Consider the following 57,671-nt stretch of genomic DNA (forward strand, 5'->3'; position numbering starts at 1 on the left):
TCCCATAGCGTAAGCTAGTAAGATCCCTTGAAGAACACAAGGTTGATAGGTCGGGGGTGTAAGCATGGTAACATGTTCAGCTGACCGATACTAATAGATCGAGGGCTTGACCAAATATAGTAAATTAAATATGTGCAATTTTGAAAGAAYAAAAACTTTCAAACATCTGGTGATGATGTTCTTTAGGGTAACACCCGTTCCCATTCCGAACACGACGGTTAAGCCTTTAGAAGCCGATGGTACTGCACGGGAGACTGTGTGGGAGAGTAGGTGGTCGCCAGGTTAGTTTGGCCCCTTGGTCAAGCGGTTAAGACACCACCCTTTCACGGTGGTAACAGGGGTTCGATTCCCCTAGGGGTCACCATTAACTCGATAAGCAATGCTTATCGAGTTTTTTATTTATAAAATTTTTTGTTTGATGAAAATAACTGTCTATGACAGTGTGTTTAAATAAGTTTTAGACATATAAGAAAAAATCTTTTTGTTCAAATAAAAATAAGTTCTCAGTCAATTTGAGAAACAAAATAATGTTTTTAAATGGAGCTAAGAGAATCAAATTACATATCTTCTTCATTTCAACCTTGTTAATAAAAGTATTTTTATGTAGAATATAATAACAAGGAATGTAGAAAAAAAGATATTTTATTAATTCATAAAAGGGAAATGTTTATGTTTTTTTATTAACTGAAAAAGACTCATGTTTTTAATTAACATAGATAAGGAATAAAAAAATTATTAATTTATAACTAAAATTAAAAGTTAAATAATATATGAAGAGGTTACTATAGATGAAGTACAATAGTGTTATCAGAAAAGCTATTTTTTTAAGAAGACCAAATAGATTTCAAGCTTATGTAATTTTAGATGATGAGGAGTTATTAGTTCATGTTCCTAACACTGGAAGGTGTAGAGAGATTTTAAAAGAAGGATGTACAGTTCTTTTAAGAAAAGGAACTACTCCAAATAGAAAAACTCCTTATGATTTAATTGCAGCTTATAAGGGAGAGGTTTTAATAAATATAGATTCTCAGATTCCTAATAAAGTTGTAGAAGAGGCATTAAGAAATAAAAAGATAGAAAAGTTAGTAAAATTTAATAATATAAGTCGAGAAAAAACTTTTGGAAATTCTAGATTTGATTTTAAATTACAAGATGATAATGAAAATACATATTTTTTAGAAGTAAAAGGTGTAACTTTAGAGGAAAATGGAGAAACTAGATTTCCAGACGCCCCAACTGAAAGAGGAAAGAAACACATATTAGAACTGATTGAAATTAAAAAATTAGGAATGGGTGCAGGAATAATTTTTTTAATACAGATAGATAATGTAAATAAGTTTTATCCTAATGATGAAACAGATCCTAAGTTTGGCGAAGCATTGAGATTAGCTAAAAAAGAAGGAGTAGATATCTTTGCATATAATTGCAAAGTTACTGAAGAGGAAATTGAGTTGCTTAATCCTGTAGAAATAGTTTTATAAGTTTAATTTATAGAATTGGAAAGTAGGAGCTGAAATAGCATAAGTTAAGGCATCTATTATCATAAGTTTAGTTTATAGAATTAAAAATATAAATATATGTGAAATATAAAACACAAAATATTAAGTTTAATGTTAGGGGATTTAGTATTTAAAGTTGAGTTTATATAAAAGATATGATAAGTATTTGAGAATATGAAAGGTGGTGAACTTTAGTTAGCTTAATTTATATATTACTATTCTTAGTTAAAATAGGGAATTTTTATAAGTTATAGATGGTGATTTTAAGAAATTACGGAAGAAAAGATATTTGCTTTACTTTAGAATTAGATTTAATTGAAATAATAAAAAATTATAGAAGGTAATATATTTGCTTTACTAAAGAAATTAATTATGAAATTTAAATATTGTCCGTTATGTGGTGAAAAATTAGAGTTAAAGAATAGCTGGGATGAGGGAATGATACCTTATTGTAGTAAACATGATATGATGTTTTTTGATTTACCTAAGCCTTGTATTGTTGTTGCTGTAATAAAAGGTGATGAAATAATTCTTTTAAAACAAAGTTATATATATGAAAATTCTAAAGTTCTTATATCTGGATATGTAGGTGTAGATGAATGTGCAGAGGAAACTGTTTATAGAGAGGTAAAAGAAGAAACAGGAATAACAGTTAAAGATATAAAATATTTAGGTAGTGATTTTGTACAAGGAAAAGAATTGCTTATGCTAACTTATTTAGCATATTATGAATCAGGAGAGATAGAGAAATCAACTGAGGTAGAGGGAGCTGCTTGGTATAATATAGAGGATGCTCTTTGTGAATTAAATGAGGATAGCATAGGAAAAAGAGTGGTAAAAAAAGTTTTAAAGGAAATAGGTTATGAAGGTACTAATGCATTTAGATGTGAAGGAAATAATTGTAATGTGTAAATTTTTTTATTAATAATTTTAATTTATAATATTGCATTAGTTGAGATTTTTTAGTAACATTATAAACAATAATTAATATAATAAAAGCATAAATAATTTGAAAATAGGACCAAAGTAGAGGTGCCGTAATTAAGAGTAGTCATAAGTAGCTGACGAGTGTTTTATGTATGATGAAAGGGATTATGGCCGAAGAGATATTAATGGTGATTAATATTTCTGGGTATATGTATAATATGCATATAACTGTCACTTTGAAAAAAGTGGAGTGCTACAAGGTACGCTAAGTTGCGATTAAGGCAGCAAAGGTGTTCCTTTGCTGTTTTTATTTATTGGAATTAAATGCCAAAAAGTCGGTAGCTTTGCATACTTTTATACTCTGCCACTAAAAAAGTTTGTGGAGGGAAAAGATATGAAATTATTTGGATCAATGAAAGTAGAAGGAAATGAATTATATGTTGGAGGATTAAAAGCAAGTGCTTTAAGCAAGGAATATGGAACTCCTTTATATGTTATTGATGAAGAATTAGTGAGAAGCAATTGTAGAAGATACTATAATGCTATGAAGTGTGAAGAAAGAGGAAACAGAGTTACCTATGCAGGAAAGGCGTTTATAAATATGTCCATGTGCAATTTAGTTAATGAAGAAAATTTATATTTAGATGTTGTTTCAGGTGGAGAGCTTTATACTGCTTATAAAGCAGGTTTCCCATTAGAAAGAATATATTTCCATGGTAATAATAAATCTGATTATGAAATAGATTTAGGAGTACGATTAGGAATTGGAAGATTTATAGTTGATAATATTCATGAACTAGAAGTTCTTAATTCTATAGCTCAAGAATATGGAAGAGTTCAAAAAGTTTATTTAAGAATAACTCCTGGAGTAGAGGCCCATACCCATGAATATATAAAAACAGGTCAATTAGATTCAAAATTTGGATTCCCTGTAATTGGTGATACAGTTTATGATGTTGTTAAAAGATCAATGGAATTAGAGTATATAGAACTTAATGGATTGCATTGTCATATAGGTTCTCAAATATTTGACTTAGAACCTTTTGAAGATACAACAGAAATTATGCTAAATCTTATAAACGATATAAAAGAAACATTAGGATATGAAATTAAAGAATTAGACTTGGGTGGAGGATTTGGTATATATTATACTGAAGGGGATAAGCCAAAAGAAATAGAAGAATATTGTTCAGTTATAATAAATAAAGCTGATGAAATATGCAGAAAATTAAATATGAATGTTCCTATATTAAGTATAGAGCCAGGAAGAAGTATTGTGGGTAATGCAGGATTAACTCTTTATACTGTAGGAGCTATAAAAGAAATTCCTAATATAAGAAAATATGTAAGTGTAGATGGGGGAATGAGTGATAATATAAGACCAGCCTTATACAGTGCAAATTATGAGTCATTAATAGCTAACAGAGTTTTTGATAATTCTAAAGAGATAGTTACTGTAGCGGGTAAATGCTGTGAATCAGGGGATGTGCTTTTAAATTCCATAGAAATGCCTAGAATGGAAACTGGAGATATATTAGCAATTATGTCCACTGGAGCATATGGACATTCAATGGCTAATAATTATAATAGAATCCCTAAGGCTGCAGTTGTAAGTGTAAGCAATGGAATTTCAAAAGTTATGTGTAAAAGAGAGACTTATGAAGATTTGCTTAGAAATGAATGTTTTTAATTAATATATAAAGTTGTATGGTAAAAAAACTATACAACTTTTTTTATTAAAAGTATTTAGAATAATGTATTAAAGTATATAATAAAAAGTGAAGGATAATAATTAATATAGTAGAATAAAATTTTTTTAGAATTATATAAATTTATTTAATACAATTAAGAATCAAAAGTTATTTAATACATAGAGTATTTAAAATATTACCATTTAAAAGTTGAAAATATTTAATAAGGAAAGACATAAAAAAGACACAATAAATTGATAAAATAATATTGAAATATTTATGAAACTTGAGGGGAAAAGTATGAATTAAAGTTTACAAAGTTATGGTAATTTATGATATACTTATACTTGATACTTTAAGATTATTAAAGGTAAAAAATTCTAAAATTATTGAGGAATAATTTTAAATTGAGTTTAAAGAATCCTCATACTAATATTCGGAGCAAGGAGTATAAAATGAAAAAAATAATAGTAGATAGAATAGAAGGATATTTTATTGTATGTGAAGATGAAAAAGAAAATATTTTAGAATTAAAAAAAGATGACGTAATAGGTGACGTAAAAGAGGGGGATGTTTTAGTTAAAGGCAAAGAAGGTAAGTTTTGCTTGGATAAAGCGCTTACAGAAAAAAGAAGAAAAGAAATAGAAGATTTGATGAAAGGTATGTGGGAATAGTAATGGGTTCTAGTGATACAAAGAAGAAATCATTCTTTTTAGATTGGATTATACCAATTTTAGCAGCTTTACTATTAGCTGCTTTGATTCATCAGTTTTTATTGTATAAGATAAAAGTTCCTACAGGATCAATGATGCCTACAGTAGAGATTGGTGATCAATTATTTGTTACCAGAATATATAATCCTAATAATATTAAAAGAGGAGATATAGTCGTTTTTAATTCTGATGAATTAAAAGAACCACTTTTAAAACGTGTCATTGGATTACCAGGTGAGCATGTTGAAATAAAAAGTGATGGTTCAGTTTATATAAATGGAAATAAACTTGAAGAAGACTATGTAAAATATCAAGGTGGAAAAACTGATATGTCTTTTGATGTGCCAAGTGGAAAGTTTTTAATGTTAGGTGACAATAGAAATAATAGTGATGATGCTAGGTATTGGAGCAATCCTTATATAGATGGAAAAGACATAGAAGCAAAGGCACAGTTAACAGTATATCCTTTTGATAGAATAGGATTTGTAAAATAAACGTTAGAGAAGGAGGAATGATGTATGTTTAAAGATAAAAAAATGCTTAAATATATTGTCATATATAGTATTATAGCGTTTGGTATATTATTAACCTTTAATATGGTTAAAGATGAAATGCTATATGAAAAAGTAGATTATAGTACTTTCATGCAAATGTTAGATAAAAAAGAAGTTAAATCAGTAAACTTTTCAGGAAATCAAATTGAGATAACACCTTCAGATAGTAGTAATTTAAAAGGAAAAATCTTATATACAACTAATCCAGCAGTTGCTGGTATTACTCAACCAGATTTAATTAAAGATTTGACTGCAGCTGGGGTAGGATTCAATGTAACTAAACCAGAAAACTATCAACTTTTAGGTTTATTAATGTCATGGGTTTTCCCATTAATACTTATATTCTTTGTTGGTAGAATGATGTTCTCTAAAATGAATAATAAAATGGGTGGCGGAGTAATGTCATTTGGTAAAAATAATGCTAAGCTTTACGCTGAAAATGAGACTGGAATAACATTTAAAGATGTTGCTGGTCAAGATGAAGCTAAAGAGTCATTAGTAGAAATTGTAGACTTTTTACATGATACAAGAAAATATGTAGAAATAGGAGCTAAGCTTCCAAAGGGCGCTTTATTAGTAGGGCCTCCAGGAACAGGTAAAACTTTACTTGCTAAGGCTGTTGCAGGGGAAGCAAAAGTACCATTTTTCTCAATGTCAGGTTCAGACTTCGTTGAGATGTTTGTAGGTATGGGGGCAGCGAGAGTAAGAGATTTATTTAAGCAAGCAGAAGAAAAAGCTCCATGTATAGTTTTCATAGATGAGATTGATGCTATTGGTAAGAGTAGAGATGGTGCTATTCAAGGAAATGATGAAAGAGAACAAACTCTTAACCAATTATTAACTGAGATGGATGGTTTCGATTCTTCAAAAGGGGTTGTTATTTTAGCAGCTACAAATAGACCAGAGGTTTTAGATAAAGCTTTATTAAGACCAGGTAGATTTGATAGAAGAATAATTGTTGATAGACCAGATTTAATAGGTAGAGAGGAAATATTAAAGGTTCACTCTAGAGACGTTAAATTATCAGATGATGTATCTTTAGAAGAAATAGCAAAATCTACTCCAGGTGCTGTTGGGGCAGACTTAGCAAACATAGTTAATGAGGCTGCTTTAAGAGCTGTAAAACATGGTAGAAAATTTGTAATTCAAGAAGACTTAGACGAAGCTGTTGAAGTTATAATAGCAGGTCAAGAAAAGAGAGATAGAATACTTTCACCAAAAGAAAAGAAAATAGTTGCATATCATGAAGTAGGTCACGCATTAGTTGCAGCTTTATTAAATAATACTGATCCAGTTCATAAAATAACAATAGTTCCTAGAACAATGGGAGCTTTAGGATACACAATGCAACTTCCAGAGGAAGAAAAATACTTAGTATCTAAGGAAGAAATGATAGATCAAATATCAGTTATGCTTGGTGGTAGAGCAGCAGAGGAAGTAGTATTTAATAGTATAACTACTGGTGCATCAAATGATATTGAAAGAGCTACTCAATCAGCTAGAAATATGATAACTATTTATGGTATGAGTGAGAGATTTGATATGATGGCTTTAGAAGCTATGAGTAATAGATACTTAGATGGAAGACCAGTTAGAAACTGTTCAGAAACTACTGCTGCCATAGCTGATGAAGAAGTTTTACAAGTTATTAAAAAAGCTCATGAAAAATCAATTAAGATTTTAATTGAAAATAGAGAGTTATTAGATGAGATAACAGGTGTTCTTTTAGATAAAGAAACTATCATGGGTGACGAATTCATGGAAATAGTTTATGGTAAATATCCAGAAAAGAGAGAAGCTGATGAAAAGGCTAAAAAGGAAATTCAAAGTCTAAGAGAGCAAGCTTTAGCTAAGAGAAAAGAAAAAGAAGAAGCAATTAAAAAAGCTAGAGAAGAAGCATTAAGATTAGAAGAAGAGCAAAGAAAACAAGCTGAATTAAAAGCTATGATCGAAGCTCAAGAAGAGGCTGCAAGATTAGCAAGAGCTAATAATGAAGCTAACAATGATGATTTAGATTCATCTAAAGAAAATGAGGAAGTTAAATCTAATGTTAATGATGGAGCTACAGAAGAAAAAAAAGATGATAGCTCTACAAATAATAAAGTTGACGGTGAATAGAAATAAGGTGCATAAAAATATAGAAATATAAAAGAGCTTTTCTATTTCACTTTTAGTGTTAGTTTAAAATAATATACACTATAATTTTATAAGATGATAAAATGTGCATGAAGTTAAAAATGCTTCATGCACTTTTTGACTTTTCATTTGTATTTTTATTGAGAGGAAAGTTAATGTTATAATTGGGTATAATGTAATAGAGAAAGTAAGAAAGGAAGATTCTAATGACTGATAAAAAAGATATAGAATTTTTAGTTGAAGAGAAAAAATTAGAGGAAGTTTCTAATATATTAAATGAAGAAATGCTTTCATATATAAATAAAAGAAAATTTGTAACACAATATATATTAGATTATAGAAAAAATGCAGTTGAAGAATATAAAGATGATGAAGATAAATTAATAGAGTACTTTGACCATGAAAGATATGTAAAAGAACAAGCCTTTACTACAATAGATAAAAAATTAAAGGAATTAACAATCTTAAAGGAATCACCTTACTTTGGAAGAGTTACTTTTAATGATTTAGAGTTTGATCAAAAGGATACTTTATATGTTGGTAGATTTGGAGTAACTCCAGAGGGAAGCTATGAGCCTGTAATAGTAGATTGGAGAGCCCCTGTGGCTTCACTTTTTTATCATGGTAGTTTAGGGGAAGCAAGTTATACATCACCAGATGGACCTATAAAATGTGATATAGAAGGTAGAAGACAGATTATAGTTAAAAAAGGAGAATTAAAGGGAGTTTTTGATTCAGCCATAGATGTAAAAGATGATATTTTACAAATGGTTCTAAGTAATAATAGTTCTGATAAGCTTAAAGATGTAATAATGACAATTCAACAAGAGCAAGATGAAATAATAAGAAAAGAGAGAACTTCTAATATAGTTGTAAATGGAGTAGCAGGTAGTGGTAAAACTACAATAGCACTTCATAGAGTGGCATACCTTTTATATAACTATAGAAAAGAATTAGAAGATAAAGTTCTTATCTTAGGACCAAATGGTATATTTATGGAGTATATTTCACAAGTATTACCTAGTCTTGGGGAAGTAGGAGTAAAACAGGAGACTTTTGCTAGTTTTGCTTTAAAAGAAATGGATAGTGAATTATACATAATGAGTTTTGATAAGTATTTAGAAAAAATACTTTCAAAGGATAAAGAGTTTATAGAAGATGCTAAATATAAAAACTCATATGAGATAATCAAAGATTTAGATAACTTAGTAAAAGAAATGGATAAAAATTATTTCCATATTGAAGATGTAAAATACTTTGGTGATTTAGTTATTTCAAAAGAAGAAATAGAAGAAATGCTTAATAAACATTATGAGTATATGCCTTTATTTAGAAGAAGTGAAAAAATTAAGAGAATAATATTATCTAAGATAAAGGATAAGAGAGACGAAAAAGTTTGGGAGCTTAATGAAGAATTAAGAAAAGAAAAGGAAAAATTAACTCCTGAGGAACTTTTAATTGAAGAAAATAACTTAGAATTTAGAAGAAAATTAAGAATAAGAGAGATTGTTAAGGAAGTAATGGATTCAAGAGCTAAGTTAGATAGTTGGATTTCAAGAGAAGATGTTTTAGATATCTATGACAGATTCAATGGAAATAAAAAAGAATATACAATAAATGATTTAGCACCAATATTATACTTAGCGATAAAATTAGAAGGTAAAAAAGCAACAAAAGATTATAGACATGTGGTTATAGATGAAGCTCAAGATTATTCACCACTTCAATTTAAAGTTGTAAGAGAATTAACAGGAACTAAGTATTTTACTGTTGTGGGAGACGTAAATCAAAGACTTATTAAATATTCAGACTTAGCTCCTATGATGGAACTAGAAAAAATATTTGATGATGTAAATCCAGAGATTTATAACCTAAATAAAAGTTATAGAAGTACTTATGAAATAATGGAATATGCAAATAAATATCTTGATGAAGATAGAATAATTCCTATAGTTAGACATGGTAAACCAGTTGAGGAAATTGAATTCCATAATAATGAGGAACTTTCAGAAAGCATTATTGAGTCTTTAAAAGAATTTTCAAATGAAGGCTTAGAAAGTATTGCTATTATAACAAGGGACAAAGAAGAGTTAGAAAAAGTATATAATCTTATAAGCAATAAAGTGCATTTAGTTAAGTTTGATAACGAAGATGTATTATATAAAGGTGGAAATGTTATAATACCGTCTTATTTTGCAAAGGGATTAGAATTTGATGGGGTTATTATTGTAGATAATGGGTCATCAAAGGATGAAAATGAAGATTTAATAAAATATATAATGAGTACTAGAGCGCTTCATAGATTAAAAGAAATACAATTTAAATAATTTTACTTTTTAAAAGGATTTTATAAAAATAGATTTTAATGAAAGTTACAAACATATTTTGAGAATTTCTAAACTAGATAGTCTCATTATACTCTTTGTAACTTTTATTATAAAACTTTTATAAAATCCTTTTTATTTTACTAAAGGAGATTAAGTTTTTTTGCTGTATAAAATTTGTTTAACATAAGAATAAAATGTATAAAAACACAAAAGGGAGGTCTAGAATCAAATAATAAATTTGAAAATAAAACATATTAAAATTAATTAAATAACTAATGAATATGTTTTCTATCTGAGTATATAGTTATAAAATGCTTGTTAAAAATAATTTTATATTAAAAATCAACCTTTGCAATATATTTATATTAAAAAATATATTGCATTTTTATTCATTAATAATGTATAATTATTCAAGAAGAGAGCAATAAGTGAATAAATATTAGGGGGAATATATATGAAAAAGAATATATTTAAAAAGATATTGTCAGTGGCTATGATTGGAGGATTGACTTTAAGTTTAGCAGGATGTGGGGCAAAAACTGCTAAAGAAAATGGATCTAGTGATAAGGTAGCTAAGATAAAAGAAAGTGGAAAATTAGTAGTTGGTCTTAGTGCTGATTATGCACCTTATGAATTCCATATAATGAAGGATGGAAAGGACCAAATTGTTGGTTTAGATATAGATATTGCAAAAGAGGTTGCTAAAAATCTTGGGGTTGATTTAGAAATTAAAGAGATGGAATTTGGGGCTATAATTCAATCTGTTAAAAATGGAATGATTGATATGGGGATTTCAGGAATAACTCCTGATGAAAAAAGAAAAGAAGCAGTAGATTTTTCAGATATTTATTATGAAGCAGAGCAAGGGATATTAATAAATAAAGATAATAAAGAATCTATAAAAGGAATTGGGGATTTAAAAGGAAAAAAAGTTGGGGCTCAAATGGGGTCTATTCAAGCAGAGATAGCTAAAGGAATAGAAGGAGCCGATGTTAAGCTTTTAGATAATGTAAATACTTTAATTTTAGAATTAAAAACTGGTAAGTTAGATGCTGTAATTACTGAACTTCCTGTTGCTAAAATAGCTTCAGAGGTTAATTCTGAATTAGCTGTTGCAGATGAGGTGATTAAAAACTCAGAGGGTGGTTCAGCCATAGCAATACAAAAAGGAAATAAAGACTTAGTTGATGAAGTAAATTCTACAATTAAAGAGTTAAAAGAAAGTGGAAAGATAGATCAATTTACAAATGATGCTATTGAATTAGTTCCATATCAAAAGAAAGAAGAATAAAATTAATTTTAATAATTAGGGGGCAATACTATGGGGGGATTAGACTTCAGTTTTTTAAAAGAGTATTTTCCAGTATTTTTGGAAGGTGCTAAATGGACATTAATAATTTCAGCAATAACAGTTATTTTGGGAGCTTTATTAGGAACAATTTTATGCTTTATGAAACGTTCCAAATTTTCAATATTTAAAGTTAAAATTTTAAGGGTTATTTCTACTGCTTATGTAGAAGTTATAAGAGGAACACCTCTTTTATTACAAATATATATAGTTTATTTTGGATTACCTTCCTTTGGAATTCAATTAGAGGTTTTACCTTCATGTATTATTGCTATTTCCTTAAATTCAGCAGCTTATGTTTCAGAAATAATAAGAGCAGGGATAGATGCTGTTGATAAGGGACAATTAGAAGCCGCTAGAAGTTTAGGTATGACAGAAGGAATGGCTATGAGACTTATAATACTTCCTCAAGCTATAAAAAACATACTTCCTGCTATAGGAAATGAGTTTGTTGCCATAATAAAGGAATCATCTATGGCATCTACAATTGGAGTAGCAGAACTTATGTATTCATCAAAAATAGTTACAGGGGCTACTTATAAAGGTTTTGAACCACTTATTGTTATAGCAATGTTTTATTTTGTTATGACCTTTAGTTTAGGAAGAGTTATGTCTTATGTAGAAAAGAGGTTGAGTAAATCATGATAAATGTTAGAAATTTATATAAAAGTTTTGGTAAAAATGAAGTTTTAAAAGATATAAATGAAACAATAAAAAAGGGAGAAGTAGTAGTTATAATAGGACCTTCAGGATCAGGAAAAAGCACATTTTTAAGATGCTTAAATTTATTAGAGGAACCCACTTCAGGGGTAATTAATTTTGAAGGGGAAGATATAACAGATAAAAATGTTGATATAAATAAAATAAGAGAAAAGATGGGAATGGTTTTTCAACAATTTAATCTTTTCCCACATAAAACAGTTATGGAGAATTTAACAATAGGACCAACAAAAATAAAAAATATTTCTAATGGTGAAGCTATAAAAAAAGGAAGTGAATTATTAGAAAAGGTTGGTCTTTTAGATAAAAAGAATGTTTATCCAAATTCACTTTCAGGAGGACAAAAACAGAGAATAGCTATAGCAAGAGCTTTAGCTATGGAACCAGATGTTATGCTTTTTGATGAGCCAACATCTGCTTTGGACCCTGAAATGGTAGGAGAAGTTTTAGGAGTTATGAAATCTTTAGCTAAAGATGGAATGACCATGGTTGTAGTAACCCATGAAATGGGATTTGCAAAGGAAGTTGGAGATAGAATATTATTTATGGATGAAGGAAGAATAATTGAAGAAGGTACTCCAGAGGATATATTTCAAAATCCTAAAAATTCAAGAACTAAAGATTTTCTATCAAAAGTTTTATAAATGCCTTTAAGAGATTAAATCTTAATAGATTTACTCTTTTAAATAAATTAATTAGTACAAAAAGAGGATGTAAAGACAAAAATCTTTATGTCCTCTTTTGTATTTTAAAATAAAAATTGATTATTGAATAAATATTAATTATTTTTTAATGAAAATTTTACTGTAAATGTTATAATATTTAAGTAAATATTATATAAAAAGATAGTGAGGAAATTTTATGAAGGAAAAAGTAAAAAGCTTTTTTAAGTGTAACTGGGTTTTTATTTTCTTAGTGATAACACTTCAAATAAAATCAATGTTACTTTTATCTATGCTTAGAACCCCAGGGTCTAGAGGAATTAATTTTGACTTAATGTATTTTACTCCCCCTGCTTGGTGGGCTCATATAGCAATAGTTACGTTAATAGCGAGTTTTGTTTATCTATTTAAAGGTAAAGGAAGAATGTGGGCAGGTATAGTTATTGATATTCTAGTAACAATTTTATTCGTAGCTGATATTTGGTATTACAGAGTAAATGGAACTTTTTTATCAATAAGACATATAATTGAGCCAGGAATATTTAATCCTGTAGGAAAGAGCTTATTTAATTTAGCTAAAGTAGATGTAGTGTTCATAGTTGATTTTATAATATTATTTTTAGTTTATAACTTTACAGGTTTAAAAAAGGTTAAATATAAAAATAATATAAAAACTAGATTAATTGCATTTATATGCATTTTTGGAATAAGTGCAACAGTAATAGGGGTATCACACTACTATATAGATATTCAAAGAAAATCAGATAAAAGTTTTTTAAGAATATCATGGGCGCCTTTTCAAACAATTAGTGACTCAAGTCCATTAGGATATCATGGATATGATATTTATTATTATGCTAACAGAAAAGAAACTTTAACTGATGCTCAAAAAAATGAAATTAAAACTTGGTTTGATGAAAACAAAGAAGATTTACCAGATAACAAGTATAAAGGTATGCTTCAAGGAAAAAATGTTATAGCCTTGCAGGTTGAGTCTCTTGAAAACTTTGTTATAGGTAAAAAAGTTTATGGTCAAGAGATTACTCCAAACATAAATAAACTTTTAAAGAATAGCTTATATTTTGATAATATAAAAGAACAAAACAATTCAGGAACAAGTTCAGATTGCGATATAATGGTTAATACATCAATACTTCCTGTTAGAGAAGGAACTACAGTATTTGGGTATCCATGGGCTGAATATAATACTTTACAGAAAATATTAAAGAGTAAGGGATATTCAACAGTTTCAACACATCCAGAGGTTCCTGGAAATTGGAACTGGGCAGAGGTTCATAAGGCATTTAAAGCTAATGAAATATGGGATGCTCATCAGTTTGATCAAAGTGAAATCATAGGACTTGGAATGTCAGATGAATCTTATTTAAGACAGGTTGGAGATAGATTAAAGAGTCAAAAACAACCTTTCTATACATTCTTAGTAACATTAACAAGTCATGGACCATTTGATATGCCTAAGGATAAACAATATTTAAATTTACCAGAAGATTTAAATGAAAATATGTTAGGTGCATATTTCCAAAGTGTTAGATATACAGATGAAGCTATTGGAGAATTTATAAACCAATTAAAAGAAGAAGGTCTTTTAGACAATACTGTAATAATGATTTATGGAGATCATGGTGGAGTTCATAAATTCTACGAAGATAAAATAAAAGATGCTCCTTTAGAAGGTGATTGGTGGAAAGATGATGAAAAGGAAATACCTTTCTTAATATACAATCCAAGTATTAATGGAGAGACTATATCAAAAGAAGGTGGTCAAATAGATTTCTTACCAACTATAGCATACCTTTTAGGATTTAATAGAGATACTTTTGATAGTACAGCAATGGGAAGAGTATTAGTAAATACTAATAGAAATGCAAGCATATTAAACAATGGAGAAATAGTTGGAAATCCAACACCTGAAGAAAAAGCTCATTTAGAGAAATCATTTAATATTGCAGATATGATTATACAAGGAAATTATTTTAAAAATAATTAATTAAATTTAAAGCTATTAGCTATATTTTTATTAGGATTTAGCTAATAGCTTTACATATGTTTTATTAGTTTTAATATTAGGAGAGTAAGTTATTAAAAAGGTAACAATTATTTTGATTTAATTAAAATATATAATATATTATTTCTATTAAAATGTAAAAAGTTTACTTGGTAATAGATTCAAAAAATGCAATAATAATAGAGTAATAACTAAATATTTATTTAATAATTATATTAGAAAGGAGAAGATTTATGGCTAAAAGTAATGGACTTTTAAGTAAAATAGGTGGATTCTTTAAAAAGTTTCCTTTAGAAATTTTATTTTATATTTTACTTGTATTTAAGATAACTGTTTTTTGTACAATGCTAAAAAGCAATAGTGGAATGGAGCTGAATTTAGGATTTGTATATGGATTAATAGATTATAAGATAATATATCTTTTATTCCCATTAATATTCATAAGTTTTGGATTTTTATTTAAAAGATGGGGAAAGTTTATTTATCTATATATTGTAGACTTAGGAATTTCAGCACTTTTAATTTTTGATTTACTTTACTACAGACTGTATGGAACTTTTCCATCAATAAAGTTTTTAATTTACCCAGATTTATTTAATCCTTTAAATAAGGATCTTATCTTCTTTAGAAGTAGGATGCTATTATTTATAATAGACTTAGTATTATTACCTATACTTTACATATTATTTAGAAAGTACACTAAGGATTGGTATTTTGGAAAGGTAAAATATAGAGTTATAGCATTTTTATTAACATTCTTAATACCAAGTGGATGTGTGTTAGGAAAATACTATTTATATGATGTTAAGGATATAACTAATGGAGAAAAAGGATTTTTAAGGGTTGCTTGGACACCAACTAGTGGAATTTTCAGAGCTACTCCTTTAGGATATCATTTCTTTGATATTTATAAGACATTAGTTCTTGATAAGGATATAAAATTAAGCAATGAAGAAAAACAAGAAGTTAAAAATTGGCTTGATGCAAATTATGAAAACTTACCAGATAACCAATATAAAGGGGAATTAAAAGGTAAAAACTTAGTTGTTTTACAAATTGAATCTTTAGAAGATTTTGTTATAAATAAAAAAATTGATGGACAGGAGATAACTCCTACATTAAATTCAATATTAAAGAATTCATATTATTTCCCTAATATTTATGAAGAAAACTTAACTGGGTTTAGTTCAGATGCAGATTTAATGGTTAATACAGGTATGTTACCAATAACTAATACTGCTACATCTTTTGCTTATCCAAGTAGAACTTTAACAACATTGCCATCTATATTAGAAAAGAATGGTTACACTACAGTTTCAGCTCATCCAGAAGTAGCGGGAAGTTGGAATTGGGGGGAAGTACACCACAGTTTACTAAAATTCCAAAATTCATATACATTATATGATTTCAATGAAGATGAAATAATTGGATTAGGAATTTCCGATAAGAGTTACTTAACTCAATTAGCTACTAAGGCTGGGGATTTAAAACAACCATTCTATCTATTTACTGTTACTTTAACAAATCATGGTCCTTTTGAGATTGATGATGCACATACAACAATAAAAATACCTAGTGAAATAGAAGGAACTCTTATAGGACAATACTTTAAAACAGTAAGATATACAGATGAAGCTATTAAAATGTTTATGGACAAGCTAAAAGAAGAAGGAAGATTCGATGATACTGTATTTGTTATATATGGTGATCATGCTGGTCCAAATAAATATTATAAAGAGCAATTAAAAGATGTTAATTTTGACGGTAACTATTGGAAGCTTAATGAGAAAAAAGTACCACTTATAATCTATAATCCATCAATACAAGGAAAAACAATAGAAACTAAAGGTGGACTTATAGATGTTATGCCAACAGTTTCATATCTTTTAGGGGTTAATGATGGCAGCTTAAGAAATGTAATAGGAAGAAATCTTTTAAATACAAATAGAAATATAGTAGCACTTCCAGGTGGTGAAGTAGCAGGAGAGGCTAAATCTCAAGATGAATTAAATCATGTTAAACAATCTTATGATATATCAACTAAGATAATAAGATCAGATTACTTTAAAAATAATTAATAAAAAGGGGACTGTGAAAAAATAAGTTTTAAATATTTTTAATATAAGTTCTCAAGTTTGTATAAAAAAAGTAGCTATGAAAATTCATAGCTACTTTTTGTTTTAACAAGTAAAATCTTTATCAATAGTTATTATGCAGTTATATTGAGGGTGAGTTTCTTTTACTGCCTTTATAATTTCTTCTTTTAACTCACTTTCAGACATAACTTTTCTTAGTTTTTCTGGGTTAACAACAATATCGAATATAAGATTTTTCTTATTTCCATGACCAACAATTCTAAAATCATGCATTGATTCTATTAGTGGGTTATATTTGATTATTTTGTCTATTTCTTCTTTAGCTTGTTTTATTTCATCATCTTCTAGACAAATAGGATCCATGTGAATTACTAAATAAATCTTTAGTTTGTTAGAAATTTCTCTTTCAGCCATATCTATGATATCATGTATTTTCATAACATTTATGTCAGAAGGTATTTCTGCATGAATTGAAGCCATACATTTACCTACACCATAGTTATGAATTATAAGATCATGAACTCCTATTATATGATCATATGATAAAACCATTTCTCTAATATTTTTAGCAAGCTCTGGATCAGGTGCTTCTCCTAAAAGTGGATTTATAGTCTCTTTTACTAAAGTAAATCCAGCATATAAAATAGCTAGTGAAACAATAACACCTATATATCCATCAATTGGGAAAGTAGTAAATTTTGCAGCTAAAAATGATATAACAACACATGTTGAAGTAAATACATCGCCTAAAGCATCAACTGAAGCAGCTTTAAGAGCTGAAGAATTTATTCTATTACCTGTTAATTTATTAAATCTACTTAACCAAAATTTAAAGAATATTGATATTACAAGTAGAATAAAAGGGATTACTTCAAAGGTTACAGGTGTTGGATTAAGAATTCTTTCAATTGATGATTTGGTGAATTGGAAGCCTACTAACATTACCATAAATGCTACTATTAGAGCTGAAATATATTCAATTCTACCATGTCCAAATGGATGTTCTTTATCAGCTGGCATTTTAGCTAATTTAAAACCTATCATGGTTATTACAGAAGATCCAGCATCAGATAAGTTATTAAAGGCATCTGCTGTTATAGCTATACTTGCTGAAATTAATCCTACAGAAAATTTTATTAAGAATAAAATTATGTTAACAATTATTCCAACTATGCTAGCTAGATATCCATAAGAACTTCTAACACTTTCACTTTCTGTGTTTTTATAATCCTTAATGAATGTTTTTATTATAAGATTTGAAAACATATTAATCATCTCTCCATTTTTATTAAGTTTTAAATTAAGTTTATATTAAATTAAAAAATAATTATTATAGTTGATTATTAAAAATAAAACTTAGAAGTTATATTAATTTATTCAACTAAATCTCATTTTATTATATCACAATATTTTATATTGAAAAATATTGAAATAGAATATAAAATAATAAGCAAATTGGGAAATTTTTAATATAGGGAAATTATGAAATATAGGAGAGAGACATATGAATAGAAGAAAAATAAGTGCTTTATTACTGTCGTGCATTTTAGCTGCGAATATTTCAAGCTTTAGTGAAATTGTTCTAGCAGATGAAAATAAGGGAGAAGAAGTTCAAAATGAAAGTAATAAGGAAAGTAATTGTATAGCTGGGGATTACCATGAAGTTAATAATGGAAATGCAAAAAATACAGAGAACACACCTGTTATAAATGGAATAAAAGTAAACAAACAATTGATAGATATAAATTATTCTCAAGGAGTTACTATAAATCCAAAATATATAGTTATACATGATACTGATAATAGACAAGCTGGTGCTAATGCTATGGCTAACAGAAATTACTTTGCAAATCATCCAAATGCTAAAGCATCAGCACATTATATAATTGATGAAGGCAATATTATTCAAGCTTTAGAAGATACTTGGAAGGGGTGGCATGTTGGAGATGGTAATAATCCAAATATAAATAATTCTACAACTATTGCTATAGAACTATGTGTTAATAAGGGAAATGATTTTGATAAAACTTTAGAAAATGGAATTGAATTAACTAAATATCTAATGAATAAATACAATATACCAGCAGAAAACGTTGTTATGCATAGAGATGCAAGTGGAAAAACATGCTCAAGGATGATGATTGAAGATAGACCAAGTTTATGGCCTTATTTTAAAGATAGAATTTCTGGTGGAGATGGAAGCTTAGAAGATGACGGGTTAAAGCCTAAAATGCAAGGTAAAGTTACTAATGCTTCTGTTCTTAATGTAAGAGAGAGTCCAAGCACTTCAGGAAGAATAGTTCACAAATTAAATAGAAATCAAGTGGTAGGAATATATGAAGAATTAAATGGATGGTACAAAATTGATTATATAGATGGAGCTAAAAAGAAGTATGGATATGTAAGTAAGGATTATATATCAATAATTAATGAGAATCCTGAGGACGGAGAAACTAATGGGGATATTGAACCGGAAAAACCATCTGTATCAGTAAATAAGAAAGGGATAGTAAAAGTAAATAGCTCTTTAAATATGAGAAGCGGCCCAGGAAGCAATTACGGAGTAATAGGAACTTTACGCAATAATGATGAGGTAGAAATCATCAAGGAAGTTGATGGATGGTATGAAATAAAGTTTAATGGAAAAAGTGGATATGTATCAAGCCAATACATAAAAGTAGTAGATAACGAGTCAAATGAAGAAAAGCCAGTAGATCCAGAAAAACCATCTGTATCATTAAATAAACAAGGGGTAGTAAAGGTAAATAGCTCTTTAAATATGAGAAGTGGTCCAGGAAGCAATTACGGGGTAATAGGAACTTTACGTAATAATGATAAGGTAGAAATAATTAAAGAAGTAGATGGCTGGTATGAAATAAAATTTAATGGTAAGGTTGGATATGTATCAAGCCAATACATAAAATTAGTAGATAACGAATCAAGTGAAGAGAAACCATCAGAACCAGAAAAACCATCTATATCAGTAAATAAAAAAGGAGTAGTAAAAGTAAATAGCTCTTTAAATATGAGAAGTGGCCCAGGAAGTAATTACGGAGTAATAGGAACTTTACGTAATAATGATGAGGTAGAAATAATTAAAGAAGTAGATGGCTGGTATGAAATAAAGTTTAATGGTAAAGTTGGATATGCTTCAAAGTCATATATAACTTTAGTCAATGAAGGGTCTAACAATGGAAATGAGAATGGAATTAAAGAAGGAACTGTATATGGGGTAAGTACAAATCTAAATGTTAGAACAGGTCCAGGAACTGGATATCAAGTTATTGGATACTTATTATCAGGAGATAAAGTTAAAATTTTAGGAGAGGAAAATGGTTGGTATAAGGTTCAATTTAATGCTAGCACAGGTACTAAAAATGGATATGTAAGTAAAGATTACATTAAGGTTTAATTAGTTGTGAATATATTTAAATAGTGTAAATTTTTGAATAAAGGAAGTACTTTTTGGATAACTTTAAGATTTTGTTAATTATGGATTTTGTGGTAAAGTATAATTAAAAGTATCTATTTTATACAGAAAGGTGAGATACATATGGAAAAAGTTATTGCAAATGAATTAATTAATTTTTTATATGAAAGTCCAACAGCTTTTCATGCAGTAAAGAATGTTAAGGACACTTTAGAATTTGAAGGCTTTAAAGAATTAAAAGAGGCTGATAGATGGAATCTAGAAGTTGAAGGAAAGTATTTTGTAACTAAAAATGATTCAGCTTTAATTGCTTTTAGAGTTGGTAAAGGTGATATTGCTGAAAATGGATTTAAAATAATTGGTGCTCATACTGATTCACCAGGATTTAGAATAAAACCAAATCCAGAGATTACAGTTGAAAATACTTATGTAAAATTAAATACAGAAGTTTACGGAGGACCAATACTAAATACTTGGTTTGATAGACCACTAGCTTTAGCTGGAAGAGTATCATTAGTAAGTAAAAATCCATTAAAACCAGTAAATAAGATAGTTAATATAAATAGACCTATACTTATAATTCCAAACTTAGCTATTCATATGAATAGAGAAGTTAATGAGGGATATAAAATAAATAGACAAAAGGATACATTACCTTTATTATCACTTGTTAATGAAACTTTAGAAAAAGGTAATTATTTAGTTGAACTTTTAGCAAAAGAATTATATTGTGAAAAAGAGGATATTCTTGATTTTGAATTATATCCATATGAATATGAAAAAGGTTGCTTAATGGGATTAAATGAAGAGTTTATATCTTCAGGAAGATTAGATGATTTATCAATGGTTCATGCAGGTATTAAAGCATTAATGGATGCTGAGGTATCACAAGCTACTAATGTAATGGTATGTTTTGATAATGAAGAGGTTGGAAGTGCTACTAAACAAGGTGGAGATTCAGATTTCTTAAAAACAATATTAGAAAGAATAGTCATAGCTTTAGGTAAAGATAGAGAGGATTTCTTAAGATCATTATCAGAATCATTTATGATTTCAGCAGATTTAGCTCATGCTGTTCATCCAAATTTAGGAGAAAAACACGATCCTGTAGTTAGACCTGTTTTAGGAAAAGGACCTGTAATAAAAATAGCAGCATCACAAAGTTATACAAGTGATAGTGATTCATCAGCTGTTTATGAAATGATATGTAGAAATGCAGGAGTTAATGTTCAAAAGTTTGTTAATAGATCAGATATGAGAGGTGGTTCAACTATAGGACCAATATCATCAACTCATTTACCAATAAGATCAGTTGACATGGGAACTCCAATATTAGCAATGCATTCAATAAGAGAGTTTGGTGCTGTTAAAGATCATTTTGATTGTATAAAATCATTCACTGAATTTTTTAGAATTTAGTCTATTAATAATTTTCAATATATTTAGTTAATATAATTTTTATTAATTATAATAAAAGTGGGATGTAACAAAATTGTACATCCCATTTTTTTTATATTTAAATATCATCGTCATCTAGCATATCGCCTTCTATATAGTCAAATTCATTATAGGATATATTGTTACAAACTATGTCATCTTCTAATGGATTTGGTAGTTTAGTATAAGTCTTACCAGTTTTAGAATAAGAAACTAAATCATGTTTTTCTGGACTATAAAAGTCTCTATCTCTTGGAGGATATTTTTTACTCATATTTATTTCCCCTTTCAAATTTTAATTTTGAGTTTTGTTTTAGATTAATGATTTAATTTGGATATAAATAAATTAAAGTTACATCAATAAAAACAAAATTATTAATATAGCTATAAATTAGAATTTTAATATCTAAATTTTTAGCTTAAATTTATTTTTCCCAAAATAAATTTAGTTATTAAGTTTAAATTAGAGTTTGCTTGGTAATTAGTATAGTTTTAGGAAACCTATGTGTTATTTTGTTAAAACTATTATTAATAAGTTTTAAGTAGCTTATATTTATTTAAAGTGGAATTAATAAAGTTGAAAAAAGAAATACTATACTTTAGGATGGTATAATAAGAAGAAAAAATAGATAATACACAGTTGGAAGTTTGGAGGGAGAATTTAATTATGTCATATAAATTAATATGTATAGATATGGATGGAACATTATTAAATAATAAACATGAAATTAGTGAAAGAAATAAAGAGGCTATAAGAAAAGCTACAGAGAGAGGCGTAAAGGTAGCTGTGACAACAGGGAGATTATTTGCATCAGCTAAATACTATGCAGGACTTTTAGGAGTTAAAACACCTATAATATCATGTAATGGTGCTTTTATAAGAGAAAAGGACGAAGATAAAATAATATATGAATCTGTTTTAAATGAAAATCAATTAGATAGAATATATGATGTCATAAAAAAATATGATATTAATATGGCCTATTTTAATACACCAAACACTGTAATTTCTGAAAAGATTGTTCCAGAAGAGCATGGCTATAAGGTTATGAATAGAATGATGGGAGAATCAAATGAAAAGGTAATGTTCTCAGAAGGAGTAGATTTTAGAGAAGCTTTTAAAACTCATGGGAAACATATACTTAAGGCTATTTGTATAGAAAATGATAGTAATAAGCTTGAAGATTTATTTAAGGCAAAAGAAGAGTTGAAAAAATATGAAGATTTAGAAGTTGTAAGTTCTTCACCAAATAACTTTGAAGTAATGAATAAAGGAACTTCAAAAGGACGTGCCGTAAAAGTTTTAGCTGATATATTAAATATAAACAGGGAAGAGATTATGTGTTTAGGAGATAGTGAAAATGATCTTAGTATGATAGAATTTGCAGGATTAGGAGTAGCTATGGGAAATGCAGAAGAATTTTTAAAAGAAAAAGCTGATTACATAACAGATACAAATGAAAATGATGGAGTAGCTAAGGCTATAGAAAAGTTTGTATTAGATTAATTTGACCATATTTTCATAATACAGAATATATTAATTTTATATAAGATTAAATGAAAAGTTAAGTTTTTTATTTAGTATTTTAAAAATATTTTCTTAAATAAAGAGAGACTAAAATCGTAAAATTTAGGATTTTAGTCTCTTTATTTTTATAAAAATCATGAAAATTTATTTTGCAAAGTATAAGTTTTTTATAAATTTCTCTATATTATTTATTTTATTCCTTGGTTGTAGTTGTTTTGGATTCTTTTTTTGTTATGGAAGAAGAACCTTTGCTAGTTGTAGTGGTAGTTGTGGTAGTAGTTGTGACCACTGTTGTAACAATAGTAGTGGAATCATCTAAACTTTTATCTTCTTTTGGTAAGGCTGGTTTAAATGGCCACCAATTTGCCTTTCCAAATATTTTTACCATTGCTGGAATAAATAGAGGAAGAACAAATACAACATATAAAAGTATGCCTGTTAGAACTACCATGGAAATTTCAATTAAGGATAATACTCCAGATGGAAGCAAGGCTGCAAAGGTACCACTAAGGATTATTACGGCAGATATTATTACTCCACCCATACTTTTCATTGTTCTTATTATACGTTCTTTTATAGAACCATTAAGATCTTGGTTAAATCTTGTCATTATAAATATTGAATAATCTATACCTAAAGCCATTAAAACTACAAAACCAAAGAATGATGTTATCCATGATATACCTGAATATCCCATAATTTTAGTGACAACAAATTGTATTACACTTATTGAAGTAAAATAAGTTAGTAATAAAGAAATCATTAAGTAAATTGGCATTGTTAAAGATCTCAATATAATAATTAAGGTAATAAATACTCCGACTATTACAAATATTAAAGCTTTATCATAATCAGAATCAGCCATTCTCTTAGTTTCATAGGTTGTACTAGCCATTCCACCAATACCTATATTAGCGTTTTCTAACTTAGTTCCTTTAACTCCATCTTTAACAAGGGATTGAAGCTTGGGAATTTCATTAACTGCTTCATTGGAATAAGGATTCTTTGTAGTAATTACATTTATTACTGCTAATTTACCATCTGAACTCATATATTGATTTAGTGATTTTTTAAATTCATCATTACTAAATACCTCAATTGGTACACAAATTCCTGAAAGATTATAAGATAGATTTGACCAATCATTTATAAATCCGTTAGCATACTTAAGTCCATTCTGAATTTCAGTTAATCCATTAGAACCAGCCTCAAGTCCATTAGATAATTCATTTATTTGGCTAGAAAATTCTTTGAAACCATCTTGAATTTGAGATTGACCATTAGCTATTTGATTTAAGGCATTTGAAATTTCAGGAACTTTAGATGAAATTTCTTCTCCACCTGCTAAGGATTTGCCAAGACCACTATCTAAAGCATTTAATCCATTTTCAATTTCAGAAATTCCAGAATTAAATTTATCTAAATCATTTATTACAGTATCTTTTTTAGTATTTAAATTATTTATTAGAACTTTTAATGCACCTATGCTTTCATTAATTGCTTTAATCTCTGGAGTATTATTAAAAGTTCCTTGTAAATTATTAGAGTTATTATTTAAATTATTAATATCATCAGAGAATTTTTTGAAATTTTCATCATTTAAAACCTCTGGATGTGATTTTGAATATTCACTTAAATGAGAGTTTAATGATGAAAGAGATTCTTTAAGTTTGCTAGTATCTACATTAACTGAATTTGAATTACCTGTTAAGGAACCAATTTTGTTTAAATTATCAAGAACATCATTAGCCGAATTAACTATGGCATTGTAATCTTCTTCAAGTTGAGATTTACTTAGTTTTAAAGAATTAACTTTATCTAAGGCACCGTCTATGGAATCTTTTAATTCTGTAGCTCCATTATGTTCTTCACGAATACTTTCCACAAGTTTATTAAGAGCACTTTGAAGCTCAGAAACTCCAGTTTCAGTTTTTTTAGTACCTTCTTGAAGCTTAGCTGTACCTTCTTCAGCTCCTTTTAACTTGCTTTTTGATGAATCTATTTTTTTACTAGCATCATTTAATCCATCATTTATTTTGTTTAAGCCATTATTTGCCTTATCTATACCTTGTGAAACTTGACCAGCTTGGTCATTTACATAGATTTCATCAAGACGAATTCCTGTTGGTCTAGTAACACTTAATACTGATTTTATATCGCTACTAGAATTTTGTAGATTATTAGAAAGTTTTTCTATTAAGGCTACATATTCAGGCTTTCTCATATCATCATCATTTTCTATGTATATTGAAACAGGAGATGCTTGTCCTATACCAAAGTCATCTGCTATTATATTAAATCCTTCTTTAGCAGAGTAAGTATCACCAATTTCATTTAAATTGTTAAATGATTGATGAAAGTTATTAAATAAAATAGGAAGTAAAAGTATGGTGAATATAGCTCCAAGTATAGGAATTGGTTTACTAAATGCTTTATTAGCTAACTTAGCCCAAAGTCTATTTTCTTCTGCTTTAAAGGTTCCTTTAACAGGCCAGAAAATATTCTTTCCTAATATAATCATTACTGCTGGGAAAATTGTAAATAAGGCTGCAATTAAAAATAATATACCAATTGCTACAGCTACGGCACTTCTATATAAATTAAATCCAATAAAATTTAAGGATGCAAAAACAACAAATACTGGAGTAGCACTAGATAAAACTGTTTTACCAGCAGTTTTAAAGGTTGTTTTTACAGAATCAAGTCTATTATTTCCATTAGCTAATTCCTCTTTAAATCTATTAAGTAGAAGAATAGAGTAATCAGTTCCAATACCGAACATTATACAAATCATAAATATTTGAGTATAGTTTGAAAGAGGAAAATTAAATTTATCTGCTAAAATCCCAACAACAGATTGAGCTCCTAAATAACTTATTCCTACAGTAAGTAAAGGAATAAATGGAGTAACTACTGATTTAAACAATAATATAAGCACTATGAATATAAATATTACAGTTATTGTTTGAGTTTTATTTAATCCTTTTTGTGCAGCCACATTAACATCATTCTCTATGAGACTTTGTCCTGTAACATAGGTTTCAACCCCTGGAGTTTTTAATTCATCATTTAAAGTTTTTTCTATTGTACTTACAGAGGAATCCTTTGGATTTATTGTCATTAAAGCTATAATAGTTTTACCATTTTCAGAGTTAAGTTGATTTTTTAGTTGAGGAGTATCAAAACTATCATTTATACTTTGAATATAATCACTATTTTCTTTTGATTTTAATCTATCAATAGTATCTTTTATATTTTTTAGATTTTCATCTGTTAATTTATTACTCGAGTGAAAAACAGCTATATAGCTATCGTTACTATTAAATTTATTATCTGATTGGAGGATATCTGAAATTTTAGAAGAATAATCATCAGGTAATTGAATTCCTCCTTTTTCACTAACTAGCTTTGATAGGGAAGGAGCAGTTAAAAATAAAAATGCTACAACTGCACACCATAGTATTAAAATAAAAAAGCTAAGTGGTTTATTAAGTTTAATTTTTTTCAATATATTATCTTTCATATATTCCCTTCTTTCTTTTACCACTTTAATTAACTTAGTTAATAAAAAATTAATAATTTCATTAAGTTTTTTAGAATTGCTTTAAATTAAATTTCACTTAAGATACAAGATATTATTTAATTTAAAGTAATTTTGCTATAAATTTATCATAGCACATATTTAGTTTAAATATGAACTAAGTGTTAACTTGTTAAATGTAAAAAAACACATGATTCTTTAAGAGTTTTCTTAAAATCATGTGTTTTCTTTAAAATAATGTATTAGTCGTTAGATTTACCAACACCTGAAAGTATTATTCCAGGGTTGTGATCTATAGCCCATGAAATACCCCAGTCATTTTGGAATATAAGTAGATTTCTATCTTTAAAGTCTTTAACTTTCTTTGTATCAGAAGTTAAGTTTAGTGAATCTACATCTATATTATCATTTTCAATCCATCTAACATATCTAAATGGAAGTCTTTCCATTTTTATATCAACATTGTATTCATTTTTTAATCTATATTCTAAAACTTCAAATTGAAGAACACCAACAACACCAACTATGATTTCTTCCATACCGATGTGTAATTCTTTAAATACTTGAATAGCACCTTCTTGAGCTATTTGAGTAACACCTTTTATGAATTGTTTTCTTTTCATAGTATCTACAGGTTTAACTCTAGCAAAGTGTTCAGGAGCAAATGTAGGAATACCTTCAAATTTGAATTTCTTAGGATTTAAACATAAAGTATCTCCTATTGAGAATATACCTGGGTCAAATACCCCTATGATATCTCCAGCGTAAGCTTCTTCAACAACCTCTCTATCTTGAGCTAAGAATTGTTGAGGTTGAGCAAGTTTAACCTTCTTACCACCTTGAACGTGGAAAACATCTTTTCCTTTTTCAAATTTACCAGAACATATTCTCATGAAAGCAAGTCTATCTCTATGAGCTTTATTCATGTTAGCTTGTATTTTAAATACGAAAGCTGAAAATGGTTCAGTCATAGGATCTATTTCACCAATTGATGAATTTCTTGGAAGTGGAGAAGTAGTTAGTTTTAAGAAGTCATTTAAAAATGGCTCAACTCCAAAGTTTGTAAGAGCTGATCCAAAGAATACAGGAGTTAATTCTCCTTTTCTAACTTTCTCTAAATCAAATTCGTCACCAGCTATATCTAATAGTTCAACATCTTCCATTAACTTATTATGTAAATCTTCTCCTAGAAGTTCTTTAAATTTAGGATCTTCTAAGTCACCAGTTATAGTTGAAACTTCACTTTGTCCATGGTTTCCACCATCAAATAAGTGTATTGTGTTTGTAGCTCTATCGTAAACACCTTTAAAGTGACTTCCACATCCTATTGGCCAATTCATTGGATAAGATTTTATTCCAAGTTCACTTTCAATATCTTCTAGAAGTTGGAATGGATCTCTAGTTTCTCTATCCATTTTGTTTACAAAAGTAAATATAGGAATTTCTCTTAATGAAGCAACTTGGAATAGTTTTCTTGTTTGATCCTCAACCCCTTTAGCTCCATCTATAACCATAACAGCTGAGTCGGCAGCCATAAGTGTTCTATATGTATCTTCTGAGAAGTCTTGGTGACCAGGAGTATCAAGTATGTTTATACAATATCCACCATAGTTAAATTGCATAACAGATGAAGTAACAGAGATACCTCTTTGCTTTTCTATTTCCATCCAGTCAGAAACTGCGTGTGTAGCAGCTTTTCTAGCCTTTACAGAACCAGCCATTCTAATAGCTCCTCCATAAAGTAAGAATTTTTCAGTAAGAGTAGTTTTACCAGCATCAGGGTGAGATATGATGGCAAAGGTTCTTCTTTTCTCTATTTCCTTAATTAAATCGCTCAATCTAATTTCCTCCTTAATTTTTTTATGTATATTAAAATATTAACTATTTTCCTTCATTAATATATATAAATATGAAAGATTAAGAAAATAATTGTTTTATCTCTTAAATAGCCTAGACTATTATATCATAAAATAACTATCAAATTAATAAATACTTTTAAGTAAAAAAATAGGTCATATTCTTAACCTTTAATATGACCTATTTTATATACTTTATTTTGAATTTTTCTTTTTAAGTTCTCTCATAGCAGGCAATACATCTTTATTATCTAATCCAACAATAGATAGTATTTGTCTAGCTCTATCTTTAGTTGAACCTTCTATAGTCGTATATTTAACATTTTCGCTATCTAAGAATTGCTTCAATGCATTATCAACGGCAGAGGCGGTTGATTCATCTTGCCATCTAACACCATCTTGAGTATAACCAAATTCTCTTGGAACAAAGAATATATGATCATACTTTTGAAGATCCTTAAGAGCTAAATGGTAAAGATCTTTTAGTATTTCAATTTCTTTTTCAGTTCTTTTTTTATTTCCAAGCATAAATCTTCCGTATATATATGGTACAAAAGTTGCATAATCTGTTAAAGCATAATCAAATTGATTTAATGACTCTTCTAAACGAAGTTGTCCTAAATAAATGCCGTATTGTTCAGAAATAGTTTCTATCATACCTTTTTCTTTAAGATATTCTGTACTATATTCAGTTGCAGCTCCAACATCTAAGCCCCTAATTTTAAACTCAACATAAAGTTGTTGTATTAAAGTCGTTTTTCCACATCTTGGACCACCAAGTATTGCAATTCTAACTGGCATATTAAACCCCCATTAAATTATGTATTTATAATAATTTTGAAAATAGTAAAATAATTTATATTTAATGTATTTTTTAGTTAAATCTATTATATCAATTAAATCGAAAGCTTTAATAAATGACAAAGTTCATTATATCAACATGAGAGAAGGATTTCAATCCTTTAAATTCCTTAAAATAATTAATAAAAAAACTTTATAATATATTAATAATACAAACAAATTATTACAATTTATTTGCAATAATTTGAAAAAAAACAATCATATGATATAATCTTAAATGTATATGTCAAAAAATAATGAAATAGTATAATAATTTTGATATAATTACCTAGTATAAAATAAAGAAAAATTTAACATATATTTGTAAATAAAGTTTAAGAGGTGAATTAATGTATAAATTAGTAGCTATAGATATGGATGGAACTTTATTGAAAGAAGACAAAACTGTATCTAAAAAAACTAAGGAAGCTATAAAGAAAGCTAGAGAAAAAAATGTAAAAGTAGTTTTAGCCACAGGAAGACCAGTAGATGGAGTTAAAAGATATTTAGAAGAATTAGACTTATATCATGATGATGAGTATGTTTTAACTTTTAATGGAGCTATAGTTAAGGAAGTTGGACCTGATAGAGTAATTTGTAGAGATACTTTAAGAGGTAGTGATTTAAAATATTTATATGAAATAAGCCAAAATGTTGGAGTTAATATACATGCCTTTTCTAATTTTGGCTGTGTAACTCCTAAGATGAATAAATATACAGAATTAGAAGGTAGAATAAACGGAATAGAAGTTTGTGAAGCTGATTATAATGACATCAAAGAAGATGAAGAAATAATAAAGATAATGATGATTGATGAACCAGAAGTTCTAGAAGAAGGAATTAAGAAGTTACCAGAAGAAGTATATGAAAAATATACTGTGGTAAGAAGTGCTCCTTATTTCTTAGAGTTTTTAAGTAAAACTTGTAATAAAGGAGAAGGGGTTAAATCTCTAGCTGAAAGCTTAGGAATAAAAAGAGCTGAGGTTATAGCAATTGGAGATGCTGGAAATGATCTTCATATGATAGAGTATGCAGGGCTTGGAGTTGCCATGGGAAATGCTTTTGAAGAAGTAAAAGAAAAAGCTGACTTTATCACAAAAAGTAATGAGGAAGATGGCGTAGCCTTTGTTTTTGAAAAATTTGTTTTATAGATTTTAATATAAAAATATGATGAAAATTAAGGAGGATTTTATGCAAAATATAAATGATATTCCAATTAAATCAGAATGTAATAAGGAAAAAAGCTATCTATTTTATAATGTTGCAAAAAGATGTTTTGACTTAATATGTTCATTAATTGCGTTAATATTATTTTCACCAATATTTTTAATTTTATATATATGGGTGAAGGTCGATTCTAAAGGACCAGCATTTTTTGGGCATAAAAGAATTGGTAAAGATAGAAAATATATAGATGTTTATAAGTTTAGATCTATGGTTTCTAATGCAAAAGAGGTGTTTGATAATTTTACACCAGAGCAAAAAGCTGAATTTGAAAAGAATTTCAAGTTGGATAATGATCCAAGAATAACTAAATGTGGAGCTTTTTTAAGAAAGACAAGCTTAGATGAATTACCTCAATTAATAAATATTATTAAGGGAGATATGAGCATAGTTGGGCCAAGACCAATAGTAGATAAAGAAGTTGAAAAGTATGGAGAATATGCAGATAAGCTTTTTAGCGTTACACCAGGACTAACTGGTTATTGGCAAGCAAATGGTAGAAGTGATACAACATATGAAGAAAGAGTACAAATGGATATGTACTATATAGATAATAGATCTTTATGGCTTGATATTAAGATAATATTTAAGACGGTGATATCAGTTATAAAAAAAGAAGGAGCTGTATAGATGAAGATATCTATAATTTGTCCATTGTATAATGCTGAAAATTATATAATGAATTTACACAATAAAATATTAGAACAAGAAAAACCAAAGGATGCGGAAGTTGAAGTTTCCTATGTTTTAACTAGATGTAAGGATAAAACAGAAGAAATGTTAAAAAATATGAATTTACAATATACACTTATAGAACCAAAGGATTTTTCACATTCAAAAACTAGGGAGATGATGGCTTTTAAGTCAACAGGAGATATTATAGTTTTCATATCACAAGATGTAATGATGAAGAATAATTTTTGGCTTAAAAATTTAGTACAACCTATTATAGATGGAGAGTGTGAAGCTTCATTTAGTAGACAACTTTGTACTAATAATACTATAGAAAAATATATAAGAGAAAAGAATTATCCTAAAGAATCAAGAGTGGTTTCTAAAAAGGATATTAATAAATATGGATTGCTAACATTTTTCTATTCAGATGCATCATCAGCTGTTAAAACAAGTGTATATAAAAAGTTAAATGGATATGACAATAAAAGACTTTTAATAAATGAAGATATGTATTTTGCTGAAAAGCTTATACAAGCTGGATATAGAATAAAGTATTGCTCAGATTCTGAGGTTTATCATTCTCATGTATTTACTCTTAAGTCATTGTACGAAAGATACTTTGATACTGGAGTTTTCTTTAGACAAAACTCGCAATTTTTAAACTATAAAGGAAATAAGAGTGGTAAAGATTTAGCTATTCATGTATTAAAAAGATCATTAGAAGATAAAAACTTTAAGGTTACATTAAATATATTGCCTAATTTTGGAGCTCGATTTATTGGGAGCTTCTTAGGAAAGAAATATGAAAGTTTACCTAGAAGTTTTGTTATGGCTTCTTCAATGAGTAAAAAGGTATATAGTCAAATTTAGGATTAAGGTAGAAGGTGAGAAGATGAAAGGAATTATATTAGCAGGTGGAAGTGGGACAAGATTATATCCAGTAACAAAGGCAATGTCAAAACAAATGGTACCAATATATGATAAGCCAATGATATATTATCCAATGTCAGTATTAATGCTAGCTGGAATAAGAGATATATTAATAATATCAACAGAAAGAGATTTACCTAATTTTAAAGAGTTATTTAAAGATGGAAGTGAATTAGGTTTAAATATAGAATATAAAGTTCAAGAAGCACCAAACGGACTTTCAGAAGCATTCATAATTGGAGAAGAATTCATAGGAGATGACAATGTAGCTATGATTCTAGGAGATAATATATTCTATGGACAAAACTTCTCAAGCAATTTAAAGGAAGCAGCTGCTTTAGAAAAAGGTGCTATGGTATTTGGATATTATGTTCAAGATCCTAAAGCCTTTGGAGTAGTAGAATTTGATGAGAATGGAAAGGTAATTTCTTTAGAGGAAAAACCAGAACATCCAAAATCAAAGTATGCAGTTCCAGGACTTTATTTCTATGATAATACAGTAGTAGAAAAGGCAAAAGGATTAAAGCCATCTGCAAGAGGAGAATTAGAAATAACAGATTTAAATAGATTATACATGGAAGAGGGAACTTTGAAAGTTAATCTATTTGGTAGGGGAATGGCTTGGTTAGATACAGGGACTCATGCTTCAATGTTACAAGCATCTAACTTTGTTGAGGCTGTTCAAAATACTCAAGGTACATATATAGCCTGTTTAGAAGAAATTGCATACAGAAAAGGATGGATTTCTTCAGAAAAAGTATTAAACTTAGCTAAACCACTAATGAAGACAGGATATGGCAAGTATTTAGTTGATATAGTTGAAGAGTTAGAACAAAAAAATAATAGATAGATATTAGACGATTGTATAAATTTACATAATATAACAAATTTTTATATTATGTAAATTTTTTTGAACTTTATATACAATTTATTGAAAGTGGTGAAAAAAATGAGTAACTTTAAATTTATAGAAACAAAAATAAAAGATCTATATATTATAGAACCTAAAGTTTTTGGAGATGAAAGAGGATATTTCATGGAAACATATAGTCAAAAAGCTTTTGAAGAAGCTGGACTTACTATGAAATTTGTTCAAGATAATGAATCAAAATCTAAAAAAGGTGTTTTAAGAGGATTACATTTCCAAACTAAACATACTCAAGGAAAGCTTGTTAGAGTAACTCAAGGAGAAGTTTGGGATGTAGCTGTAGATTTAAGAAAAGGATCACCTACATTTGGACAATGGGAAGGTGTTCATTTAAGTGCAGAAAATAAGAGACAATTCTATGTACCAGAAGGATTTGCTCACGGATTTGTAGTTTTATCTGATGAAGCTGTATTTAACTATAAATGTACAGATTTTTATGCACCAGAATATGATAGTGGACTTCTTTGGAATGACAAAGATGTTAATGTAGAATGGCCTTTAGAAGGAATAGAAGAAATAATCTTATCAGAAAAAGATAAGAAACAAAAAATTTTAAAAGAATTAGATATTCCTTTTGTATATGAAGGTTAATAGGAGGAAGTCTATGAAAATATTAATAACAGGTTCAAATGGACAATTAGGAAATGAACTTCAATCAATAATAAAAAGTGGAAAAGCAGAAATAGGTTCAGTTAGTGAAAATATAAGAAACTCAGAAGTTATTGCTTTAGATGTTGATAAATTAGATATAACGAGCTTAGAAAATGTTAAAAAGATACTTAATGAAGAAAAGCCAGATGTAGTAATAAACTGTGCAGCAGCAACAAATGTTGACGGATGTGAAAGTAATGAAGATTTTGCATTTAAAGTTAATTCCTTAGGAGCAAGAAATTTAGCTATGGTTTGTGAAGAAATTGGAGCTAAATTAGTTCAAGTTTCAACAGACTATGTATTTAGTGGTCTTGGTGAAAAACCATTAACTGAGTTTGATTTAACTGCACCTTATAGTGTTTACGGAAAAACAAAACTTTTAGGCGAAAATTATGTTAAAGAGTTTTGTTCAAAGTATTATATAGTTAGAACCGCTTGGTTATATGGATATGTGGGACATAACTTTGTTTACACAATGATGAGATTAGGAAAAGAAAAAGAATCACTAAATGTAGTTAATGATCAAAAAGGTAATCCAACTCACGCAAATGACTTAGCATATCATATATTAAAGCTTATAGAAACAGAAGAATACGGAATATACCATTGTACAGGAAAAGGGGAATGTACTTGGTATGATTTTGCTAAAGAAATAATGGAGTTAGCTGGCAATAAGTGCATTGTTAATCCATGTACTTCAGAAGAATATAAAACACCAGCTAAAAGACCAGAATATTCATCATTAGATAATATGATGCTTAGATGTACAATTGGTGATGAAATGAGAGATTGGAAGGAAGCTTTAAAAAGCTTTTTTGAAAATCAACAAAAGAATCAATAAAAGTTATTAAAGTTAGGAGAGAATTAAATGAAAACTTACTTAGTTACAGGTGGAGCAGGATTTATAGGATCTAACTTTGTATTATACATGTTAAAGAAATACGAAGATATAAAAATAATAAACTTAGATAAATTAACTTATGCAGGAAACTTAGAAAACTTAAAATCAATAGAAAATGATGAAAGACATATATTCGTTCAAGGAGATATATGTGATAAAGAATTAGTTTCAAGTTTATTTGAAAAATATGAAATAGACTATGTAGCTCACTTTGCAGCAGAATCACATGTTGATAGAAGTATAAGAGAGCCAGAAGTATTTGCTAAAACTAATGTATTAGGAACAGTAAATTTACTTAACTGTGCTAAAAATGCATGGGAAACAGAAGAAGGATGGAAAGAAGGAGTTAAATTCCTTCATGTTTCAACAGATGAAGTTTATGGTTCATTAGGAGAAACAGGATACTTTATGGAAACAACACCATTAGATCCACATAGTCCATATTCATCAAGTAAAGCAAGTTCAGATTTAATGGTTAAGGCGTATGCAGATACATATAAAATGCCAGTAAACATAACAAGATGTTCAAATAACTATGGACCATTCCAATTCCCAGAAAAACTTATACCACTTCTAATAAATAACTGTTTAAATCATAAGGATTTACCAGTTTACGGAGATGGAATGAATATAAGAGACTGGTTATTCGTTGAAGACCATGCAAAAGCAATCGATATGGTAATAAACGGAGGAAGACTTGGAGAAGTTTACAATGTTGGTGGACACAATGAAAGAACTAACATTCAAATAGTAAAAACGGTTATAGAATACTTACATGATAATGTAGATGAAGAAATAACTGAAGAATTAATAAAGTATGTTGAAGATAGAAAAGGTCATGATAGAAGATACGGAATAGATCCAACAAAGATAAAAGAAGAGTTAGGATGGTATCCAGAAACAACTTTTGAAGTTGGAATAAAGAAAACAATAAAATGGTACTTAGATAATAAAGAATGGATGGAAAATGTTACATCAGGAGATTATCAAAAATATTATGAGAAGATGTATAGATAATAAATTGGATATAGGAGATAATATATGAACTTAAGAAATAAATCAAACACAAAGTATGAACTTTTTATATACTTTGTGCTATTCTCAATATTTATTAGAGACTTTAAAATATATATACCTCTATTTGTACTAAATATATTATATGTTATATATCTTGTTTTAAAAAAAGAGATACATATAAGTTTGAAAAAATGGAATTTAACTTTAGCTTTATTTATAATTTGGACAGTTATAAATACTATAATAGCAAGTTTTATTTTTAAACATCCCATATATTATTCAAATATTATAAAACTTTTACTTAATATGAGCTTTCTGTTATCAACATATTTTGTTATTGATGGAACAAATATGAAGTTGCATAAGAAAACTTTAGTTAGATTTTTAGAGTTCATAATATTAATTAATTTTATACAAATTATATATATTTATTTTGATGGCAAGTTATTTAATGATTTTTTTAGTGGTGCATTAACAGAAAGTTCTGACGCAGCTTATACAATTAGTAGTTATCATAATATAATTGGAGCAGAAAATAAGAATATTTGGGCTACTAAGTTTACATTAATATATATGATATATCTTTACATATGCACTTTCGATAATTTTAATATAAATTTAATTGAAAAAATAAGCTTTATAATTTTAGGTATATTAACAGTTTTACTTTTATTAAGTAGAACTGCTCAATTAGCCATAATAATTCCGATAGTATTTTTAGCTTTTTATAGTATGAGAAATTTAAACTATAAATATAGAGTAGGTATATATGCAGTAAGTGGAATTTTATTCTTGGGAGCTCTATTTGTATTTTTTGATAAGTTTTTCCACTTAGAGTTTAATATGACAGATGGTGGTTTTACAAGATTATATATATGGAAAGAATTTATTATAAGTGTTTTTGATACTCATTTTATAGTAGGTAATGGTATAGGATATAGTGCTTATTTTATTCAGGATATATTAGGAAGATTTGAATCAAATCTTCATAACGTATTTCTTAATATATTTTTTGAGCTTGGAATAATAGGAATTGTTCTTTATATTACCTTTATAATTCAATTTTTTAAGGATTTTATTACAAGAAAGAACATATTGAAAAATTTATTTATGATAGTATTTCCTATGTTAGCTATAGTTTGTTTACAATACTTAGGATATGATAATGATTTAGTAGTAACTTTAACACTATTAATTATAATAAATATGATTATGAAGAAAGATGAGCAAAGAATATGATTAGAAAATTTTCATTAATAATGGCTACCTATGGGAGAAAAGATGAAGTAGGGTGTTTTCTTGAAAGTCTAATGAATTCAAATTATCCAATGGATAAAGTTGAAGTAATCATTGTTGATCAAAATAAAGAAATAGACTTAGAGCCCATAATTAGCAAATATAAAGAAAAAATAAAAGTTGTTCACATAAAATCTAATGAAAGAGGATTAGCTTTAAATAGAAACAAGGGGTTAGAGATAGCAACTGGAGATATAATAGCTTTTCCAGATGATGATTGTGAATATCTAGTAGATACCCTTAATATGGTTAATAATTATTTTGAAAATGAACATTGTGACTTATTAATGGGAAGAATTGTTGAGCGTAATGGTGAAGATTCACTTAGGGAGTGGCCTAAAGAGAAGATAGAAATAAATAAAAATAACTTTTATACAAAGTGTTCTTCAGTAACTATGTTTTTAGATAGTAAAAAATGCTTTGTAAAATTTAATGATCAATTAGGAGCAGGTAAATATTTTGGAGCTTGTGAAGATGCAGATTTGATATATAAAAACTGTAAAAAGAGGCTGAAAATAATATATAATCCAGAGCTTCAAATATATCATCCACATTATGATTCAAATAGCAATATGGATGATAAAAAAATATATAGTTATGGTTTAGGATTTGGTGCAATGGTAAAATCAAATTTTGATTTTTCTATGCTAATATTATTTATTAAGGCTGAAGGATATCATTTCTTAAAATCAGTAATATATTTAATAACATTTAATGCAACTAAGTCAAAAAGAAGCTGGCTGGCTTTTAAAAGTAGAATAAAAGGATTCTTTGAATATAAGAATTAGCAATAAAGCATAAAAGAATTTTTAAATATAAAATTCTTTTATGCATTTATAATATAATTTACTTATGAAATAAGAGATTTTTAGGAGATAGTTATGGGTAAAGTGAAAAGAAAATTAAAGAACATAGTAAGAAATATTATGTTGAGTAAAACTTTTGCAAATACAAATTTAGTAAAAAATATGAGAAAAAATCATAAAGAGAAATTAGAAGAAGGAAGAAGAGCTCTATTTAAAGAGTATGCTAAAGATTGTTTAGAAACTATAAAGGAAACTTTAGATAAAAATAATCTTCATTTTTGGCTTGATTATGGAACTTTGCTTGGAGCTATGAGAGAAAAGGATTTTATAGCACACGATTTAGATATAGATTTAGGAATGTTTTATGAAAATCAAGTAGAAGAAGTAGAAAAAGCTTTTAAAGTAGCTGATATTAAAAAAGTCCGCGAATTTACTTTAGACGGTAAGGTAGTAGAGCAAACATATAGCTATAAAGGATTATACTTTGATATATTTTACTATTTTAAAGATGAAAATCTTATGTGGACATATGGATTTACTTTTAAAAATAATAAACTAAATAAAGTTAGTTATAAAGATAAGGATGTATCAACTGGGTTTGAAGGAATGAGGTATTTTGTTAAGAAGAGAGGCCTTGAAACAATCATGTTTAAAGGAAAAGAATATACAGTTCCTGAAAATCCAGATGGCTATTTAAGAGAAAATTATGGACCAAATTATATGACCCCTATAAAGGAATGGGATTATGTAGAAGCACCAACAAATCAAGAAAAGTTAAATGGTGGAGACATAGTAATGATAGAATATTATAATTAGGAGGAACTATGAGTAAATCAATATCGAAAAATATAATATTTAAATTTTTATTAAATATTTTTAATGTAGTAGTTCCAATAATTATAGGGCCTTATGTATTAAGAGTTTTAGGGCCAGACTTAATGGGAACAATAAACTTCTCCCAAACAATATATGGATACTTTTTCATATTTGCAGGTTTTGGAGTATATCAATATGGTTTAAGAGAAATAAGTAGAGTTAGAGACGATAAAAAAAAGCTCTCACAGGTATATACGAGTTTATTTACTCTAACTTTTATAACAAATATACTTACTACAATTGGATATGTATTATTTGTTCAATTTAACTATTCTGGAACAGAAATATATGTTGCATGTATGATATTAACTTTTAATTTATTAGCTAATATCTTTTATACTGAATGGGTAAATGAAGGGTTAGAAAACTATGACTTCATAACAATAAAAACGATCATAATTAGAATTGTTTATGTAATCTTTTTATTTATACTTGTTAGAAGTGCAAATAATTTAAAAGAATATATGATTCTTTTAGTTTTATCAACATTTTTAAATAATATTGTAAGTTTTATATACATAAGGAAAAGAGTACCTTTTGATTTTTCTGACTTAAAATTATTAAAGCATATAAAACCAATGTTTTTAGTTGTTATATTATCAAATGCCAACGTATTATACACTCAACTTGATAGATATTTTATAGGAGAGTATATAAATATGGATTCTGTTGCTTATTATACAACAGCGCAAAATATAAGTAACATAATAAATACCTTGTTGCTTACAGTTATTTATGCAACTATTCCAAGAATGTCAAATTATATAGCAAATGAAAATCATGATGAATATAAAGGTTTATTAGATAAAATTTCAAAAATGTATTTTATAGTTCTTTTCCCAGCTGCTATAGGTATGTTGGTTTTAGCTAAAGAGGTAATTCTTATATATGGTGGTAGTAAGTATTTAGATGCTATACCAATGCTTAAGGTTTTTGCTATATATATAATTACTTTAGGATTTGAGACCATATTAAGTAATCAGGTTATGTATATAAGAGGAAAAGAAAAAGAACAAGTAAAGATAACATTTATAGGGGGAGCAGTAAACCTAGTATTAAATGTAACATTATTATGGACAGGCTATTTTAATGGAACAAATGCAGTAATAACAACAATGCTAGCTAATATAGTTGTTATTATATTAGAATACTTATATATAAAATTTATTATGAAATTAGACTTTAATATTTTTAGTATAGATAAGATGAAGTATCTAGCAATATCATTATTATTTATACCTATAACTTATTTTATAGGTAAATTTATAAGTGGAGTTATACTATTTACTTTAGCAGTAATGCTTATAAATTCATTAGTTTACTTCTTAATTTTACTAATTATTAAAGATGATTGTTTATTAGAAATAATAAATAAGTTTACTAAAAAATTAAAAAGATAAAAAATAAAAGGGGGATTTTCATTGATTAAAAAGTTTATTCTTGCTACAGTTATTACTTTAAGTGTAACTTCAGTTAATGTTTGGGCTTCAGAGAATGTAAATAATAAGTCTGATGAAAGTAAGTCTTCTAGTTTAGTTGGAGAAACTTATGAAATTGTAAAAGAGCCAAATATATTTTTTTCAATTCCAGGTGATAATGTAGAAAGCTATAAAGATGAAAATGGAATTGAGAGAGAAGAATTTAAAAAGGACAAAGAAGGTCAAGAATCTATAAACAGACTCGTTACAAAGACTAAGAGTAAGTATGAGATAGCATTAGCTCATGAAAATGGGAAATATACTTTTTTAGATTCTGCAAACACAAAGGAAGAAGCAGAGAAAAAGGTTGAAAATGCAAGTGAAAAATATAATACCTTTGCAGCAATGCCTGTTGTTTTAAATGATAGTGGACAAGTAGCTTATTCAGAAAAATCAATGGGAAGATTAGTTAAATACAAAAATGGAAGCCCAGCTGGATATGGAGAAATAACTAATATATATGCTAATCCTAATTTAACAAATGACTTTACATATATTAACCATGGTTATGTAGATGATGTTCCCATAATTGAGGATAGAGGAAATGTTGCAAAAATAGAAGTTGGAGGATATGAAGGTTGGGTAAATAAAGATACTAGTTCTGGAAATTATGATTTAGTTATAGTACCATTAAACCAAGTAAAAAATCCAAGTTATTATATAGTTAGAGATGGAGAGTTAATCCATTATATAAGTAGTGATCTTACAAATTATTCTGAAGGTGGATATGAGGTTGTTATAGGACCAGCACCTAATTTCTTAAGTGAAAATGTAAAATATTATAGTTATGATAACAAATATTTTTATAAAGATTTAAGTACATTAATAGGTGATTTACAAAATGATAATCATAATAATTCTGTAAATGCAAATAATCCTTTTTATTCATATTATATGTATTTACCATTTAGAAGTAAAACAACATTTACTGCTGAAGAATTAAATAATTTTATTGCTAAAAAGACAAAATCATATAGTAAATTAAGAGGAACTGGACAAGCTTTTATAGATGCACAAAATAAATATGGAGCAAATGCTCTTTTACTTTTAGGACTAGCAGCTAATGAATCAGCTTGGGGGACATCTCAAATAGCTCAACAAAAAAATAATTTATTTGGAATAAATGCTATTGATTCAAGTCCAGGAGCATCAGCAAATTCATTTGAAACTGTTGAAGGCTGTATAAATGATTTTGCAAAATATTATATTTCTAGAGGATATTCAGATCCAGAAGATTGGAGATATTTTGGAGGATACCTTGGAAATAAGGGAAGTGGAGCTAATGTTAAATATGCTTCAGATCCATTCTGGGGAGAAAAAGCAGGACAAAATGCTTATATAGCTGATTACTGGGCAAGTGGAAAAGGAATAGCAAGCTTAAAAGATTATAATTACTATCAGCTAGGCATTTATACAGGGGCTAGTAGTGTTACAAATAAAGATAATGAAAAATTATATGATGTAGGTGGCTTATATACTGAAAGAGTAGAAAAAATAGGAGCTACAACAATTTTAACTAGCAAAGAAAAGATTAATCACAATGGAAAAGACTGTTATGAAATAAATCCAGTTAGAACAACTCCTGTAATATCAAATGGATCACCAGTAGCATTCCCAGGTCCATACGATTGGAATGATAAAGGCTTTGTAGATGTATCAAAAGTTAAGCTTATAAATGAAGGTAAGCATTCTGAAAATGTTATAGGGAAATGGGAATTAAATGATGGCATATGGTACTATTATATAGATGGAAAATATGTTACTGGGTGGAATAGTATAGATAATAACAAGTATTATTTTGATCAATCAGGTAAAATGCAAACTGGTTGGCAGTATATAGATAATATATGGTATCATTTTAGAGATAATGGAGTAATAGACATAGGTTGGAGAGAAATAGATGGATATTGGTATTATTTTAATAATGATGGAGAAATGCAAAAGGGTTGGCAGACAATAGGAAAATATAAGTATTATTTCAATGATAATGGAGTAATGAATATTGGCTGGAGAAAAATAGATAATATTTGGTACTATTTTAATATAAATGGAGAAATGCAAACAGGATGGTTATTTGAAAATAATATATGGTATCATTTTGAAACTACAGGTTCAATGACTATTGGATGGAAAAAAATAAATAATGATTGGTACTATTTTAATTCAAATGGAGAAATGCAAACAGGATGGCAAAATATTGGTACTCCAAAATATCATTTTAGAGATAATGGTGTAATGGACATTGGATGGAGAGAAATAGATGGACAATGGTATTATTTTAATGATAATGGAGAAATGCAAACAGGGTGGCAATATATAAATGGAAATAGTTATTATTTCGATGAAAAAGGAATATGGAAACAGTAATAAAAAGACTGATTAAATTCAGTCTTTTTATTATAGAATAAATTTCTAATATTGATAAATATAACGTAATAAGGTAATATTTAAGTATAAGCAAGTTTATACGCTAATTCAAAAAAAAAGAGGTGGACAAGTGAAGAGAAAAAGTATTGCATTAGTTCTTTCTTTAGGACTGTTAGGTTCTGTTACTTTAGGTAGCATTGAAACAGTTTATGCTGAAGGAAATAAGAACACAACTAATATTAATGAAACAAAAGTTGACAATAAAGTAGAGTTAAGTGACAAGAAAAACAAAGAGATAAAAAATGGATGGGAAATTATAAATGATAAGTGGTATTATCATGAAAGTGATGGAAGTTTAGCTACTGGATTTAAAAAAATAAACAATGAATGGTATCGTTTTGATAATAATGGAGAAATGCAAGTTGGTTGGCAATATATAAATGATATATGGTATCATTTTAGAGATAATGGCCCTATGGATACTGGCTGGAGAAAGATTAATAATGATTGGTATTATTTTAATAATGATGGAGAAATGCAAACAGGGTGGCAATCTATAGGAAATAAAAGATATCATTTCAGAGATAATGGGGTAATGGATACTGGTTGGAGATCATTAGGAAATGATTGGTATTTATTAAATTCAGATGGAGAAATGCAGACAGGTTGGCAACATATAAATAATGTATGGTATCATCTTGAAGATAACGGTAAAATGAATACTGGATGGCAAGATATAAATGGCGACAAATACTATTTTAATGATAGCGGAGAAATGCAAATAGGTTGGCAATATATAAATAATATATGGTATCATTTTAGAGAAAATGGGCCTACAGATACTGGTTGGAAAAAAATAAATAATGACTGGTATTACTTTGATAATTTAGGTAAAATGCAGACAAGCTGGCAAGATATAGATAACTCAACATATTATTTCAATGATAATGGAGTTATGAGTATTGGATGGAGAACTATAGAAAGTGAATGGTATTATTTTAATAATAGCGGAGCAAAAGAAAGCAATAAAGTTATAGATGAGTGGTATCTAGATAAAAATGGAGTAGGAAATCAAATTGTAACAGAAGGTGTATATGGAAAGAGTGGAAAGGGTAGAGATTTAGAATACTACAGAATAGGACATGGTAAAAAAGTATTATTCTCAGTGTTTGGAGTACATGGATATGAAGATGCTTGGAGTGGTGATTCACAAGAACTTAAAATAATAGCTGAAAAGTCAGTAAATAGATTAAGAAGTGAATATAATACTAAAGGAATAGATTTAAGTGAATGGAGTGTATATATTATACCTTCAGCTAATCCAGATGGAAGAATTGATGGATGGACAAACAATGGACCAGGTAGAACTACAGTAACAACTAAGAATGATATAAATAGATCATTCCCTACAGGATTTACTCCTTTTTATAGTGCTAGAAACTATACAGGACCAACAGCATTAGGTTCTCCAGAGGCAAAGGCTTTATATGGTTTCATAAATAAAACTATGGAAGGAGCAACTGAAAAAGTTCTTTTAGATGTACATGGATGGGAAAACAAAACAATAGGTAATCCTAGCATTGCTAGATATTTTGACAATGAATTTGGCTTTAGAAATATAAATAAATATCCAGGTGGATTTGTAATAACTTATGGAAATGCTATAGGAGCTAAATCAGTTTTAGTAGAATTTCCAGTTCCTTATTCACACCAAGATATATTAAGAAGAGATTTTTCAGGTAAATTCTCTAATGGATTAGTAAATATTCTTTTAAATAACTAAAATAAGCACAACTAAACTATATGATAGAATTTTAAAAATAATTTTATCATATAGTTTTTTTATTACCAGAAATGGTTAATAGATTATATTTTTTATTTTAATTTATAAATTTTTATGTAAATTGAAATTAAATATTTTTTAAATAAAATGTTACTAATATGTAAATATTTATGTAATTTAAAGGATTAAAATCATATTGTAAATACGTTACAAAATTAAAAATAATATGAAGAGAAGGGTTGAAAATGAAAAAGGTAAAAGAAAAAGTAGCTATTGCAGTATTGACAGGAGTAATTATAGGAGTTTCAGGTTCATTTGCATTTAGGGGAAGCGATGTATATGCAAGTGAATTAAAGAGTACTTTAAGCCATGAACAAAGTAGTTCTCAAAATGAACAAGCTAAAAATTTAGAAAAGGCTATCAATTTATCTGTTAAATCTAATAAAGATTCTGAAGTAGAAAAATACTACTGGTTTAAAAATGGAACAGATGGTTATGGAAGAACTATATGGTCATATAAAAATAAAGATGGAAAAAATGTAGTTGGTTTAGCTGAAATTAATGGTTCTAAATATTTCTTTGATCAATATGGTCGTATGCAAACAGGCATAATAAATGATTATAAAAGTAATAAAATATATTATGCTGAATCAAATGGAGTATTAAGTAATTATAAAGGTTGGGAAAAAATAAGTAATGAATGGTATTATTTTAATGGTGATGGAACTTTAAAAACAGGATGGTTAAGCTTAGGGGGGAAATGGTATTACTTAAATAATCAAGAAGGTAATATGGTAATTGGAGCTTTAGCCATAGATGGTAAGCAATACTACTTTAATTCAAATGGAGAATTAGTTAAAAAAACCGGTTGGTTAAAAGGTAAAAATTTAGAAACTGGTGGAACATGTTGGTATTATTTTGACAAAGAAGGAACTTTGCAAAAAGGGTTTAAAAAGATAGATGGAGTAAATTACTACTTTACTGAGAATGGATTTATGGCTACAGGGGTTCAAAATGTTAAGCAAAAAGACGGTAATTATAAATTAATGCTTTTTAGTGAAAATGGTAAATTTATAGATAAAGCTGGTTGGTATGAAGTAAAAGATAGTTCAAATAATTCAATTTGGTATTATATAAATAGTGATTATACTTTAGCAACAGGATTAAAGGATATAAATAATAAATTATATTACTTTGATTCAGATAGTGGAATGATGATTTCAAATAAACTTCAAGAAGTTGTGATGAAAGATGGAAGTAAAAAAGCATATTATTTTAATAATAATGGAGTTGCATTAATTAATAATGAAGGATGGCAATATCAAAAAGAAAATAATAAAATAATGTGGCAATACTTAAAAAATGAACAACCTGTAAGCGGATTACAAGAAATAAACGGAGAAAAATATTATTTTAATGAAAATACTTCCTATATGGAAACAGGTTGGAAGTATATAAATAAAAATTGGTATCATTTTAGAGAAAATGGAGTAATGGATACTGGTTGGAGAAAAATAAATGGAGACTGGTATTATTTTAATGAAAATGGTGATATGGCTATTAATATTAAGAAAGATGGTTGGATTATAGATAATAGTGGTATAGCTAGGTTAATAGGTAAATAAAAAAGTAATTAGAATTAGTTATACTTTTTATATAAATAAAAGACTGACTTTATGTCAGTCTTTTTTATGTAATGTTAATTCTGTTTTATACATAATTAACATAAACAATTATGATAATTATTAATAAATTATTTATTTTATGCTAAAATCATGTATAAATAATGAAGATTTTATATATTAAGAATTTTTGTAAGGAGAATTTTATAATGAAATTTACAAAAAGAAAAATAGAATTATTTAGTTTAACTTGTGCAATTACTACCTTATGTAGTGGGTTTATATTAGGAAAAAATGTACAAGCAGCTAATAATAAGAAATGGAAATTTCAAAATAATAAGTGGAGTTATGTTGATTCTAATAATCTTAGAAGCAAAGATTGGGAAAAGATAAATGAAGACTGGTTTTACTTTAATTCAAAGGGAGAAATGGAAATAGGATGGAAGTATATAAATAAAACTTGGTATCATTTGAGAGATAATGGTGTAATGGATACTGGTTGGAGAAAAATAAATGGAGACTGGTATTATTTTAATAATAGTGGATGCATGATGACTGGTTGGCAAAATATTAACGGCAGTTGGTACTATTTAAGAGAAAATGGTGTAATGGATATTGGATGGAGAGAACTAGGGGGAGCATGGTATCATTTAAATGAAAGTGGTGCTATGGAAAATGGATGGAAATATATAAATACTGAATGCTATCACTTTAAAGATAGTGGTGTAATGAGTAGAAATTGGGATTATATAAATAAAGAGTGGTATTATTTTGACAATAATGGAGTTATGAAAGTAAATTGGGAAAAGATAAATAATTTATGGTATCATTTTGAAAATAGTGGAGTTATGAATGTTGGATGGAAAAAAATAAATAATAATTGGTATTATTTTAATCAAAATGGTGATATGGCTATTAATACTAATAAAGATGGATGGGTGATAGATTATAGTGGTATTGCTAAACTAGATGAAACTCCTAAGAAAGAAGAGCAAAAGAAACCTGTAGAAGCTAAACACGAATACAACGTGCCAGACATAGACTTCAGCCCTGGTGATTGTTTAATGGATCAAAAATTAACTAAAAAGCTAAATAAGAAGTATGGTGATGGAGTTTACGGTAACTACAGAGGTGAAGCAGAAAAGACAATGTGTGCTACATACACTCAACTCCTAGGAGGAAAAATGTCTTTAGACCAAGCTAAGAAAGAATTAGTTGGTAAGTATGTTGAAGATGGATATCAAATAAAGGATATTAAGATGATTAATATGGATATTCCTTTAGAGGAGTGGGCAATTTACATGGATGGTTCTGACTATATAGAAAAACATGGTGGAATGCAAGCATTCAATGCCGAAAAACAAACTAACTTCTTCACAATGTGGAACCATAACGGACAAGACCAAAGACACTTCACTAGAGTAGTTTACTTATTAGGAAAATAATATAAAGATAATGAGAGATGTTTGATTTAAAAGTCGAACATCTCTCATTTTTAATTAGATATTTTATTATATACTATAAATTATTTGAACAATATCAATAGTTTTAATTAACAAAATATTTACTATATGTTAAAATTATGTATAAATAATAAAAATTATTATATTTTAAAGCTTATGTAAGGGGAGTCTATAATGAAATTCACAAAAAGAAAAATAAAATTATTTAGTTTGACTTGTGCAATTACTACTTTATGTAGTGGATTTGTATTAGGAGAAAATGTACAAGCAGCTAATAATAAGGAATGGAAATTTGAAAATAATAAGTGGAGCTATGTTGATTCTAATAATCTTAGAAGTAAGGATTGGGAGAATATAAAGGGGGATTGGTTTTACTTCAATTCAAAGGGAGAAATGGAAATTGGATGGAAGTATATAAATAAAACTTGGTATCATTTGAGAGAGAATGGCGTAATGGATACTGGTTGGAGAAAAATAAATGGAGATTGGTATTATTTTAATAATAGTGGATACATGATGACTGGTTGGCAAAATATTAATGGAAGTTGGTACCATTTAAGAGAAAATGGTGTAATGGATATTGGATGGAGAGAACTAGGGGGAGCATGGTATCATTTAAATGAAAGTGGTGCTATGGAAACCGGATGGAAATATATAAATAATGAATGGTATCACTTAAATGAAAATGGACCTATGGATATAGGTTGGAAAAAAATAAATAACGACTGGTATTATTTTAATAATAATGGGAAGATGAAAATTGGTTGGCAAAATATAAATGATACATGGTATCATCTTAAAGAAAATGGAGTTATGGATACAAAATGGAACAAAATAAATGATTATTGGTATTATTTTAATGATGATGGTAAAATGATAAATAACCAATATATTGATGGATGGAGAATAGATAATAATGGAGTAGCTCATTATGAAAAAGCTTTTAGAAATCCAAAGTTAGAAAATAGTAATCAAATAATAGTTGTAAAGACAAATAATATGAGTACAAGTTATTGTAATATAGAAATTTATGAAAAGAATGATTCTGGTGAATGGAATAATATTGATAGTACAACTGGAAGAGTAGGAGCTAATGGACTTGCTTACATTGAAAATAGAGTTCAATCAACTAATACTACTCCAGCAGGTGTTATGAGCATAACAGGAGCTTTTGGAGTTAAGAATAATCCTGGAACAAAATTAGATTATATAAAGGTTAATAATAATATGTATTGGGATTTAAATAGCGAAAATTCTACATATAATAGATTGATTAATTATAATCCTGGTGGAGATTATGAGCATTTAATTTCTTATCCTAGACAATATGAATATTCTTTAATAACTGATTATAATCACAATCAGGTTCCAAATAAAGGAGGAGCAATTTTTGTACATTGTTTAGGAAGAGGGGCTACTGGAGGATGTGTTTCAATGCCTAGAGAAAAAATGATTGAAATATTAAAGTGGATAGATCCTAAGAAAAATCCTAAAATTTTAGTTATTCCTAAAGATGATTTAGATGATTATTGGTATTAATACTTAATATAAAATAATCTTAAATAAGAAGTATATACCTATTAATAATATTAAATAGGTTTAAGAAGTATTAACTTATCTAGTATAAGTTAATACTTTTTTTATTGTAATAAGGAAAATTTTGTGATATTATATTAATGTTCAAAAAATGAACGAAGGGAGAGTTGAGGATGTTATCATATGATATTGAAGTTTTAAAAATTATAAATGATGAAGACAATATAAGTCAAAGAAGATTAGCAGAAATGCTAAACATTTCTTTAGGTAAAATAAATTCTTTACTTAAGGAACTGTTGACTAAAGAATACATAGTTAAAATTGATATAGATAAGAGGAATGTTAAATATGAATTAACTGAAGCAGGAATTGCATTACTAGAAAATTCATTAGATAAAGTTAAGAGTACAAAGTTATCAATACATAAGCATAAATTTCATAAAGTTAAACAAGCTGTTATTTTAGGAGCTGGTGGTAAAGGTGATTTTGGAAAGCCAGCTGGTTTTTTAGAGCTTGAAGAATTCAGAATAATTGATAGAATAATTGATATTTTAAAATCAAATGGTATAGAGAAGATTGTTATAGTAAATGGATATAAGAAAGAATACTATGAAGAATTAGCTGAAAAAGATTCAACAATTTTTTGTGTAACTAATTCAAATTATAAATGGACAGGAACAATGAGTTCTTTAGCTTTAGCTAAGGAATATATAGATGATGATTTTATATTGGTAGAAAATGATCTTGTTTTTGAAAGTAGAGCTGTAGAACAAATTATTAAAAATGATAATAGAGATTGTGTTTTAATTACTAATGAAAGTGGATCAGGGGATGAGGCCTTCGTTGAAATAAGGGATGGCTATCTTTTTAAAATGTCAAAAGATGTACACCAATTTAATAAGATTGATGGAGAAATGATTGGTATAAGCAAAATATCTTATAAATTATTTAAAATGATGTTAGAAGAATTTAAACATAATATAAATCCATATATAAATTATGAGTACACTATGTTAGATGTTGCTAGAAATTATAAGGTTGGTTATGAAAAGATAAATGACCTTGTTTGGGGAGAAATTGACAATAAAGATCAATATGAAAAAGTAAAGAAACACATTATACCTATGATAAGAAGAAAAGAAATGCAATATAAAATAGATCAAGTAAAAAGTGCTATAGTTAATGGATTAAAGGTTTCAGAAGAGGAAGTTAAAGAAATAGTACCTGTAGGAGGTATGACTAATAAAAACTATAAGGCTTTTGTAAATGACAAAGCCTATATAGTAAGAATACCAGGATTAGGTACAAGCTCTATGATTAATAGAAGAGATGAAATGATAAACTCTAAACTAGCAGCAGATGAAGGAATAGATGCTAAAATACTTTTCTTTGATGAAGAGTCTGGAGTAAAGATTGCAGAACTTATAGAGGGAGCAGAAACTCTTAATCCTGCAACGGCTAAAAAGAAAGAAAATATGGAATTAGTGGTAGGGGCATTAAGAACTTTACATAATTCAGAGATAAAAATGGAAAATAGATTTAATGTTTTTGAGAAAATAGAGGATTATGAGAGTCTTGTTAAAAAGGTTAATGGTACTCTTTTTGAAGATTATTATGAAATAAAAACAAGGGTATTAAAGTTAGAAAAAGTTTTAGAAGATAATGGAATGGAAATAAAACCATGTCATAATGATACCGTTCCAGAGAACTTTGTTAAAGATATTAATGAAAGAATGTATCTAATAGATTGGGAGTACAGTGGATTAAATGATCCTATGTGGGATTTAGCGGCTCACTCAATTGAATGTGATTTTTCAGAGGATGATGAAGAATTATTCTTAAATCTATATTTTAACAATTTAATTGAAGATAAGCATAAGATAAGAATTCTTGTTTATAAAATATGTCAGGACTTTTTATGGAGCATATGGACTATTTTAAAAGAGGCTCAAGGCGATGATTTTGGAACTTATGGTATAGATAGATATAATAGAGGAAAGAAAAACTTAGAGTTATTAGATAAAATTTTAATGGGGCAATAAAGTATGAATTTAAAGGAGAGGCAGTATGTTTAAAAGTAATTATAAGGGATATGGTAGTGGAATTATATCTGCTATGGCTTGGGGGATAGATACTGTTTTAGTTGGAGTTATATTATCCATGGCTCCATTTATAAATACAGAGGCAGCTATAATGTTAGCTCCTTTTGTAAGTACATTTTTACATGATTTTTTTTCAACTTTATGGATGTTTATTTATATGATTTTTACAAGACAAGTTGGAAAACTTTTTAAGTCGTTAAAAACTCCAAGTACAAAATATGTTATTTTAGCATCTATATTTGGTGGGCCTATGGGTATGACTGGATATTTACTTTCTGTTAATTATATAGGACCATCATATGCAGCTACTATATCATCAATATATCCTGCTGTTGGAGCAGTTTTAGCAGCAATATTTTTAAAAGAAAAAATTAGTAGAAAAGGGTATATTGGATTAACAATAAGTATATTAGGAATAGCTCTTTTAGGATTTGGAAATGATGGGGGAAAAGCTAGCTTAATAGGATTTTTATTTGCTGGGTTAAGCGTTTTAGGATGGGGTTCAGAATCTGTAATATGCTCTTATGGTATGAAAGATGAAGATATAAGTCCTAAGCAAGCTTTACAAATTAGACAGTTTATATCTGCTCTTTTTTCAGGGGTAATAATTCTTCCTTTATTAAAAGCTTATCCATTAGTATTTGAAGTTTTAAAAGGAAATGTTATTTTTGTTATAATAGGCACAGCTTTAATGGGAACAATCTCTTACGTTTGTTATTATACAGCTATTCATAAATTAGGACCAACAAGAGCAATGGGACTTAATATAACTTATGTTGTATGGGCAATGATTTTTGATAAAGTACTATTAGGTCATGATATAACTATTAAAATGGTAATATGTGCTTTAATGGTTATGATAGGCTCATTTGTAGTGGCAACTCAACCAGCACATGAAGAGGAATTAACTAATATTACTAATACAGCAGTGTAGTTCTTAATACATAAGAAATATATAATAAAAGAAATCAATTATATTTTACTAATTAAGATGGGATTGTAAATGCCTTAATATTAGATTGTTTTAAAGAAAAAGAAATATAAAGTAAGTTTTGAGAGAATAATAAAGGAGATTTATAGATGAGAGCAATATTACTAGCAGCAGGAATGGGAACTAGATTAAGACCCCTAACTTTAGATACACCTAAGTCACTTATAGAAGTTAATGGAAGACCTCTTTTAGAAAGACAGATAGAATTTTTAAGAGAAAGAGGAGTAGAAGAAATAATTGTAGTTACAGGGTATCTTGCAGAAAAATTTGATTATTTAAAGGATAAATATGGAGTAAAACTAGTTAATAATGATAAATATGATGTATATAATAACATATATACTATGTATTTAGTTAGAGAATATTTAGAGAATACCTATGTGGTTGATGCTGATGTTTATATATCAGAAAATTTCTTATTAGAAAAACCAGAAACATCAATGTATTTTTCTGCTAATAAACAAGGCTTTAAAGGAGAATGGAAGCTTAGTTTTGATGAGAATTTAAAGGTAAATGATATAGAAGTTGGAGATGATGAAGGCTATATATTATGTGGAGTATCTTATTGGGATAAAAAAGATACAGATATAATAGTTAAGGAACTTGAAGACATGGTTGAGAATGGAGATTTTAGTGAATTATATTGGGATGATATTGTAAAAAATAATATCTCTAAGTTAGATATTCACATTCAAAAAATTTCAGAAGATAGTATTTATGAAATTGATAATTTAGAAGAATTAAATTATGTTAAATCAATAGTTGAGAAATAATAAAGACAAGCTACTAGCTAAATTTTTTAGTTAATAGCTTGTCTCTTTTTTATATAAATTAAAATAAACTTCAATAATTACTAATAATTTTATAAATTAAAAACAAATTTTTATACCATATTATTCTGGTAAATAGAAGAAATGAGTTGCTCTTATAGTATCATTAATAGGGTCATCTACTGATACTAGTCTTTTATGAAGAACAGAATCAAAATATTTTTTTTGATTGTCAACTATATAAGCATAATCATTATCATACCAATTCATAAATGTAAATGAATGTTTATATCCTGAAAATACTACATCTCCAGGTCTAAGATCACTTGTGTTAGTTGATTTTATCCATCCTCTAGAAAGTAATTCTCTTTCTAATTGATATGTGTTAGCTACATATAGAGGGATTTTAACTCCAGCTCTCCTTAAGGCTTCAGAAGTGAAATAAACACAGTTATTAGTTGTTTCTCCACCGTGAAGGTCTATAGCCGCATAATGAACAGATTCTCTATTATCTTCATTACTCATATAATTAAATAACTTGTATTGAGTATATGAATGAGATCTAGATGGAGAACCATGTAATACAATTCCATCTTTATTTACATAAGTAGACTCAAACCATTTATCAGTTATCATTACCCCATCTGAATCAAATTTATATATGTTTCCATTAATTGTTTTTTCAGAATCTTGAGCCATTGCACCATTATCATCAAGATAATACCATTTATTATCTGAAATTTTCCAACCTATAGTCATAGGTCCATTTTCACTTAAGTGGTACCAATTGTTATCTAAGAATCTCCAGCCAGTAGCCATAGGCCCATTAGAATTTAAATAGTACCAATTGTTATCTATCTTTTGCCAACCAGTAGCCATAGGCCCATTAGGTTTTAAGTAATACCAATCATCATTTATCTTTTGCCATGAAGTAGCCATAGGCCCATTAGACTTTAGATAATACCAGTCATTATTTATAAATTGCCAACCAGTAACCATAGGTCCATTAGGTTTTAAATAGTACCAATCATCATTTATAAATTGCCAACCAGTAGCCATAGGCCCATTAGATTTTAAATAATACCAATCACCATTTATAAATTGCCAACCAGTTTCCATGATTCCTTCACTATTGAAATGATACCAATTATCATCAATCTCTTTCCAACCGGTTATTTTTTCATTGTTTAATATATAATACCAATTATTATTTTCATGAACCCAGCCATTATTTATATCAGTCTTTTCTGAAGAAATGTTAGATACTTCTTTATTTGGCTGAGCAAAAACTGATATGCTTTGCAAGGATAAAGTAAGCGTTAGTATAAGGGTTGTAATAATTCTCCTTCTTTTCATAATAACCTCCAATTTTTATATTAATATTATAGAATTAAAAAAAGTATATTTTAATTTAAATCAATAGTATTAAGCAAAAATAATACTTCTATAAATATATAGAAGTATATAAAAAATTTTATTTTTTATCTTCAAAAATATAATCATGAATTTGTTTAACTGTAGCATCTTTATCAAATGCTAAATAATAAACACCATTTATCATTTCACCTTTAGAATACTGATCCATAGGATATCTTTCTTGTTCTAATCCAGAACCGCTCATAGAAGCAACTATTTTTGCAAGATTTAGAATTTCACCAGATGAAAGACTAGTAGTTACCATAGGCATAAGTTCGTTTAAGATTGTTGGGTATTTAGCTGGAGAAACTTGATTAAATTTTTCAAATAATTTGCTTAAAACTATTCTTTGTCTTTCAGTTCTCTCACCATCTCCACCAGCAGTGTATCTTATTCTACAATAAGCTAAGGCTTGTGTACCATTTACATGTTGAACACCAGGTGAAGTTATTAAAGGGCAATCAGTATGGTTAATTCCATTTAAATTTCTTATGTGGTCATTAATACCAGGACTTGCATCAATTTCGTCTTGTCTTATATTTAAGTCCATTCCACCAACAGAATCGATTATTTTAGGTAATGATGAGAAGTTAACTGTAGCAAAATCTTTAATATTTAAATCAAAGTTTTCGTTTAAAGTTTTTAAAGCTAATTCATGTCCTCCAAAAGCATAGGCATGGTTGATTTTATCCTTTCCATGTCCTTGAATATCTACATAAGAATCCCTCATTATTGAAGTTAATTTAAGTTTATTATGTATCTTATCAACTGTAGCGATCATTATAGCATCCGATCTACCATCAGTACCCTCAGGAGCATCAATTCCAAATAAAGCTATGTTAGCTATTCCATGGTATTTAGAAAGCTTTTCATCAATATTTTTATCAATTCCTAAATTGTCTTCATTTAAATCAACTTTGTTTACTTTTCCAAGCATAGTTAATCCATAAGTAGCAACACCACCTACTAATCCAACTATTAAAAGCCCAATGATTGAAAGCGTTATTATTAATTTACGATTCTTAGCAGGCTTTTTTGAACTCCTTTTTTTATTAGTTTTTCTTGCCAATGTAAGCATCCTCCCTTTTTAAAATTACAAAACAATTGTAGCATCCTATTGCATAAGTTGTAAAGTTATGGATAAGATTGTTAAAATTTAAAAATAATATTAATGTTATTTTTAAAATATTAAAATTAAAGAAGGGCTATTTTTATTTAAGATACGACATATAAAAATATAGTTAAAAAGTAATATTTTTTAATACAGTTTAAAGTAAAAAGATTTTATAAAAAAAGAATATTTATCAAATATAATTTTTGATAAATATTCTTATATATTATAGTATGTTATATTTTAAGCTGTAGCAGTTTCTCTTGTAGGTATAATGCTTGGTATTATAAATCCTACTAAAGCAGGTAATACCCAACCAAATCCTTTAGAGTATAGTGGAAGAAGAGAAACTAAGTTTTCTACTCCAGGTATAAAGTTACCTAGTGTTATTAATATACTAACAACTAAAGTAACATATACAGTAACCTTATGAGTAAGTGGGTTAGTTATTCTCTTATGGAATAGATTTAATAATATAAGAACTATTGTTACTGGGTAGATTACACCAAGTAAAGTAGCTGATAATGATATTATCTTATCTAATCCCATACTAGCAACTAATATACTAGTTACTGTCATTAATAAAACATTAAATTTATATGGTAATTTACCATTAGAAACTCTTTCAAAGAAGCTTCCACCAGCAGAAAGTAATCCTATTGAAGTAGTTAAACAAGCTAATGCCATTGATACACCTATTAGTATTGCACCTGCATGTCCTAGAATACTTTCAGCAACAAAAAGTAATAGTTGAGAATTTGACAAATTTAAAGCTAAATCCCCAGTATGAGCACCAAGGAAGATTAATCCACCATAAATTATTGCCAGTCCTCCGATTGCAATAACTGCTGCTTTAATAAGTAATTTAAAGCTAGCTTTACCAGTATATCCTTTAGCTTTTATTGAACCTAATATTATTGAAGAGAATATAACAGCTGCAATTGCATCCATTGTTTGATATCCTTCAAGTAATGATGTAGAAAGAGCATCAGGAGTATATGATTTTGTTAAAGCATCTATTGGGCTAAGAACTCCTTTAGCTATTAAGAAGAATAATATTGCTAATAATATAGGAGTTAAAAATTTACCTAAAACATCTATAACTTTTGATGGCTTTAATACAAAGATTAAATTAACTAAAAAGTAAACAACTATTACTGCAAAGTAATTTATATTTGCAAAGTTAGGAGCAAATGCTAATTCAAATGTAGTAGCTGCTGTTCTAGGAATAGCTAATAATGGTCCAATAAGTATAAATAATGCTATTGAATATATTAATGAGAATTTTTTACCTACTTTATCTCCGAATAATTCAAATTTACCGTTAACTCTCATTGAAGATAATATACCAAGTAGTGGTACTCCAACTCCAGTTATTATAAATCCTATAATCCCTAAATAGTAATCTGCACCTAAATTTCTTCCTAATAAAGGAGGGAAAATAAGATTACCAGCCCCTAAAAACATTGAGAATAATGCAAAGCCGATTACTAAAAAATCTGATCTTTTGTTATTCATAATATACACCCCGTCTTTCTTCAACAATCAAATTAATATTTTCATTTAAAATTATTATTTAATCTATAATATATAAATAATCTTAAAAATATATGATTTATAATTTGATTTTATAAAAATTTATATAGTATTTTGCTAATATTCTTTTAGTAATTTTTTGATTTCATTTTTAAAAGTTATAATACTATATTATCATAATGTTAAGAAAAATCAACAAAAATATTTTATATATAAAATTATGGAAATATAAACTTGATAATTTGATAAAAAAATAGCTATAATATTAAATTAATGTTAAAATGAATATGATAGGAATATTTATGAAATTCACCTTATTTATTTCAGTAGAAAAATAAATAATCTTGACTAAAGATTAAAAAGTGATAAAATAACATTAAAGTTTAATATAAAATATCGATGACAAGAATTAGTAGACTTAAAAACAAACTTTAAGAGAGTCATATGTTTGCTGGGAGTATGATAGTTATGATTAAGTTGAATGGATCTTCGAGATGTTTAGAGGAATTTTAGTATTCTAAATCGTAATTCTTACGTTACAAGAAAGAGATACAAAGAATTTTCTTTGTAACATTAGGTGGTACCGCGATATATTCGTCCTATAAGTCTTATGGCTTATAGGACTTTTTTATTTTAAAAGAAAATAGCTATTTAAAAAATAAAAAGGTTAATTAAATTTTTATAAAGGAGGTGTATCTGATACTTCAATTAATTTTTAGGAAGCATCAGAAAAACTAATGGAAGATAAGAAAAAAATTATTTTTAGTGGAATAAAGCCATCAGGTGATTTAACATTAGGAAATTACTTAGGCGCTATAAAAAACTGGACTAAATTACAAGAAGAATATGATTGTTATTTCT

Annotated in this window: 43 protein-coding genes, 1 tRNA gene, 2 rRNA genes, 1 riboswitch and 1 other annotated feature (1 of these 48 running past the window's edge); of the genes, 38 read left to right on the plus strand and 8 right to left on the minus strand. The window is 27.7% G+C overall.

Features of this window, described 5'->3' with window-relative positions:
- The 15 genes from ACYUCG_RS00005 to ACYUCG_RS00075 all read left to right on the plus strand — a co-directional run.
- Nucleotides 1–114 (plus strand): 23S ribosomal RNA (locus ACYUCG_RS00005); the annotation flags it as partial.
- 51 nt (nt 115–165) lie between these two features.
- Nucleotides 166–283, plus strand: a 5S ribosomal RNA gene (gene rrf, locus ACYUCG_RS00010).
- 6 nt (nt 284–289) lie between these two features.
- Nucleotides 290–364: transfer RNA gene (locus ACYUCG_RS00015), tRNA-Glu, on the plus strand.
- Between the two features lie 424 nt (nt 365–788).
- Nucleotides 789–1,481: a DNA/RNA nuclease SfsA gene (gene sfsA, locus ACYUCG_RS00020; RefSeq protein WP_415341376.1), complete on the plus strand. Its 693-nt coding sequence runs from the start codon at nt 789–791 to the stop codon at nt 1,479–1,481.
- Between the two features lie 390 nt (nt 1,482–1,871).
- Nucleotides 1,872–2,411, plus strand: a complete 540-nt coding sequence (locus tag ACYUCG_RS00025) for an NAD(+) diphosphatase (protein WP_003448766.1) — start codon at nt 1,872–1,874, stop codon at nt 2,409–2,411.
- 107 nt (nt 2,412–2,518) lie between these two features.
- Nucleotides 2,519–2,690, plus strand: a riboswitch (Lysine riboswitch).
- A gap of 130 nt (nt 2,691–2,820) precedes the next feature.
- Complete coding sequence (lysA, locus tag ACYUCG_RS00030) at nt 2,821–4,116, plus strand: diaminopimelate decarboxylase (RefSeq protein WP_333960166.1); 1,296 nt, start codon at nt 2,821–2,823, stop codon at nt 4,114–4,116.
- 456 nt (nt 4,117–4,572) lie between these two features.
- Nucleotides 4,573–4,791: a DUF3006 domain-containing protein gene (locus ACYUCG_RS00035; RefSeq protein WP_415349110.1), complete on the plus strand. Its 219-nt coding sequence runs from the start codon at nt 4,573–4,575 to the stop codon at nt 4,789–4,791.
- Between the two features lie 2 nt (nt 4,792–4,793).
- Nucleotides 4,794–5,324, plus strand: a complete 531-nt coding sequence (lepB, locus tag ACYUCG_RS00040) for a signal peptidase I (protein ID WP_415349113.1) — start codon at nt 4,794–4,796, stop codon at nt 5,322–5,324.
- Between the two features lie 24 nt (nt 5,325–5,348).
- Nucleotides 5,349–7,502, plus strand: a complete 2,154-nt coding sequence (gene ftsH, locus ACYUCG_RS00045) for an ATP-dependent zinc metalloprotease FtsH (RefSeq protein ID WP_415277184.1) — start codon at nt 5,349–5,351, stop codon at nt 7,500–7,502.
- 224 nt (nt 7,503–7,726) lie between these two features.
- Nucleotides 7,727–9,847, plus strand: coding sequence for a HelD family protein (locus ACYUCG_RS00050; protein WP_460267776.1), 2,121 nt, complete (start codon nt 7,727–7,729; stop codon nt 9,845–9,847).
- Nucleotides 9,848–10,301: 454 nt separating this feature from the next.
- Nucleotides 10,302–11,138: an ABC transporter substrate-binding protein gene (locus ACYUCG_RS00055; protein ID WP_164790315.1), complete on the plus strand. Its 837-nt coding sequence runs from the start codon at nt 10,302–10,304 to the stop codon at nt 11,136–11,138.
- A gap of 30 nt (nt 11,139–11,168) precedes the next feature.
- Nucleotides 11,169–11,840 (plus strand): amino acid ABC transporter permease, encoded by a 672-nt coding sequence (locus ACYUCG_RS00060; RefSeq protein WP_003476881.1) that lies wholly within the window; start codon nt 11,169–11,171, stop codon nt 11,838–11,840.
- On the plus strand, nt 11,837–12,559 hold the full coding sequence (locus tag ACYUCG_RS00065) for an amino acid ABC transporter ATP-binding protein (protein WP_164786272.1): 723 nt from the start codon (nt 11,837–11,839) through the stop codon (nt 12,557–12,559). The genes ACYUCG_RS00060 and ACYUCG_RS00065 overlap by 4 nt, the downstream gene beginning before the upstream one ends.
- 217 nt (nt 12,560–12,776) lie before the next feature.
- Nucleotides 12,777–14,585, plus strand: coding sequence for an LTA synthase family protein (locus ACYUCG_RS00070; RefSeq protein ID WP_460267781.1), 1,809 nt, complete (start codon nt 12,777–12,779; stop codon nt 14,583–14,585).
- A 251-nt stretch (nt 14,586–14,836) separates the two neighbouring features.
- Complete coding sequence (locus ACYUCG_RS00075; RefSeq protein ID WP_164803195.1) at nt 14,837–16,681, plus strand: LTA synthase family protein; 1,845 nt, start codon at nt 14,837–14,839, stop codon at nt 16,679–16,681.
- A 102-nt stretch (nt 16,682–16,783) separates the two neighbouring features.
- Here the strand turns inward: ACYUCG_RS00075 and ACYUCG_RS00080 are convergent, their stop codons facing one another.
- Nucleotides 16,784–17,965, minus strand: coding sequence for a cation diffusion facilitator family transporter (locus tag ACYUCG_RS00080; protein ID WP_060796947.1), 1,182 nt, complete (start codon nt 17,963–17,965; stop codon nt 16,784–16,786).
- A gap of 238 nt (nt 17,966–18,203) precedes the next feature.
- Between ACYUCG_RS00080 and ACYUCG_RS00085 the strand changes: the two genes are divergently transcribed.
- Nucleotides 18,204–20,111, plus strand: coding sequence for an SH3 domain-containing protein (locus ACYUCG_RS00085; protein WP_460267786.1), 1,908 nt, complete (start codon nt 18,204–18,206; stop codon nt 20,109–20,111).
- A 135-nt stretch (nt 20,112–20,246) separates the two neighbouring features.
- Nucleotides 20,247–21,548 (plus strand): M18 family aminopeptidase, encoded by a 1,302-nt coding sequence (locus tag ACYUCG_RS00090; RefSeq protein WP_415342044.1) that lies wholly within the window; start codon nt 20,247–20,249, stop codon nt 21,546–21,548.
- 97 nt (nt 21,549–21,645) lie between these two features.
- On the opposite strand, the gene ACYUCG_RS00095 is transcribed toward ACYUCG_RS00090, so the two are convergent.
- Nucleotides 21,646–21,840 (minus strand): hypothetical protein, encoded by a 195-nt coding sequence (locus ACYUCG_RS00095; protein WP_060796944.1) that lies wholly within the window; start codon nt 21,838–21,840, stop codon nt 21,646–21,648.
- A gap of 393 nt (nt 21,841–22,233) precedes the next feature.
- On the opposite strand from ACYUCG_RS00095, the gene ACYUCG_RS00100 reads away from it, so the two are divergent.
- Nucleotides 22,234–23,073, plus strand: a complete 840-nt coding sequence (locus ACYUCG_RS00100) for a Cof-type HAD-IIB family hydrolase (protein ID WP_060796943.1) — start codon at nt 22,234–22,236, stop codon at nt 23,071–23,073.
- A gap of 214 nt (nt 23,074–23,287) precedes the next feature.
- On the opposite strand, the gene ACYUCG_RS00105 is transcribed toward ACYUCG_RS00100, so the two are convergent.
- The 3 genes from ACYUCG_RS00105 to ACYUCG_RS00115 all read right to left on the minus strand — a co-directional run bounded on the left by ACYUCG_RS00105 (nt 23,288) and on the right by ACYUCG_RS00115 (nt 29,292).
- Nucleotides 23,288–26,617, minus strand: a complete 3,330-nt coding sequence (locus tag ACYUCG_RS00105) for an MMPL family transporter (RefSeq protein WP_460267788.1) — start codon at nt 26,615–26,617, stop codon at nt 23,288–23,290.
- A gap of 260 nt (nt 26,618–26,877) precedes the next feature.
- Nucleotides 26,878–28,473 (minus strand): peptide chain release factor 3, encoded by a 1,596-nt coding sequence (locus tag ACYUCG_RS00110; RefSeq protein ID WP_003448736.1) that lies wholly within the window; start codon nt 28,471–28,473, stop codon nt 26,878–26,880.
- A 213-nt stretch (nt 28,474–28,686) separates the two neighbouring features.
- The gene (locus ACYUCG_RS00115) at nt 28,687–29,292 is read right to left on the minus strand and encodes an ATP-binding protein (RefSeq protein ID WP_333960189.1); all 606 of its coding nucleotides are present in this window, start codon (nt 29,290–29,292) and stop codon (nt 28,687–28,689) included.
- A 389-nt stretch (nt 29,293–29,681) separates the two neighbouring features.
- On the opposite strand from ACYUCG_RS00115, the gene yidA reads away from it, so the two are divergent.
- The 19 genes from yidA to ACYUCG_RS00210 all read left to right on the plus strand — a co-directional run bounded on the left by yidA (nt 29,682) and on the right by ACYUCG_RS00210 (nt 52,750).
- A complete protein-coding gene (yidA, locus tag ACYUCG_RS00120) occupies nt 29,682–30,482 on the plus strand; it encodes a sugar-phosphatase (RefSeq protein WP_460267791.1) in 801 nt (266 codons plus the stop codon).
- 40 nt (nt 30,483–30,522) lie between these two features.
- Nucleotides 30,523–31,185: a sugar transferase gene (locus tag ACYUCG_RS00125; RefSeq protein WP_283678454.1), complete on the plus strand. Its 663-nt coding sequence runs from the start codon at nt 30,523–30,525 to the stop codon at nt 31,183–31,185.
- Nucleotides 31,186–32,100, plus strand: coding sequence for a glycosyltransferase family 2 protein (locus ACYUCG_RS00130; RefSeq protein WP_333960194.1), 915 nt, complete (start codon nt 31,186–31,188; stop codon nt 32,098–32,100).
- Nucleotides 32,101–32,122: 22 nt separating this feature from the next.
- The gene (gene rfbA, locus ACYUCG_RS00135; protein ID WP_460267795.1) at nt 32,123–33,010 is read left to right on the plus strand and encodes a glucose-1-phosphate thymidylyltransferase RfbA; all 888 of its coding nucleotides are present in this window, start codon (nt 32,123–32,125) and stop codon (nt 33,008–33,010) included.
- Between the two features lie 99 nt (nt 33,011–33,109).
- Nucleotides 33,110–33,679, plus strand: a complete 570-nt coding sequence (gene rfbC / locus ACYUCG_RS00140; RefSeq protein ID WP_460267797.1) for a dTDP-4-dehydrorhamnose 3,5-epimerase — start codon at nt 33,110–33,112, stop codon at nt 33,677–33,679.
- A gap of 13 nt (nt 33,680–33,692) precedes the next feature.
- Entirely contained in the window at nt 33,693–34,580 is an 888-nt protein-coding gene (rfbD, locus tag ACYUCG_RS00145; RefSeq protein WP_460267799.1) for a dTDP-4-dehydrorhamnose reductase, read from the plus strand.
- 27 nt (nt 34,581–34,607) lie between these two features.
- Nucleotides 34,608–35,657, plus strand: coding sequence for a dTDP-glucose 4,6-dehydratase (gene rfbB / locus ACYUCG_RS00150; RefSeq protein ID WP_265916830.1), 1,050 nt, complete (start codon nt 34,608–34,610; stop codon nt 35,655–35,657).
- A 24-nt stretch (nt 35,658–35,681) separates the two neighbouring features.
- Nucleotides 35,682–36,896, plus strand: a complete 1,215-nt coding sequence (locus ACYUCG_RS00155; RefSeq protein ID WP_333960201.1) for an O-antigen ligase family protein — start codon at nt 35,682–35,684, stop codon at nt 36,894–36,896.
- On the plus strand, nt 36,893–37,741 hold the full coding sequence (locus ACYUCG_RS00160) for a glycosyltransferase family 2 protein (RefSeq protein ID WP_168971607.1): 849 nt from the start codon (nt 36,893–36,895) through the stop codon (nt 37,739–37,741). Before ACYUCG_RS00155 ends, ACYUCG_RS00160 begins: the two co-directional genes overlap by 4 nt.
- A 93-nt stretch (nt 37,742–37,834) precedes the next feature.
- The gene (locus tag ACYUCG_RS00165; RefSeq protein ID WP_111916991.1) at nt 37,835–38,575 is read left to right on the plus strand and encodes a LicD family protein; all 741 of its coding nucleotides are present in this window, start codon (nt 37,835–37,837) and stop codon (nt 38,573–38,575) included.
- 8 nt (nt 38,576–38,583) lie between these two features.
- Nucleotides 38,584–40,035: a flippase gene (locus ACYUCG_RS00170; RefSeq protein WP_333960202.1), complete on the plus strand. Its 1,452-nt coding sequence runs from the start codon at nt 38,584–38,586 to the stop codon at nt 40,033–40,035.
- A 21-nt stretch (nt 40,036–40,056) separates the two neighbouring features.
- Nucleotides 40,057–42,480: a glucosaminidase domain-containing protein gene (locus ACYUCG_RS00175; protein ID WP_333960204.1), complete on the plus strand. Its 2,424-nt coding sequence runs from the start codon at nt 40,057–40,059 to the stop codon at nt 42,478–42,480.
- 130 nt (nt 42,481–42,610) lie between these two features.
- A complete protein-coding gene (locus ACYUCG_RS00180) occupies nt 42,611–44,263 on the plus strand; it encodes a cell wall-binding protein (RefSeq protein ID WP_333960206.1) in 1,653 nt (550 codons plus the stop codon).
- A gap of 245 nt (nt 44,264–44,508) precedes the next feature.
- Nucleotides 44,509–45,888: a hypothetical protein gene (locus ACYUCG_RS00185; RefSeq protein WP_333960208.1), complete on the plus strand. Its 1,380-nt coding sequence runs from the start codon at nt 44,509–44,511 to the stop codon at nt 45,886–45,888.
- A 206-nt stretch (nt 45,889–46,094) separates the two neighbouring features.
- Nucleotides 46,095–47,330 (plus strand): hypothetical protein, encoded by a 1,236-nt coding sequence (locus ACYUCG_RS00190; RefSeq protein ID WP_460267805.1) that lies wholly within the window; start codon nt 46,095–46,097, stop codon nt 47,328–47,330.
- Between the two features lie 192 nt (nt 47,331–47,522).
- Complete coding sequence (locus ACYUCG_RS00195) at nt 47,523–48,887, plus strand: L,D-transpeptidase family protein (RefSeq protein ID WP_333960210.1); 1,365 nt, start codon at nt 47,523–47,525, stop codon at nt 48,885–48,887.
- A 170-nt stretch (nt 48,888–49,057) separates the two neighbouring features.
- On the plus strand, nt 49,058–50,926 hold the full coding sequence (locus tag ACYUCG_RS00200) for a phosphocholine cytidylyltransferase/choline kinase family protein (protein ID WP_164800351.1): 1,869 nt from the start codon (nt 49,058–49,060) through the stop codon (nt 50,924–50,926).
- Nucleotides 50,927–50,951: 25 nt separating this feature from the next.
- The gene (locus ACYUCG_RS00205; RefSeq protein WP_460267808.1) at nt 50,952–51,920 is read left to right on the plus strand and encodes a DMT family transporter; all 969 of its coding nucleotides are present in this window, start codon (nt 50,952–50,954) and stop codon (nt 51,918–51,920) included.
- A 146-nt stretch (nt 51,921–52,066) separates the two neighbouring features.
- The gene (locus ACYUCG_RS00210; RefSeq protein ID WP_283678481.1) at nt 52,067–52,750 is read left to right on the plus strand and encodes an NTP transferase domain-containing protein; all 684 of its coding nucleotides are present in this window, start codon (nt 52,067–52,069) and stop codon (nt 52,748–52,750) included.
- A gap of 120 nt (nt 52,751–52,870) precedes the next feature.
- Here ACYUCG_RS00210 and ACYUCG_RS00215 read toward each other — a convergent pair whose 3' ends face one another.
- The 3 genes from ACYUCG_RS00215 to brnQ all read right to left on the minus strand — a co-directional run bounded on the left by ACYUCG_RS00215 (nt 52,871) and on the right by brnQ (nt 56,792).
- Nucleotides 52,871–54,103 (minus strand): cell wall-binding protein, encoded by a 1,233-nt coding sequence (locus ACYUCG_RS00215; RefSeq protein ID WP_460267811.1) that lies wholly within the window; start codon nt 54,101–54,103, stop codon nt 52,871–52,873.
- A 118-nt stretch (nt 54,104–54,221) separates the two neighbouring features.
- Nucleotides 54,222–55,232 (minus strand): LCP family protein, encoded by a 1,011-nt coding sequence (locus ACYUCG_RS00220; protein WP_333960218.1) that lies wholly within the window; start codon nt 55,230–55,232, stop codon nt 54,222–54,224.
- 285 nt (nt 55,233–55,517) lie between these two features.
- Nucleotides 55,518–56,792 carry a branched-chain amino acid transport system II carrier protein gene (gene brnQ / locus ACYUCG_RS00225; protein ID WP_283678486.1) on the minus strand — a complete coding sequence of 425 codons (1,275 nt, stop codon included), beginning with the start codon at nt 56,790–56,792 and terminating at the stop codon, nt 55,518–55,520.
- Between the two features lie 408 nt (nt 56,793–57,200).
- Nucleotides 57,201–57,415: a binding site (T-box leader), on the plus strand.
- Nucleotides 57,416–57,547: 132 nt separating this feature from the next.
- On the opposite strand from brnQ, the gene trpS reads away from it, so the two are divergent.
- Nucleotides 57,548–57,671, plus strand: the 5' portion of a protein-coding gene (trpS, locus tag ACYUCG_RS00230; RefSeq protein ID WP_460267813.1) for a tryptophan--tRNA ligase. Its footprint extends 875 nt past the window's final position; the window shows 124 of its 999 coding nt (coding positions 1–124); its start codon is at nt 57,548–57,550; its stop codon lies off the right edge, out of view.

Source organism: Clostridium sp. CTA-17 (assembly GCF_054767895.1).

What these genes read in the sequence shown, in the direction of transcription:
- ACYUCG_RS00200 (WP_164800351.1), top strand. Translation starts at nt 49,058, where the DNA reads ATGTTATCATATGATATTGAAGTTTTAAAAATTATAAATGATGAAGAC.
- ACYUCG_RS00075 (WP_164803195.1), top strand. Translation starts at nt 14,837, where the DNA reads ATGGCTAAAAGTAATGGACTTTTAAGTAAAATAGGTGGATTCTTTAAA.
- ACYUCG_RS00060 (WP_003476881.1), top strand. Translation starts at nt 11,169, where the DNA reads ATGGGGGGATTAGACTTCAGTTTTTTAAAAGAGTATTTTCCAGTATTT.
- ACYUCG_RS00100 (WP_060796943.1), top strand. Translation starts at nt 22,234, where the DNA reads ATGTCATATAAATTAATATGTATAGATATGGATGGAACATTATTAAAT.
- ACYUCG_RS00070 (WP_460267781.1), top strand. Translation starts at nt 12,777, where the DNA reads ATGAAGGAAAAAGTAAAAAGCTTTTTTAAGTGTAACTGGGTTTTTATT.
- ACYUCG_RS00210 (WP_283678481.1), top strand. Translation starts at nt 52,067, where the DNA reads ATGAGAGCAATATTACTAGCAGCAGGAATGGGAACTAGATTAAGACCC.
- rfbD (WP_460267799.1), top strand. Translation starts at nt 33,693, where the DNA reads ATGAAAATATTAATAACAGGTTCAAATGGACAATTAGGAAATGAACTT.
- ACYUCG_RS00065 (WP_164786272.1), top strand. Translation starts at nt 11,837, where the DNA reads ATGATAAATGTTAGAAATTTATATAAAAGTTTTGGTAAAAATGAAGTT.
- ACYUCG_RS00055 (WP_164790315.1), top strand. Translation starts at nt 10,302, where the DNA reads ATGAAAAAGAATATATTTAAAAAGATATTGTCAGTGGCTATGATTGGA.
- ACYUCG_RS00025 (WP_003448766.1), top strand. Translation starts at nt 1,872, where the DNA reads ATGAAATTTAAATATTGTCCGTTATGTGGTGAAAAATTAGAGTTAAAG.
- ACYUCG_RS00050 (WP_460267776.1), top strand. Translation starts at nt 7,727, where the DNA reads ATGACTGATAAAAAAGATATAGAATTTTTAGTTGAAGAGAAAAAATTA.
- ACYUCG_RS00085 (WP_460267786.1), top strand. Translation starts at nt 18,204, where the DNA reads ATGAATAGAAGAAAAATAAGTGCTTTATTACTGTCGTGCATTTTAGCT.
- yidA (WP_460267791.1), top strand. Translation starts at nt 29,682, where the DNA reads ATGTATAAATTAGTAGCTATAGATATGGATGGAACTTTATTGAAAGAA.
- ACYUCG_RS00185 (WP_333960208.1), top strand. Translation starts at nt 44,509, where the DNA reads ATGAAAAAGGTAAAAGAAAAAGTAGCTATTGCAGTATTGACAGGAGTA.
- brnQ (WP_283678486.1), bottom strand. Translation starts at nt 56,792, where the DNA reads ATGAATAACAAAAGATCAGATTTTTTAGTAATCGGCTTTGCATTATTC.
- ftsH (WP_415277184.1), top strand. Translation starts at nt 5,349, where the DNA reads ATGTTTAAAGATAAAAAAATGCTTAAATATATTGTCATATATAGTATT.
- ACYUCG_RS00115 (WP_333960189.1), bottom strand. Translation starts at nt 29,292, where the DNA reads ATGCCAGTTAGAATTGCAATACTTGGTGGTCCAAGATGTGGAAAAACG.
- ACYUCG_RS00080 (WP_060796947.1), bottom strand. Translation starts at nt 17,965, where the DNA reads ATGTTTTCAAATCTTATAATAAAAACATTCATTAAGGATTATAAAAAC.
- ACYUCG_RS00170 (WP_333960202.1), top strand. Translation starts at nt 38,584, where the DNA reads ATGAGTAAATCAATATCGAAAAATATAATATTTAAATTTTTATTAAAT.
- ACYUCG_RS00095 (WP_060796944.1), bottom strand. Translation starts at nt 21,840, where the DNA reads ATGAGTAAAAAATATCCTCCAAGAGATAGAGACTTTTATAGTCCAGAA.
- lysA (WP_333960166.1), top strand. Translation starts at nt 2,821, where the DNA reads ATGAAATTATTTGGATCAATGAAAGTAGAAGGAAATGAATTATATGTT.
- sfsA (WP_415341376.1), top strand. Translation starts at nt 789, where the DNA reads ATGAAGTACAATAGTGTTATCAGAAAAGCTATTTTTTTAAGAAGACCA.
- ACYUCG_RS00155 (WP_333960201.1), top strand. Translation starts at nt 35,682, where the DNA reads ATGAACTTAAGAAATAAATCAAACACAAAGTATGAACTTTTTATATAC.
- rfbB (WP_265916830.1), top strand. Translation starts at nt 34,608, where the DNA reads ATGAAAACTTACTTAGTTACAGGTGGAGCAGGATTTATAGGATCTAAC.
- ACYUCG_RS00190 (WP_460267805.1), top strand. Translation starts at nt 46,095, where the DNA reads ATGAAATTTACAAAAAGAAAAATAGAATTATTTAGTTTAACTTGTGCA.
- ACYUCG_RS00035 (WP_415349110.1), top strand. Translation starts at nt 4,573, where the DNA reads ATGAAAAAAATAATAGTAGATAGAATAGAAGGATATTTTATTGTATGT.
- ACYUCG_RS00160 (WP_168971607.1), top strand. Translation starts at nt 36,893, where the DNA reads ATGATTAGAAAATTTTCATTAATAATGGCTACCTATGGGAGAAAAGAT.
- lepB (WP_415349113.1), top strand. Translation starts at nt 4,794, where the DNA reads ATGGGTTCTAGTGATACAAAGAAGAAATCATTCTTTTTAGATTGGATT.
- ACYUCG_RS00125 (WP_283678454.1), top strand. Translation starts at nt 30,523, where the DNA reads ATGCAAAATATAAATGATATTCCAATTAAATCAGAATGTAATAAGGAA.
- rfbA (WP_460267795.1), top strand. Translation starts at nt 32,123, where the DNA reads ATGAAAGGAATTATATTAGCAGGTGGAAGTGGGACAAGATTATATCCA.
- ACYUCG_RS00105 (WP_460267788.1), bottom strand. Translation starts at nt 26,617, where the DNA reads ATGAAAGATAATATATTGAAAAAAATTAAACTTAATAAACCACTTAGC.
- rfbC (WP_460267797.1), top strand. Translation starts at nt 33,110, where the DNA reads ATGAGTAACTTTAAATTTATAGAAACAAAAATAAAAGATCTATATATT.
- ACYUCG_RS00205 (WP_460267808.1), top strand. Translation starts at nt 50,952, where the DNA reads ATGTTTAAAAGTAATTATAAGGGATATGGTAGTGGAATTATATCTGCT.
- ACYUCG_RS00165 (WP_111916991.1), top strand. Translation starts at nt 37,835, where the DNA reads ATGGGTAAAGTGAAAAGAAAATTAAAGAACATAGTAAGAAATATTATG.
- ACYUCG_RS00215 (WP_460267811.1), bottom strand. Translation starts at nt 54,103, where the DNA reads ATGAAAAGAAGGAGAATTATTACAACCCTTATACTAACGCTTACTTTA.
- ACYUCG_RS00130 (WP_333960194.1), top strand. Translation starts at nt 31,186, where the DNA reads ATGAAGATATCTATAATTTGTCCATTGTATAATGCTGAAAATTATATA.
- ACYUCG_RS00195 (WP_333960210.1), top strand. Translation starts at nt 47,523, where the DNA reads ATGAAATTCACAAAAAGAAAAATAAAATTATTTAGTTTGACTTGTGCA.